Consider the following 57,671-nt stretch of genomic DNA (forward strand, 5'->3'; position numbering starts at 1 on the left):
GCTCCGGGCGCGGGTCAGCGAGGCGGAGCGGCGCTTCGCCCGGGCGGTGGCGCGCGACCTCGCGCGCGGGGGCGCGGCGAGCGTCGTCGTCGCGGGGGAGCGGCAGCCTCCCGGGGTGCACGCGCTCGCGCACCTCATGAACGCGGCGCTCCGCAACGACCGCGCGGCGTGGACCACCGCGGGGACCTTGATCACGGCAGGCGCCGCCGAGCAGGACCTCACGGCGCTCGCCGAGGAGCTCCGCCGCGGCGCCGTCGATACCCTCGTGCTCCTCGAGAACAACGTGGTTTACACGGCGCCCGCGGATCTCGAGCTCGCGGCGCTGCTCCGCGCCGTCCCGAGCCGGGTCTACCTCGGGCTCTACGAGGACGAGACCGCCGCGGGCTGCGACTGGTTCGTGCCCGCAGCGCACGATCTCGAGGCCTGGGGAGACGCGCGCGCGTACGACGGCACGAGCTCGCTGATCCAGCCGCTCATCGAGCCCCTCTTCCAGGGCAGGACCGCCGCCGAGGTGCTCGCGGTGTTCGCGGGCGAGACGCAGAAGAGCGCGCGCGACCTCCTGCGCGACGCCTGGGCCGCGCGCCGGGGCGGCGCCGACTTCGATGCGTTCTGGGAGGACGCGCTCCGGCGCGGGCTCGTCGAGGGCACCGCGGCCCCGCGCGAGGACGCCACGCTGCGGCTCGACGGGGTGACCGCGGCGCTCGCGCAGCTCTCGGCGGCGGCCCCGCCGAGGGCGGACGCCATCGAAATCGCCTTCTCGGCCGACGCGAGCGTCTATGACGGCCGGTTCGCCAACAACCCGTGGCTCCTCGAGCTGCCCGATCCCATGACCAAGCTCACCTGGGACAACGCAGCGCTGCTCAGCCCGGCGACGGCGAAGGCGCTCGGCGTCGAGAGCGAGGATGTGGTCAATCTCGAGCTCGGGGGGCGGACGATCTCGATACCGGTCCTCGTCGCGCCGGGGCACGCCGACGGCACGGTGTCGCTCGCGCTCGGTTACGGGCGCAGCGGCGCCGAGTCGATCGCCGCGGGGGTGGGGTCCGACGCGTACCGGCTCCGCACCGCGGCTGCGCCCTTCTTCGCGGCAGGCGCCTCGGTGACGAAGCGGCCGGACCAGAAGCACAAGCTCGCCCTGACGCAGCGGCACTGGAGCCTGGAGGGGCGCCCCATAGCGCTCTCGGTCCCCCTCGCCGTCTACCGCGAGCGCCCCGACTTCACGGAGCCGCTCAAGGGGCCACAGCCGTCCCTCATGCCCCCGACGCCTCCCCCCGGGGCGCCGAAGGACCAATGGGCCATGACGATCGATCTCACGATCTGCACCGGCTGCAGCGCGTGCGTCACCGCGTGCCAGGCAGAGAACAACGTCGTCGTGGTGGGCAAGGAGGAGGTCCTGAACAGCCGCGAGATGCACTGGCTCCGCATCGACACGTACGTGGTGGACAACCCGCGAGACCCGAGCGACCCGGCCGTCGTCCACCAGCCCATGCTGTGCCAGCACTGCGAGAAGGCGCCGTGCGAGTACGTGTGTCCCGTGAACGCGACGACGCACAGCCCCGACGGGCTCAACGAGATGACGTACAACCGCTGCGTCGGGACACGGTTCTGCTCGAACAACTGCCCGTACAAGGTCCGCCGCTTCAACTGGTTCGATTACGGCGAGCTCCGCGCGTACAACACGGGGCTCACGAAGCTCCAGCGCAACCCCGACGTGACGGTGCGGGAGCGCGGCGTCATGGAGAAGTGCACCTATTGCGTCCAGCGGATCCGCCGGGCGGAGATCGCCGCGCGGGTGGAAGACCGCGCGATCCGCCCCGGAGAGGTCGTCACCGCGTGCCAGCAGGCCTGTCCGACGCAGGCGATCCAGTTCGGCTCCCTCGCGCACGGAGAGACGGCGATGGTGGCGTGGCGGGGCGAGCCGCGGAGCTACGCGGTGCTCCACGACCAGGGCACCCGGCCGAGGACGATGTACCTCGCGCGCGTCGACAACAAGAACCCGGAGCTCGACGAGCCGTGACGGAGCCCCTCATCCTCGGCCGGCCAACCGACGAGGAGCTCTCCGAAGAGCTCCTGTCGGTCGTCTGGAAGCCGCGTTCCAGGCTGTGGTGGGCGGCGTTCGCCCTGACCGGCGCCGGGACGGTCGTGCTCGCGCTCGCCGTCCTCTACACCGTCACCACCGGCATCGGTGTCTGGGGAAACAACATCCCGGTGGGCTGGGCGTTCGGGATCATCAACTTCGTGTTCTGGATCGGCATCGGCCACGCGGGGACGTTCATCTCCGCGATCCTGCTCCTCCTGGAGCAGCGCTGGCGCACGAGCATCAACCGGTTCGCCGAGGCGATGACCCTCTTCGCCGTCATCCAGGCGGGCATCTTTCCGCTCCTGCACCTCGGCCGGCCGTGGTTCGCCTACTGGCTCGTCCCCTACCCCGCGACCCTGCGGGTATGGCCCCAGTTCAAGAGCGCGCTGCCGTGGGACGCCGCGGCCGTGTTCACGTACTTCACGGTCTCTCTCGTCTTCTGGTACATCGGGCTCATCCCCGACTTCGCGGCCCTCCGCGACCGGGCGCCCAACCGCCTCCGCCGGGTCGTCTACGGCGTCCTGTCGCTCGGCTGGCGCGGCTCCGCTGTCACCTTTCGTCACTACCGGCTGCTCTACGGGTTGCTCGCCGGGCTCGCGACGCCGCTCGTGCTCTCGGTGCACTCGATCGTGAGCACCGATTTCGCGATGGCGCTCGTCCCGGGCTGGCACTCGACCATCTTCCCCCCGTTCTTCGTCGCCGGGGCCATCTTCTCCGGGTTCGCGATGGTGCTGACGCTGCTCATCCCGGCGCGCCGCATCTTCCACCTGGGGAACGTCGTCACCCAGCGGCACATCGACAACCTGAGCAAGCTGGCGCTCGTCACCGCCTGGATCGTCATCTACTCGTACATCATCGAGCTCTTCGCCGCCTGGTACAGCGGGTCGGAATACGAGATCTACCAGTTCTTCGTCGCGCGCCCCGCCGGGCCGAACGCCGCGATCTTCTGGGCGCAGATGATCTGCAACGTGCTCGTCCCCCAGCTGCTCTGGTTCCCGCGGGTCCGGAGGAACATGCCCTTGCTCTGGATCATCTCCATCCTCCTGAACGTCGGGATGTGGTCCGAGCGGTTCGTGATCATCGTCATGGGGCTGCAGCGCGAGTTCATCCCGTCGGCGTGGCACGCCTACCACCCGACGTACGTCGATATCTCGATGTTCATCGGGACGATCTGCTTCTTCCTGCTGCTCGTCCTGATCTTCCTCCGCCTCTTCCCGTTCATCCCCGTGGCCGAGGTCAAGGAGCTGAACCACGAGCTCAGCCACAAGGAGGATCACTGAGATGAGGAGAGGACTGCTCGCCGAGTTCGAGACGCCCGAGGCGATGCTCCGGGCGATCGCGGAGCTCAGGAGCCGGGGATACCGGCGGCTCGACGCGTTCACGCCGTACCCGATCCACGGCATCGACGAGGCGCTCGGGCTCCGCCGCTCGCCGCTCAACTGGATCATCCTGCCCTTGGCGCTCGCGGGCACCGCGGGCGGCTACCTCGTCCAGTGGTTTTGCAATGCGTACGACTACCCGCTCATCGTGGGCGGGCGGCCGGCGCACGCGGCCCTGGCCTTCATACCTATCACCTTCGAGATGATGGTGCTCTCGTCCGCCCTCACCGGGTTCGTCGTGCTGCTCGTCCTCGCCCGGCTGCCCGAGCTCTGGCACCCGGTGTTCGACGTCCCCGGGTTCGAGCGCGCGTCCATCGATCGGTTCTGGGTCGGCATCGACGCCCGCGATCCAGCGCTCATCAGCCCCATCACCGAGCGAGATCTCACCGAGCTCGGCGCCGTCACGGTGGCCTGGGCCGGAAAGGAGCGCTCATGACGCGCGGATGGCTCCTCTCGCTCTCCTGCCTGGCCGCGGCGCTCTGCCTCTCGTGCACGCCGGTGACCACGGCCGACGCCGAGCCCGGCGACGCTGACCTGCTGGATCTCGAGCGCATGCTCCGCCAGCGGCGCTTCGCGCCCTACCAGCCGACAGACCTCTTCGACGACGGCTCGGTCATGCGCCCCCCGCCGGCGGGCGCCGTGCCGAACGACCGCGTGACCGGCGATCCCGGGCTCACCCACGGGTTCACGGGTGAAACGTACGTGGCGCGCATCCCGGTCCCGGTGACCATCGAGCTGCTCCAGTACGGGAAGGAGCGCTTCGAGATCCACTGCGCCGCCTGCCACGGGGTCGCCGGAGATGGAGAGTCGGAGGTCGCGCGCAACATGACGCTGCGGCGCCCGCCGTCCCTCGTCGACACGCGCGTGCAGGCGTTCCCGCCCGGCCGCATCTACCGGGTCATCGTCGAGGGCTACGGCCTCATGCGCTCGTACGAGACGCAGGTCCCGCTGATGGAGCGCTGGGCGATCGTGGCCTATGTGAAGGCACTCGGGAAGAGCCGCGCCACCGCGCTCGACGCGCTCCCCCCGCCCCTCCGCGAGCGCGCCCGGAAGGAGCTCCAGTGAACCGGCGATTCCCCATCTTCCGGGGCGGCCGCGCGATCGTGTCGAGGTCCCTCGGCCTCGCGCTCCTCGGCGCCCTGCTCCTCGTCGTCGGCGCGTTCGTCGACCGGGAGCGGCTCTTCTACGCCTACCTCGCGGCCTACGCCTTCGCCGTGACCACGGCGGTCGGGGCGCTCCTGTTTCTCATGATCTGCCACGCCATGGCCGCGACATGGCCGGTGGCCGTCCGCCGCCTCGCGGAGGCGATCGTCGGGACGCTGCCGCTCCTCTGCGCGCTGTTCGTCCCGCTCCTGTTCGGCCTCGGCGCGCTCTACGGGGAGTGGCTCCGCCCCGAGTCGATCGCCGACGAGCACGTCCGATCCATCGTGCTCCACAAGACGCCTTACCTGAACCTCCCCTTCTTCCTCGTGAGGACGGGGATCTACTTCACGGTGTGGCTCGTCTTCGGCGCCCTGCTCCGGCGCGGCTCGATCCAGGGCGACGCGACCCCGGCGCTCGCGGACAGCCGGCGTCTCCGCGTGATCAGCGTCGCCGGCCTCCCGCCCGTCGCGCTCACGCTCTCGTTCGCGGCCTTCGACTGGCTCATGTCCCTCGCGCCGACGTGGGTGTCGACGATGTTCCCCGTCTACGTGTTCGCCGGCGGCTTCGTCGCGGCGATCGCGCTGCTCACGGTGCTCGCGTTCGCCGCCGAGCGCGCCGGGCTCCTGCCCGGGCTGAACGCGTCGCACTACTACGCGCTCGGCCGGCTCCTCCTCGCGTTCACCATCTTCTGGGCCTACGCCGCGTTCTTCCAGCTCCTGCTGATATGGATCGCGAACAGGCCCGAAGAGGTGGAGTTCTACGTCCTCCGCTCCCACGGCCCGTGGGCGGTCGTGTCCGTCGTCCTCGTGCTCACGCGGTTCGTGATCCCCTTCGTGATCCTGCTCAACTACAGGATCAAGCGGCGCCCGGCCTGGCTGTCGGCCGTCGCCGCCTGGATCTTCGTCGCGCACTACCTCGACATGCACTGGCTCGTCGCGCCCGAGGCCCCCGGCGCTCGCGCGCCGTTCCACTGGCTCGACGCGGCGGCGCTCCTCGCCGTGGTCGGCTCGTGCGTCGCGTTCACCGTGCTGCGGGCGCGCGGCAAGCCGCTCGTCCCCGTCAACGACCCGGCGCTGCCGGCCGCCTTCCGCTACGAGAGCGTATGACGTCCAACTATCGCCGTCCCGACGTGCACCAGGAAGAGGATGTCGTCCAGTGGAAGATGATCCTCGCCGTCGCGTTCGCCATCGTCGTGATCTTCATCGTCCTGGGCCTCTGGGCCTGGATGCTCATGCGCGGGCGCGAGGCGGAGCTCCGCCCCGCGGGGAAGGGCGCCGAGCGTGCCCGTGAGATCTCCCTGCCGCGCGACGAGGTGGCCGGGGTGGATCAGCGCATCTTCCGGCGCGAGGCGATGGGCGAAGAGGGCATCGGCACGGCGCTGAACCGCCGGAAGCGCGAGGAGCTCGGCCGCTTCGGCTGGGTCGACCAGAGCCGCGGGCTCGCGCAGATCCCGATCGAGGACGCGATGAATCTCGTCGTGGAGGAGAGCCGCTGATGAGGATGCACCACCTGTCCACCACGGCGTTTCTCGCGCTCGTGCTCGCGCGCGCGCCGGTCGCGGCCGCCGCCGAGCCGCCGTCGCTCCCGCCCGCCGCGCGCGAGGCCGACATCGAGGAGCGCCTCGGGAGCGCCATCGACACGGCGCTCCCCTTCACCGACATGGATGGGCGGCGCGCCCCGCTCGCCGAGCACTTCGACGGGCGGCGGCCGGTCCTCCTGGTCCTCGCCTATTACCGCTGTCCGACGCTCTGCGGCCTCGTGCTGCGCGGCCTGGTCGCCGGCATGGCGAAGCTCGATTACCGGCTGGGCGAGGACTACCGCGCGCTCACGGTGAGCTTCGATCCGCGGGACACCCCGGCCACGGCGGCGCGGAAGAGGACAGCCGCGCTGTCGGCCCTCGGCCTGGCCGGCGCGCCGACGCCGGAGACCTGGCCCTTCCTGACCGGCGCGCTGCCCGAGATCCGCGCGCTCGCAGGCGATCTCGGCTTCCGGTTCGCGTACGACCCCCAGACGGAGCAGTACGCGCACCCCGCCGCCGTCTTCGTCCTCACGCCGCAGGGCCGCATCTCGCGGATCCTCTATGGCATCGAGTTCTCCCCCCTCGATCTCCGCCTCTCGCTCCTCGAGGCGAGCCGGGGGCAGATAGGCACCCCGCTCGAGCGCGTGCTCATGACGTGTTATCGCTACGACCCCGCGAGCCGCCGGTACGGCCCTTATGTGGCCGGCTTCCTGAGGCTCGGCGGGGCCGCCATCCTGGCCTGGGTCGCCGCGGTGGTCGCCTTCTTCGGCTGGCAAGGGCGGCAGCGCAGGAGACTGGAGCGCGCGCGATGAACGAGCTGCTGCGCCAGCTGCTCTTCTTGCCCGAGCAGCGCTCCTCGCTGGCCCGCGAGATCGACGGGCTGCACTACTTCGTCATCCTGGTGACGATGGGCGGCGCCGCCCTCATCACGCTCATCGGCGGGTATTTCCTGATCCGCTATCGCCGGCGGCCCCAGGACACGCCGCGGCCGCACCCCGGGGCGTTCGCCCGGCCGGCGCTCTTCCTCGAGACGGTGTCGCTCTTCGCGCTGGGCTTCCTCTTCCTCACGTTCTGGACCATCGGCACGCGCCAGTTCGCCGACCTGCGCACGGCGCCGGACGACGCGCTCGACGTCTATGTCACGGGCAAGCAGTGGATGTGGAAGTTCGGTTATCCGGGGGGAGACAGCGAGATCTCGGTGCTCTACGTCCCCGCGCACAGGCCGGTCCGGCTCATCATGACGTCGCGCGACGTCATCCACAGCTTCTACGTGCCCGCGTTCCGCATCAAGCAGGACGTCATCCCTGGCCGGTACACAACGGCCTGGTTCGAGGCGAACGAGCCCGGCGCTTATCCCATCCTGTGCGCGGAGTTCTGCGGCACGAGCCACTCCGAGATGCGCGGCCAGGTGATCGCGCTCGACCCGGTCGACTACGAGCGCTGGCTCGCGGGCGGCCTGGCGAGCGCCCCGGCGTTCGCGCAGAAGGCCGCCGCCGAGGCGGAGAACGAGCTCGCCGAGGCGGAGCCGACGATGCCGAGCCGCGGCGAGCTCGCCGCCGCGAAGCACGGCTGCCTCCGCTGCCACACCCTCGACGGAACACCGCACGTCGGCCCGAGCTGGGCCGGGCTCTACCGCGCCGTCGTGCCGCTCGAGTCCGGCGGCGAGCGCGTCGCCGACGAGGCCTACATCACGGAGTCGATCATGGATCCGCTCGCCGCGCTGCACCGCGGGTTCCCGCCGGTCATGCCGTCCTACCTCGGACAGATCGCGCCGCCCGACGTCGCCGCGATCATCGAGCTCATGAAATCGATCCGCGACGTCCCTCACGGCCCCGACGTGCCGTGGGACGGCGGGGTCCCCGGGAGCAGCGTCACGCCGGAGGGGGTAACGCCATGATGGCCCACGAGGTCGAGGGGACAGCGCCCGTCCACGGCGCGCACGAGGTCGATTATCTTCGCGCCGGCGCGGGCGTGCGATCGTGGCTGCTCACGACCGATCACAAGCGCATCGGGCTCATGTTTTACGTGCTCGTTGTGCTGATGCTCCTGCTCGGCGGCGCCTTCGCGCTGGTCCTCCGGACCGAGCTCTTGACCCCCGGGCCCACCGTGATCAGCGCGGCGATCTACAACCGCATGTTCACGCTCCACGGCGTGGTCATGGTCTGGCTCTTCATGATCCCGTCGATCCCGAACATCTTCGGGAACTTCGTCCTCCCGATCATGATCGGCGCCAAGGATCTCGCCTTCCCGCGCCTCAACCTGGCGAGCCTCTACGTCTACGCGATCGGCGCCGTCGTCACGCTGGCGGCGACGATCGCCGGGGGCGCCGACACCGGCTGGACGTTCTACCCGCCGTACAGCACGACCACGCCCGCGGGCGTCCTTCCGGTCGTGATCGGCATCTTCATCCTCGGCGTCTCGTCGATCATGACGGCGGTGAACTTCATCGCCACGACCCACACGATGCGGGCCCGCGGGATCAGCTGGGGGCGAGTGCCGCTCTTCGTGTGGGCCATCTACAGCACGAGCATCATCATGCTGCTCGCGACGCCCGTCCTCGGCCTGACGATCCTGCTCGTCGGGCTGGACCACGTCTACCATTTCGGCGTCTTCGATCCGACGCTCGGCGGCGATCCCGTGCTGTTCCAGCACCTGTTCTGGTTCTACTCCCACCCTGCCGTCTACATCATGGTGCTCCCGGCGCTCGGGGTCATCAGCGAGGTGGTCTGCACCTTCGCGCAGCGGCAGCCGGCGTCCTACTGGGCGATCGCCCTCTCGTCGTTCGGCATCGCGCTGATCGGGTTCGCGGGGTGGGGGCACCACATGTTCGTGGCCGGGATGAGCGAGCTCGACGCCGGGATCTTCGGCGCGTTCTCGATGTTCATCGCCATCTTCTCCGCCATCAAGGTCTTCACCTGGGTGGCGACGCTGCACAGGGGGGCCATCCAGTTCAACACCCCGATGCTCTATTTCTTCTGGTTCCTGTTCCTCTTCGTCTTCGGCGGCATGACGGGCGTCGCCGTGGCCACGCAGTCGCTCGACGTCCACTGGCACGACACCTATTTCGTCGTCGCCCACTTCCATTTCATCATGGTGGGCGGCACGCTCACCGCGTTCCTCGCGGCGGCGCACTACTGGTTCCCCAAGATGTTCGGCCGCGCCTACTCGGAGCCGATGGGGCTGCTCACGTCGTTCGGGGTGTTCCTTGGGTTCATCCTGACGTTCCTCCCCCAGTTCCTGGCGGGCAACGCCGGGATGCCGCGCCGCTATTACAGCTATCCGGCGCAGTACCAGTGGCTGAACGTCCTCTCGACGGGCGGGGCCTACCTGCTCGCGGGCGCGCTCGTGCTCGCGCTGCTCAACCTCCTCATCGCCCTGCGCTGGGGGCCGCGCGCCAGCGCCAATCCATGGAGGTCCCGGAGCTACGAGTGGATGACGCCGCCCATCCCGCCGGAGCACAACTTCCCCGTGACGCCGGTCATCGATCGCGGCCCGTACGATTACCACCTGACCGAAGAGGAAGCCCATGCCCGAGTCTCAACCGCCCGCTGAGCAGCTCGCGCCGGCGCGGCTGGCCATGCAGTTCGAGGATCTCGAGAAGCAGACCCACGCCGCGCATTTCGGCATGTGGATCTTCCTCGCCAGCGAGGTCCTGCTCTTCGCCGGGCTCTTCGCCCTCTACGCCTCCTACCGCGCGGTCTTCGGTCACGAGTTCAGCGCCGGCGTCGCGCACAACAACGCCGTCATCGGGACCTCGAACACAGCGATCCTCCTGACGAGCAGCCTGCTCGTCGCGCTGAGCGTCTACGCCGTGCGCCTCGACCGGCCCACGATGGCCGGCCGCCTCCTGCTCGGCGCCATCGCGCTCGGCCTCGCCTTCCTCGTGCTGAAGGGCGTCGAGTACACCCAGCACTTCCACGAGGGGATCTTCCCCGGCTCGGCCTACCGCTTCGAGGAGCTCCCGCAGGCCGGCGCGAAGATGTTCTTCACCCTCTACTTCCTGACGACCGGGCTCCACGCGATCCACGTCACGGCGGGGCTCGTGGTCCTCGGCTGGCTCACGTGGGGGTGCTTCCGGCGCCGGTACGGCGCGGGCAACGACACGCACATCGAGCTCGGCGGCCTCTACTGGCACCTGGTCGACGTGATCTGGATATTCCTCTGGCCGATGCTCTACCTGATGCACTGATGCACCGCTAACGGCACGTTGCGCCCATGACCGTCAAGCACCTCTCCTCGCGGACCTACGTGATCGTCTGGCTCCTCCTGATGGGGCTGACGCTCGCCTCCTACCTGCTCTCGCTGGCCCACCTCGGCGAGGCCGACGTCGTCGCGGCGCTGCTCATCGCCACGGTGAAGACGCTGCTCGTGCTGCTCTTCTTCATGCACCTCATCGAGCAGCGCTTCACGAACGCCCTCCCCATGATCGTGGCGGCGCTCCTCGTCGGCCTGATGCTCACGATGATGCTCAGCGACGTGACGAGCCGCCAGGCGATCTTGCAGCGGCCGATCCCGCTGCCCCGGCCGCCCGCGGCCACGCCCCGATGACGGCCGCGCCCCGGTGATCGGTCCGTCGCGCGAGCGCGCCCGCCGGCGCGGGGCGTAGCGCGCCGTCGTCGCGCGGCGACGGGGGCTCGCCCGCGTCGCGATGGCCGCGCGGCGCCGTCGCGCGTCGCGATGGACGCGCGGTCGAGCTCGTCCGGGCGACGCAGGAGCTCGGCTGTCGTCGGAGGGCGCGCGACGCCGATCTCACCGCATCGGGCGCCGCTCACATGGCCTATCCGCCGCCCTGTTTCAGGCCTACAAACACGTGCTCTCGGTGCCGCGCGACGGCCCTGCGGAAGGGTGTCTGCGCCTCCGGCATTGAACGTTCGTAGGAGCGATCATGAAGAGGTGGATTGGGCGGGCCGCGGTCCTGTGCGGCCTCGCCGCGGCCGCGTGCACGGCCGGCCCCGCGGACGCGCCGTGGCTCGCGGACGGGGACGGGTCTCTTTCGCTGGACTGGGCGGCGGCCTCTCCGACGGCGTTCCGCGGCGCCCCCGGGAACGTCGACCCGAGCGCGCCGTGCTCCGCGCGGGTCCTCTTCACGGAGGCCTTCGCGGACAACGCGACCCGGTGGAGCCTCGCGGCGGGGTGGGAGATCGGGCCGGCGAGGGCGTCGAGCGACCAGCGCGCGGGGTTCCCCGATCCGGCGAGCGATCACACCGAGGCCGGCGACAACGGCGTGGCGGGCGTGGTGCTCGGCGGCAGCCCGAGCGTCACCGCGCCGCACCCGCAGCGCTACCTGACGAGCCCCGCCGTCGACGTGCTCGTGAGCGGGCGAGTCACGCTGTCGTTCTGGCGATGGCTGAACACGACCTACCGCAACAAGGCGCGCGTCGAGGTCTTCGACGGATCGCGCTGGCGGATCGTCTACGAGTCTCCGCACGACGATGTCACCGAGTCCGGATGGAAGCGCGTCACCTACGACCTCACGCCCTACAAGAGCTCGAGCTTGCGGGTGCGGTTCGGCTACAGCGCCGTCATCGCCTTCGGCGGCGCGCCCATGTCGGGCTGGAACATCGACGACGTGCAGATCAGCGCCTGCCGCTGAATCGGCTCATGGCCCGAGCGGGAGAGCGCTCGCGGGCTCCCGCGAGCGCTGTGAAAAGACACACCCAGGGCGTTATTCTCCTTTCCTGACGACAATTTTCGCTCCCGGGTCCGCCATGGCTCGCCCTGGCACCTCGCTTGCTCAACCCAGCCTCGGAGCGCGCGAGGACGTAACCCTGCGCCAACCTGTGCCAAAAGAAAGGACGGATCGAACCATGGCCATGCAGAAGAAGCGAAAGGTGCTGAAGGCGCCGTTCATCGTCACCGTCGCCGCGGCGGCCTCGCTCGCGGGCGCGGTGGCCCTGCCGGGGTGCAATCCCACGGTGACGAGCGGCGGCTGCCCCGAGTCGGCGCCGGAGGTCGGATCGAGCTGCGAGGAGGACGGTCTTAGGTGCAACTATGGTAAGGAGACGTGCGGCCTCCCGATCGACAGCACGTGTGAGAGCGGGGAGTGGTATGAGGAACCCACGGTGGCCTGCAACCCGCCGGAGCCACCGGCGTGCCCCGCGGAGGTGCCGGAGGCCGGCAGCGCCTGCGACCAGCCCGGGAAGAGCTGCAACTACGACACCACCGGTTGCCCCTCGGTGGTGACGTGCGGTGACGACGCCACGTGGTCCGACCCGATCTCACCGGCCTGCAACCCGCCGCCGCCGGTGTGCCCGGTGGAGATGCCGAAGGCCGGTAGCGCCTGCGCGGAGCCCGGGACGACCTGTAACTATGACGCCACCAGTTGCCCTGCGCTGGTGAGCTGCGGTGACGACGGCACGTGGTCCGAACCGATCTCACCGGCCTGCAACCCGCCGGCGCCGGTGTGCCCCGAGGTGATGCCGACCGACGGGGATCCCTGCGTGGCGGCGGGCGGGCCCTGCCCCTACGAGATGATGACCGGCTGCGGCCCGATGCCGACCCAGGCCGTGTGTGTTCAGCAAAAGGACACCTGGAGCTGGCAGGTAGCCGAGATCTTCTGCAACCCGCCGCCCCCCGACGTCTGTCTCAACGCCGCCACCGAGGACGCGTGCACCAACCTCGGGCCGGCGTGTCGCTGGCTCACGCCAGGCTGCGGCGACGCCTCGACGACCCCCGTGCTGGCCGAGGCGGGCTGCTTCCCGAGCCAGGGTTGCGAGGTCGACGCGGCGTGTCCGAGTGGGACGCGCTGCCAGGAGATCGTCATCAACCCCTGTTACAAGGAGGCCTGTGACGCCTGCGGCTCGACGGTGAAGGTGTGCGCGCCGCCGGGCGGGCGCCCGAGCACGTCGCCGTGAGCGCCTCCAGGGGCGGCGAGCGCCCGTCTCCCGTCTTGCCGCCCCCGGACTGCCCGCCTAGCGTGATCCCATGAAGGACGCCCCCGACGCAGAGCAGGACAGCGCCGCTGACGCAGAGGCGCCGCGCGGGCAGCGCGCCCCCCTCCCGCCCGCGAGCGACGCGGTGCGCGCCGAGTGGGGGCGGCGCGTCGAGGCCGAGTACCGCTCGGCGGCGATCACACAGCACCTCACGCTCTGGCTGATCCAGATGGGCGCGTCGCCGGATCTCATCGACGACGGCCTCCGCATCGTCAAGGACGAGCTCGCGCACGCGCGCCTCAGCCATCGCGTCCACGCCCGCGCGGGCGGCGGCGCCTTGCCGGCGCTCCGCCGCGAGACGCTCGGGCTCAGGAGCAGCGGAGACGAGCCGCTCGAGATGGCCGTCGCCCGGGCGGGCGTGGAGGTGTTCTGCCTGGGGGAGACGGTCGCGGTCCCGCTCTTCAAGGTGCTCCGCGAGGGGTGCACCGTGCCTGTCGCGCGCCGGGCGCTCGACCGCATCCTGCGCGACGAGGTGCGGCACCGCGACTTCGGCTGGACGCTGCTCCGTTACCTGCTCGAGCAGCCGTGCGCGCCGGCCGTGCGGCAGCTGGTCGAGCGCGAGCTCCACTCCATGTTCACGCGGCTGCGCAGGAGCTACATGCCCCCTGGCGGCGCGAAGCGCGCGGCGATCTCGGACGACGACCGCGCCTGGGGCCTGATGCCGACCGCTCGGTACGGCGAGATCCTCGAGCGCGCCGTGGAGCGGGACTACGTCCCTCGCTTCGGCGAGCACGGTCTGGATGCGACCGCCGCGTGGCGCGCGGCGACAGCGCCCGATCGGTCCGCCACGCCCCCCTGAGCCGGACGCTTCCCGTCCGCCGCGCGGCGCCGCAAGACTGCCGCGCCTCGTGCGCCGGACCCCGCCTGCCCTCCCACACAGCGCCGCCAGAGCTCGGTCTTCCAGGCCTGGAGCCTGCGCGGACGGGCCGTCACGCCATCACGCGGATCACCCGCCGCTCCGGCAGGCTCGCTCGCCTCTGCTCCCATTCGCCGCGCGCCGCCGACTCGAGGATGCGGCGCAGGAGCAGCGCTGGTGCGTCCGCCTCGACGTGGTGCTCGCGGAGGGCCCCCGGTTCCGCGCAGGCGAGCTCCGCGCTCTCCAGGAGGATCCGGTCCTGCCGGAGGATCGCCGGCTCTTCCTGGCGAAAACGCACGCGCGCCCCGAAGGGCAACGCCCTCGCGATCATCCACTCCAGGCGGCACCGATCGGGCGCGGTCGGGACGAAGTGCAGGACGATCCGGCGCGAGGGTCCTCCCAGCGAGCGCACCTCGACGCGGTCGGGGAGCTTGAACGAGAGCAGCGTCTGCTGCGACCGCTGCCCGGGCGCGCCGCCGTCCTCGGGGACCGGCCCGCGCAGCGTCATCCCGTCGGGCGTAGACCGCAGCTCGAGGAGCTCCTCGCGCAGGCCGCGGAAGAGCGCGGTGTAGAACTGCCAGTGAGTCCACGGGTGCGCAAACGCTGGATGACACCAGTCGAGGTTGTTCTCCAGGCCTTTGATGGAGGCGCACCCGAGCTCCACCGAGCCCTGATCCCAGCGGTGCGCCGCAAAGCCGTCGATGCTCGGCGCGGGCGGCGGCGCTCCGCCGTGGCTCTCGCCGAGCCAGACCCACACATACCCGTCTTGCTCCGCGCACGGGAACGCGGGGACACCGCACCTCTCGGGGATGCGCCTGCCCCCCGCGAGCGACGGGATGTGCACGCACTCGCCGCCGCCGCTGTATCTCCAGCCGTGGTATCCGCACGCCAGCGCTCCCTGGGTCACGCGCCCGAGAGACAGCTTGACGCCGCGGTGGCAGCAGCGATCCGCGAGCGCGCGGGGACGGCGGCCGCCTCCGCGAAATACGACGATGTCCCGATCGAGGACCCGGACCGCTCGAGGGGCATCCCCGAGCTGCGAGGACGCACAGGCAACATACCAGTACTCCCTGAGGAACATGACCTCACCTCCAGCAAACATTCATGAATGTATGTAATTCGACATAAAAAACGCGCTCAGCGCTGGAGCCCGCGCAGGAACGTCGCGACCATGCGGCGCACGACGGCCCTCGACTCCAGCACCTTCGGGTCCATGAGGTGCAGCGCGGTCGCTCCGTGCACGAGGCTGACGGCCGCGAGGGCGGCAGCCCTCGGGTCGGTGGCGCGGTCGATCTGGCCGGCCGCTATGCCCTTGCGCACGAGGTCGGCGACCATGTCGACCAGGCGGCGCGCGCTCGCGATCTTCTGCTGGAATCCTGGCTCGAGCTCGGGCGTGAGCTCGGTCTTGAACAGCGTGATCGAGAGGACCGCGCGGTACTCCGGATCTTCGTCGAGGTACTCGAGCGATCGCGTGAGCAGGCGCTCGATCGATTCGAGCGGCGAGTACCGGGGCGACAGCGCCTCGGCGAAGACCTCGTTCGCCTTGGCGCAGCGCTCGCCGATCAGCGCCGAGTAGAGCTCCACCTTGCCCTTGAAGTGCCAGTAGACCGCGCCCCGCGTCAGCCCGGCTTCCGCCGCGACGTCCTGCAGCGTCGCCGCCGAGTATCCCCTGCGGCTGAAGACGCGCAGCGCCGCGTCGAGGATCTGCTCGCGGGTCGCCGCTGCTTCCTCCTTCGTCCGTCGCACCCACTTCATATACATTCACAAATGTATGTTAGCAAGCCCGATCGTCACCTGGTCGGCGGCGGATCGCGGAGCGCGCGGGGTGGGGCCGCCGTCGTGACAGGCAAGGCGATCTGGCGGAGAGGACGCGAGATCGGGTCGTGAAGACGCCGGACCCGGGCTCAGGTCGCGAAGACGGCGAACTCGGGGCTGTAGACGACCACGCCTCGGGCGCGCTCGAGCGCACCGTGCGCGAGCTCGATCGCCATGAACGCCTCGTCCGCCGCGTACTCGTTGCCGAGGCCGTACAGGCTTGCCTTCTTGAACCCGAACCGCGCGTAGTACTCGGGCGATCCGAGGACGACGGCGAACGCGAAGCCGGCGTCCCTGCACGCCGCGATCCCTCGTCGCGCCAGCGAAGAGCCGATGCCGCGGCCCTCCAGCCCAGGAGAGACCGCGAGCGGCGCGAGGCCGACGCCTTTGCCGGGGACGCCGTCGCCGGCGATCGTCACGGGGCTGAACAGGACATGTCCGACGATGCCCGTGTCCGTCACCGCGACGAGCGACACGGCCGCGCGCCCCGCATCCCGCAGCCTGTCCACGAGATCCGCCTCGAGCGCCGAGGGAAACGCCGCGAGGTGAACGGCGCGGATCCCCGCTTCATCCCCCGCCCGTTCGGGCCTGACGTCGATCATCGACGCCCCCCTCCAGACAGACGCCCCTCGGCCGATCCGCCCGCGCGAGGGGCAGCGTCCGGCACCGCCCCCCGCCCGCGAGCGGCGTCAAGCGCCAAGGAGGGCGTGGTTATGACAGACCATGTCCGACCGGGTCGACACCTCGATAACGCCGCCGCCTCTCCAGTTCTCCACAGGAGTTCTCCACAGGACATCCCCTGGACAACAGCTGGATTCTGTCGATTACCATCGCCGCGCAAGCCTCTTCTCGTCATGGCCATTCGGGCAGCCTAGCGGAACCCCGCGCCGCAGGGTGAACCGGCGCCAACAAGACAATGCAACTAACTGTAATTACTATAGTTTTTCCATCCACAGGCCCCGCCGTCCGCCCCTGACAGGTTGGGACAATGTCCGTCCGATCGATCCCTTTCCCGACGGGTCGAAGATGACTATCCATGGTAGACATCAAGAACGCGGCGCGACGGCGTGTCTCTCGCATGAGCGTGTAAATGGCGCGCCGGAATGCTTCGTTTTGGAGGAGACTTCATGGAAAAGATCTCGCTCACGTACTTTGTCGACTTCGTTCTCAAGGCCGGGACGCCCAAGCTGACGGGCGTCAGGGAGTTCAAGGAGCGGAAGGACGAGCTCTACACGGACTTTTACAGGCAGGTGCGAGAGGCGATCGTCGACATGCACAGGAGCGGAAAGCCCACCAGCGTGCTCGACGGCTTCCTCGCCGCGCAGCACGACGAGCGGCGCCGCCGCATCTACCCGTCGGTGGTGAACGGATATCGCAAGTTCCTCGCCTCGACGAAGATGACGTGGTTCGAGCCTCCGGCGTCGACGTATCGCCTCGGCGATCTCGAGATCAACGTCAACCCGGAGCTCGGGCTCGTCATCGATGGGACGCCGCATGTCATCAAGATGTATTTCCGCGGGGAGCCCCTGTCGTCCAAGCGCGTCTCGGTCGTGCTGAACCTGCTCATGAACGGGCTCGCAGAGAGCACGCCGGGCGGCGCCTTCGCGGTGCTCGACGTGCGGAACGCCAAGATTCACACCTTCAAGGTGCCGAACCCGCGGCTCAGCTTGCTCCTCCGCGGCGAGGCGGCCTCCTTCGCCACCATCTACACCGGGCTGTGATCGCTGCGCCGCCGAGCGAGGCGGCGCCGCGCAGGCATCGCACCACGTCATCTCCCGGCGTCCACCGAGCCCACGACGCCCACCGCGACGCCCACTGCGACACCGGCGTTGCCGCGCCACGCGCCCTCCGCCGCTCATGCCGGCGGGGGCGCGCGGCGCTCGCGCCCGCCCGGTGCAGGACGCGCACCGGGTGGACGCGGGAGCCGAAAGGTCGATGTCACGACGACGACGCCGTGACGCCATGACGCGACGACGCGACGACGTGACGACGTGATGACGCGACGCCGCAATGAATGGCGCACACGCAATAGGGCTGTAGGAGATCGACGCCTCTGGCCTCATCGCAGAACGTACAAGCAGAGTAAAAATGACCGATTCAGAGAAAGAGAACTACGATCGCTCCGGCAGTTTCGTTTATCCTCGGGCTGCCATGGACCGCCGCGCGCAGATCACCGCAACCCCGCTTCATGTGCCCAGCATTCTTGTGGTCCTTGATCCCGCGTGGCCGGCGCTTTTCAGCCTGTGCCTCGCGGTGGCGCCGGGCTGCGGGGTGCTCCTGCACCGCTGCGATGCGGCCACCGCCGCGACGATCGCCGCCGAGCGGCGGCCGCTCGCGATCCTCCTGTCCAACAGCGTCTACGCAAGGGATCCGGCCGATTTCGAGGCGCTCGCCCGGGACGTCCACTCGACGCTGCTGCGGCTCGACGAGGAGGTCAGCGAGCGAGAGCTCGAAGCGATGCTGAACGGGGCGCTGCGCGAGACGCGCGAGATGAACGCGCAGCGCGATACGGGGCGGCGCGACGAGGGCGGCGGGCGCTACACGATGATCGGGGCGCAGCGCAGCGAGACCTTCGGCTCCAAGGGGTCCTCGGGCGCGGACTCGCGCGCTCCGCTGCGGGCGGGCGCGAGCGCCGATCCCCGCCTCGCGCCGCGGGTCCGCGAGACGTCAACGAGCCACAGCACGCTGCCGCCGCCCTCGGCGCGCTCCGCCGCCCCGCCGTCGGCCCGGGCGCCCCTCGCGAGCCACGCGCTCACGCCGGTGCCCCCGTCGAGCGCGCCGCCGTCATTCCGCTCCCCGCCGTCGGTGCCCTCGGCGCCGCCGCTGGCGCGCACGCAGCCCAGCGCTTACGCGCCGGGCGGGTCGCAATCGACACCGCCGCCCTCCGCCCGCTCGCTCCCGAGCCCTGCGTATGCGCACGCGGAGACCGCCGCGAGCGGCCGCCTGTCGAGCCTGCCCCCGTCGTCGCGCCCCGAGCCCCTGTCGAGCCCGCCCCCGTCGATGCGCTCACAGCTCCTGTCGGGTCCACCTCCGTCGACGCGCGCACAGCCGAGCGCGCCGCCGGTCCCCTCGTCGCGCCCTCTACCCGGGGGCCCTGCGGCGCGCCGGCCCACGCCGATGCCGTCGAGCGGGCAAGCTGGGCCGCCCTCCTCCAGGCGCAGCCTGCCGAGCCCGCCGTCCCTGCGCACGATGGCGAACTCGCCCCCTTCCGTACGCTCCGTCCCGCCCGGCATGCTCCCGGGCGCCGAGCCCCCGCCGTCGATCAAGACGATGGGCCCCCTGTCGGCGCGGATGGCCCCGGCGTCCTCGGTGCGCCCCGAGCTGTCGCCGCGCTCAGGCGTGCGAGAGCGGGGCAGCGAGGAGCTCGACGCCGTGTTCGAGGATCAGAAGCTGCCGCTCGACGCGCTCGCGCGGGGCAACCGCGGCAGCACGACCACGCGCTGAAGCCCGGGCCAGAGCGTTTTCCGCCCACCTCTGACACATGCCGAGCAGAGCGGCATGCCGAGCAGAGCGGCATGCCGAGCAGAGCGGCATGCCGAGCAGAGCGGCATGCCGAGCAGAGCGGCATGCCGAGCAGAGCGGCATGCCGAGCAGAGCGGCATGCCGAGCAGAGCGGCATGCCGAGCAGAGCGGCATGCCGAGCAGAGCGGCATGCCGAGCAGAGCGGCGGTCACCCGCACAGGAGACGGGCCCAGATCGGCGTTTTCGGCGCGCAAGCGCACTCCAGTCTCAGGATCCTACACATCTCGCTTGATGTGTGCTGGGCGACGTGATCAAAGCTGCGGATGGGTTCACCCGCAGCAGAGAACGCGGCCGCACTCGCCGAGGAGATGAGCGACGCGCCCTTCGGCGATGTGCGGCTTTCGAAGCGCCAGAGCAAGCTGGTGCAAAAGCTGGCGCAGGCGCCGGACAAGAGCTTCCCCTCGCTGCTGTCCGACAGCGAGCTGGAGGCTGCGTACCGTTTCTTCGGCAACGACGCCGTCACGCCCGCGGCGATCCTGGCTCCGCATGTGCGCGCCACCCTCGCGCGCATGGAGGCCGAGCCGGTCGTGCTCGCCATCCATGACACCACGACCCTCTCCTTCCGCTCGGACGGCCAGCGGCAGGGGCTCGGCCGGCTGCGCTCCTCGGGGCAGACGTTCTTCGCCCACTTCACCTTGGCCGTCAGCGGCGATGGGGTGCGTCGCCCGCTCGGCGTGCTCGCTCTGAGCACGCACGTGCGCGACGAGGACACGACGGGCAACGAGCACGACCGCTGGGGAGAGCAGGTGGAACAGGTCGCTGCCCTGGGCTGTGCTCCGCACGCCTTGGTGCATGTCATGGACCGCGAGGGCGACGACTACGGCCTGTTCGCGCAGCTGCTGGGCGCAGGGCATCGGTTCGTGATCCGGCTGGCACACAATCGCCTCGTCGAGGCCGCCGCCCTCGGAGAGGAGGCGAAACTTGAGCACGCGCTCGCGCAAGTTCAAGCGGTCGCTGTGCGCGAGGTAGAGCTTTCCCCACGGCCGGCGGGCAACCGTAGCCCTCAACAGAAACGCCTGCATCCCACCCGTGCCGGACGCCTGGCGAAGCTCGCCCTTGGCAGCACGCGCGTGACGCTGCGACGACCCAGATCGCAGCCGCGTGAGCTGCCGGCGACACTCTCGCTTCAGGTCGTGCGTGTCTGGGAGCTCGAGCCGCCGCCGGGCGAAGCGCCGGTCGAGTGGGTGCTGCTCACCAACGAGCCGGTCGAGTCCGGCGAGCAGCTGACGCAGCTGGTCGACTGGTACCGGGCGCGCTGGATGGTGGAGGAATTCTTCAAGGCCCTGAAGACCGGGTGCGCCTACGAGAAGCGCCAGATCGAGGACCTGCACGGCTTGCGCAACGTGCTGGCGCTCTTCGCGCCCATCGCCTGGCAGCTATTGCTGCTGCGCAGCGAGGCTCGGCGCGCTCCGGAGCAGCCCGCGACCGCCGTGCTCACGCCCACCCAGCTCGCGGTGCTGCGGGTCTTCGCGCGCAAGCCCCTGCCCGAGAACGCCACGGCCCGCGATGCCTTCCTGGCGATCGCCGCGCTCGGCGGACACCTCCGGCGAAACGGCGAGCCCGGCTGGCAGACCTTGGGCCGTGGCTACGAGCAGCTCCTCACCCTCGTTCAGGGCTGGAGCGCCGCGAGGGAGGTGGGGGAAATATGATCAATCCTGAGACTCCAGTGCGCTGAGCACCGAAAACGTCGAGATGGGCCCGTATCCGAAGCGGGTGACCGTCGCTCTAGCGGGGGCGGGTGAGCCACGATACGGTGGAGCCCGCGGCGCGCTCGAGCAGATCGCCGGCGATGTCGATCAGCGCGGGCGGAGCGGGCGCGCCGAGGTCGCGGCCGAGATCGACGAGGATGCGGTCGACGCACTCCATCGCGCTCGAGGCGGCGAGATCCATCCCCGCGCCGCGCCCTCCGGCGGCGCGCCCTGCGAGGTACAGCCCCCGCACGGGCGTGTACACCGCCGGCCGCGCGCGGCCGACCTGGCCCGGCGTCTGCGCTGTCCCCGCCGCGATCTCGCCGCCAGGGGCGCACGCCTCTCGACCTCCGTCCGCGGGCGAGCCGTCGATGAAGATCGCCTGGGAGAGCAGGCCGGGCACCGCCGCCGACAGCGCGCGCAAGAGCTCGTCGACCGTCGCGCCGGGTCCACCGCGCGAGGCGCCGCCGCTCCCACCAGGTACGGCGCACGCGCAGAGGAGCTCATGCCCGGGCGGCGCGAGCGACGGGTCGAAGCGCGTCGGCGCGAGGCAGTAGAACGGGAGCGCCGGCGCGCCGGCGCCGCCGGCGAGACCGGCGAGCGCGCCTGCGGCGACGAGGCGCCTGCGCAGCCCGATCTTGACCTCGACCAGCCTCGGCCGCGGCGTGATCGCACGGACGCGCGCCACGTAGGCGTCGGGGAAGTGCGGCTCGCCGACGAGGCCCGAGACCGTGCGCAGGAGCCCGGCCGCGCTCACCACGATCCGCGCGGGGAGCGCCGTTCCGTCCTCGAGCTCGACGCCGCGCACCCGACGATCGCGCACCAGCACGCGGCGCACGGTCGTTCCCGTCCACACGGCGGCGCCGAGCTCCCGGGCCAGGCGGCAGAAGACCTCGGGGATCCGCGACCCGCCGCCCTCGGGATAACGCTGCCGGCCGGCGCGGGCGAGCCGGCGCAAGGAGAACAGCGCCTCGCCCGCCGATGCCTCGGTTCCTGGCAGCAGCAGCGGCAGGCCAAGCAGCCCGCCGAGCCGAGCGGCGGCCGCGGCGCGCGGGATGAAGCGGGCCACGTACGCCTCGGCCGTCACGTCGTCGCACGCCGCCAGATCGACGTCGCGCATCGCCCCCGCGTGCGCGAAGAGACGCGCAGCGCCCGCGGCCTCCAGCGGCGTGAGGTCGAGGCCGCGCGCGAGATCCAGGGCGGCCCCAGGGAGCCGGAGGAGATCGGCCTGCAGGACGACGCGGCGAGCGCGCGCTGCCCCGGCGCGGGCGCCCGCGAAGCAGAGCGCGGCCGGCTCGTCGTCCTGCCGGAAGGTGATCGCGTCGCCCTGGCCCACGCGGCGGAGCACGTCGCCGAGCGGGCCCTGCTCGCCACAGCCGAGCATGTGCGTGGCTGTGTCGACACGGAACCCGTCCCTCTCGTAAGCAGCAGAGGAGCCGCCCAGGCGGCGCTCCCTCTCGACGAGCAGGGTCGGGATGCCGGCGTGCGCAAGGAGGAGCGCCGCGGCAGCACCGCCGACGCCAGACCCGATCACCACTGCGCGCAAGGGAGCCTCGTCCATGACGTCACGAGAACATATCGCGGAGCGCCCCCGCGCGGCGCGCGCCGCACCGCCGGCAATCACGCGGAAACCGCGCTGGAATCACGTGAGGAGACGCGAGGAGACGCGAGGAGACCTGAGGAGGCGCGAGGGGAGGCCGCAGGATGCGAGGAGACGCGTGAGCCACGTAAGAGGACACTGGGCCACGCGAGGAGACACCGGGCTACGCGGAATCACGCAGGGCAAGGCAGCGCAGCACACCGCGACTCGACAAAGCGCCGAGGCGCGCGCCGAGCGTTGACCCTCGAGAGCGGCCCCCCGTAGAGTGTAGCCTTGCAGCCGACGTGCCCGCTATGAAGACCTGCCCGCAGTGCCATCAGCGTTACCCGGCCGACAGCGCCTTCTGCTTCATCGACGGCTCGTCGCTCGTCTCCGAGAAGGATCCCCGCATCGGGACGTCGATCGCGGGCCGCTACGTCATCGAGCAGGGCCTCGGGATCGGCGGGATGGCCACGGTCTACAGGGCGTACAACAAGCTGATCGGCACCCCGTGCGCCATCAAGATCCTGAACCGCGAGTTCGCGCAGGACACGACGACGCGGGAGCGCTTCCGGCGCGAGGCGCGGCACGCGCAGCGGCTCGCGCACCCGAACATCATCGAGATCTTCGATCAGGGCGACACCGACGACGGGCTGCCCTTCCTCGTGATGGAGCTGCTCCAGGGGACGAGCCTCGCCGACGTGGTGGAGCGCAGCCGGGTGCCGCTCGCGCGGGCGCTGCCCATCTGGGTGCAGATGGCGCGCGCCCTCGGCCGAGCGCACGACTTCGACGTCGTTCACCGCGATCTCAAGCCGGAGAACGTGTTCCTGCTGAAGGGCGACTGGGTGAAGCTCCTCGACTTCGGCATCGCCCGCTGCGCGCAGGACGCGCGGCTCACCAACCTCGGCGAGATCTTCGGCACACCTCAGTACATGGCGCCCGAGCGCAGCACGACGATCGACGCGGGCCCCCCGGCGGACCTCTACTCGCTCGGGGTCATCATGTTCGAGATGATCACGCAGCGGCTGCCGTTCGACGCGCCGGATCCGGCGAGCTGGATCCTGAAGCACATGAACGAGCAGCCGCCGCACCTCAAGGAGCTGGCCCCGGAGATGCCGGACGCGCTCGACCGCCTCGTCAGCGCCCTGCTGGCGAAGGATCCCTCCGAGCGCCCCGTCGACGCGTACCGCGTGCTCGCGGAGCTCGAGGAGATCGCGGCCGCGAGCCGGATCGCGCTCCCCCCGCCGCCGGAGGCGATGCCGCGCGACTCGGCCGTGCGCTCGAGGGGCGCCGGGCGCGATCCCTGGGTCAGCCGGCTCGATCTGTTCGAGCGGATGACGGCCCGCGCGTTCGGCCCGTCGGCGCCGGCAGACATCCAGCGGCAGCTCGACGCGCTGCGCGGCGTCGTGCGGGAGCACGCCGACCTCCGCTCGAGGGCCCTCGACGAGCAGCGGCGCCTCGAGGGCGTCGCCGAGGAGTGGCGGGACGGCCGGATGCAGATCGGACGGGCGATGGATGCGCTCACGGTTGACGCCTCGCTCACGCGCGACGAGGCCCGATCCTTCCGCGCCAGGGTGGCGCCGCTCAACGCGGCGACGCAGGCGTTCGTCCCCGAGGTGCTGATCGCGCACAAGGAGGCCGTGCGCTGGGAGGGCCGGTGCGGGTTCGCCGAGCCCTACCTCGAGCTCGCCGCCAGCTACCGCAGGCTGGCCGAGCTCGTCGAGGGCTGGTACGCGTCGCGCAAGGCGGACTACGAGGCGGAGAGCGAGGCGATCGCCCGCGAGCACGAGGTGGCCGAGGTGGACGCGCAGATCAAGAAGCTGCGCGAGCGCCTCGAAGAGCTCGACAGGCAGCTCGAGGCGCGGCGCCGGGAGTCCCAGGAGCGCATCGCCGAGATCGGGCGCAGGGTCGATCAGCTCGACGCCGAGCTGCTCCACCTGGCCAGCCGCTTCTGCGCGCCGCTCCGATCGAAGCCGGAGCTCGGCTCGCTCTTCGTGGAGCTCGAGCGGCTCGCCGGCTGACCGCTCCGCTCCGGCGCGCCTCGGGCGCACACCGTGGCGGCGTGTCGCAGGTCGCGGCGCTCCGGCGAGGGCTTCCCTGCGGCGCGCGTGGATCTGGCTCGGACGCGCCCCCGCGGGGCTCGACCCGGCGGCGCGGTATTCCTCCGCCGCCCGCCGTCGCGCCGCGCGTCAGCACGGTCGCCACGCCCCGTGCGTACTAAGCTACCCGCCGTGACGCCCGACCCCGCACCCGAGGCGCGGCGCTCCTCGCCGCCGCGCGCGCCGGGACGCGTGCGCCGCGCCGCCTCCGCCGTCGCGGCGGCGCTCGGGCTCACGCTGACGTTCGCGGGCGCCGCGGCCGTCGGCGTCGCGCTCCACCTCGACACGCCCGCCGCGCGCCGCGTGGCCCGCGACGCCACGAACCGGCTCCTCGGCTCGCTGTTCCAGGGGCGGATCGTCGCCGACGAGATCGACGCGCTCAGCCTGAGCGGCGTGCGGATCCGATCCGCGGTCGCGCTCGATCCACGGGGGAACAAGGTGATCCGCGCGAGCGGCCTCGAGGCGCGCGCCGACGTGCTCCCGATGCTCCGCGGCGCGCTCTTCGGCGCGGGCCCGCTCCGCATCGAGGTCCCATACATCCGGGTCGAGCAGGCCGACGTGCTGGTCCAGGACAACGGCGCGGGGGGCGTCACCCTCGGCGACACGTTCACGCCGCTACCGCCGCGAAGCCCGCCCTCGTCCGCGCCCGGGGGGCCTCCGCGCGACGTCGTCGTCGCCCTCTCGCACGTCGAGATCGGGCGCGGGTGGGTCCACGGGCAGGCCGCTCCGCCGCGCGCGCTGGACGCCGACGTCAGCCGGCTCTTCGGGTCGGTGCACGTCGGCCCGGAGGGGGTCGCCGTCGACGTCGATCAGACGGGCCTCGTGGATCGCGCGTTCCTTCCGGCCAGGACCGCGGGCACGGCGAACTACCACCTCCGCGCCGGGGACAAGGTCCGGATGTGGAGCAGCTTCGCCGGTCGGCTCGCCGACGTCGAGGTCACCGCGCGGGCCGTGCTCGACGAGGAGCACCTCGAGGCGCAGGCGAGCGTCCCGCGCGCCACGCCGGAGCAGCTGCGGAGCCTCCTCCCGGATCACCCCCTCACCGAGCCGATCTCCGCGCGCGTGGCCGTGAACGGCCAGCTCCCTCAGCTCGACGTGGTGGCGTCGGCCTCGGCAGACGCTGCCGGCCCGGCGGGCGGTGGCCTCGCCCTCACAGGGCGGCTCGACGTGGCGGGGCCCGTGCGGCTCGACGCGGAGGTGCAGGCGCGCGACGTGGATCTGCGGCTCTTCGGCGTACGCCTCTCGCCCGATGCGGCGAGCGGCGCGACGCCGACGCAGACGGGCGCGGCGCCCGTCCCGGCCGGCGCGGCGCCGACGCAGACGGGCGCGGCGCCTGTCCCGGCCGCGCCCACCCTGCCACGCGCCGTGCGCGCCCTGACCCACGCCGCGCCCGCCCTGCCCCGCGTTGCGCCCGCCCGCGCTGCCGCGGCGAAGCCCGCGCCGGAGCGCGGCTCCGGGCCGGCGGACGCGGCGCCCTTGATCACCGCGGACGGCCGGGTGCGCGTCGAGCTCGGGGACCTGCTCCGGCTCTCCGTCGAGGCGCAGACCGAGCCCACCGCGCTGCTCGGGCAGCGCGTGCCGGCGGCGGACGTCCACCTCGTCCTCGACCGCGGCGAGCTCGACGCGCGCGTGCACCTCCACGAGCCGGGCGCTCCGATCGACGCCGCCGTCTCGCTCCTGCCGGGCGGCCAGGGCATCCGCTTCGCGGCGACGGCCGACATCCCGGCGATCGCCGCGGCGCCACGCCTCGCCGGGAGCGTCGACGGCGCCGGCCGCGTGCGCGTCGAGGGGAGCCTCCGCGCGGGAGCGCTCGACGCGCGCGTCGAGGGCGCGTTCGCCGGGCTCCGGGCCGGCCCGGACGTCGCGCTCGCCAGCGCGCGCGTCGCGGGGCGGGTCTCCGGGCCGATCGACGCGCTCTCGATCGACGCCTCGCTCTCCGGGAAGGAGGCGCTCGCCGGCGGCCACACGCTCGACGAGGTCACCGCGCAGATCTCCGGCCCGCTCGCCTCGCCGAAGCTCCGCGCGACGATCACCGACGGCGACGACTCCCTGAGCGCCTCCGCGCGGCTGAGCTCCACTCCCCTCGCCCTCCGCGACGTCGAGCTCCAGCTGAAGCGCGACGGCGCCGCGGTCGCGGGGAAGATCACGGCGATCAGCCCCTCGCCCGGCGGGCTCGCCGTCGAGGGGCTCGATCTCTCCTCGGCCGAGCTCGGCTCGTTGAAGGGCCGGCTCGCGGTGCGGGGCGATGACGTGACCGGGCGCCTCCGGGGCGACGGCATCGACGTCGGCCGCGTGGCCCGGATGATCGGGATACCGCTCCGCGTGCGCGGGCGCGCGGAGGTCGACGTCGCGCTCGATCGGGACCGCGAGAGCGGGCGCTCGGGCCACGTGCGGCTCGGCCTCACGGGGGGCGAGATCGCGTTCCTGTCCGGCATCTCGGCGGAGCTCACGGCGACCTTCGAGCGCGACCAGGTCAAGGCCGACGGCTCCGTGCGCATCGACGCGAAATCGCCGCAACCGAACGGGAACGGCGGGCAGCCGCCGAACGGCGCGTGGAACGGCGCCCTGCCGCGGTGCGCGGGCACCCTCGCGAGCGTGCGCGTGTCGGGCGCCGAGGGCACGCTGGACGGGCCCCTCCTGCGCGCGGAGACCTGGACCACCCTGGTCGGAAAGGCCGAGGTCGCCGCGGAGGACTGGGACCTCGGCTGCCTCGCGCAGCTCATGCCGATCGCGCACATCGTGAGCGAGGTGCGCGGCAAGCTCACGACCAGCTTCCGGGTGTCGCGCGCGGCCGGCGAGCCGTTGCCTTCGCTGCACGACGTGCTCGTGCGGACGCACGGCCTCGCGCTCGCCGGGCCGCATCGGCTGGACGCCGAGCGCCCGGCCTGGGAGTCGCGCTTCGTCGACGCGCAGCTCAAGGGCTCGTTCAGCGGCGCGACAGGCAGGGCGGACGCCGCGCTGACGCTGTACGACGGCGGGCTGCTCGCCGACGTCTCCGGCACGATCGAGCTCGATCTCGAGGCGCTCACGGGGCCGCCCGCGAGCCGGTGGTCGTCTCTCCTGCGCTCGCCCATCGCCGCGCACGCCTCCATCCCGCGACGCGCGATGGACCAGCTCGCCACGCTGCCCTCGTTCGTGCGCGAGGCGCTCCCGCCGGTCGCCGGCGAGGTGCGGATCGACGCGTACGCCAGCGGCACGATCGAGCGTCCGTTCCTGACGGCGCGGACCCTCTGGTGGGGCTTCACCTATGCGCCGCCCGGCGTCTCGGGCGCGACGGATCTCCTGTTCCCCACCGACCTCGACGCGTGGGTCACGTACGACAGCGAGAAGGCCACGCTGGACGCGCACGTCACGCGCGGCGCGGCCGAGATCGCGACCGTGAGCGCCGAGGTGCTCGCGCCGCTCGAACGCCTGCTCGGGGGCGTCCCGGCGCGCGCGCGCAAAGGCGCGCCTCCGCCCCCCGCGTGGACCGGCTCCTTCCGCGCGACGCTGCGCGAGGTCCCGCTCGGCGAGATCCCCCTGCTCGCCGACAGCGGCATCGCCGGGCGCGTGAGCGGCGAGATCGAGATGCGCGGCCTCAACATCGCGCCGTCGCTCAAGGCGCGCCTCACGGTGCCGGGCGTCACGCTCGGGAACGACCTCGCCTTCGAGCGCGGCGTGCTCGCGCTGCGGATCGACCCGATGCGCGAGGCCGGGCGCGGGAACCTCCGCGTCACCGAGCTCGCCCTCGAGGGCCGGCGCGGCGGCAAGATCCGCGCGAACGCCTTCGCCAGCGTGCGCTTCCGCGACGGGTTCATCCCGGTCCTCGACGGCGAGCGCACGGACCTCGCCCTCTCCGCGGAGCGCTTCCGGCTCGCGGCGCTCCAGCCGCTCGTCGGCGGGCTGCTGAGCAAGGTCGATGGGACGCTGGACGGCGACCTCCGCATCGAGCTCGGCGGCCCGTCCGACGCCGACGGGAACCTCCGCGCCCAGCTCCAGGTCACGGACGGCGTCGTGCACATCCCGGAGCTCGGGCAGGAGCTGCGCGACGTGGCCGCCCGCATCACGGCCGAGGGCGGCGTCCTCCGGATCGAGGGCTTCCGCGCGGCGGGCACGACCGGGATGGCGCAGGGCTGGGCCCTGTTCCGGCTCGCCGGGCTCGCGCTGCGCGACGGCGCCGGGGCGCTGACCATCGCCGAGGACCAGGCCCTCCCGCTCACGCTCGAGGGGGTGCCGCTCGGGACCGCCTCCGGGGCGCTGTCGTTCATCGCGGAGAAGAAGCCGGGCGAGCTCGCGCTGTACGTGACGGTCCCGGAGGTCCCCACGCTCCGCGTCTCGCTGCCGGCCACGAGCAGCCGCGACGTCCAGCCGCTCGACGACAACCCCGACATCTCCGTCTCGCACCCGCTCGGGCCGGAGAAGCAGCGGCGCGCGGCGGACGCGCTCCGCTACACCGTGACGTTCGACGTGCGCGACGCGTTCGTCAGCGGCGCGGGGCTACGGCTGCGCCTGAGGGGCGCCGAGGACGCGCCGCCGCGCGTCGTGATCGGCGAGGACACGCGGGTGTCGGGCGGCATCGAGGTCACGCGGGGCGAGCTCGAGATCTACGGCAAGGCGTTCGAGATCGAGGGCGGGCGCGTGCGCCTGCGCGAGGAGGAGGCGTCGAACCCGCACCTGAACGTCACGGCGCACTGGGACGCCCCCGACGGCACGCGCATCCACGTCGACTTCAACGGCAACCTCCGGCCCATCACCGACAGGTCGCTGCGCTTCACCTCGAGCCCGCCGAGCTCGCAGCAGGACATCCTCGCGCGGCTCTTGTTCGGCGCCGATTTCTCGGAGGGCGCGCAGGCCGCGGGCGCCGAGACCCCCGCGGGCCTCGCGGCCGGCGGCGTCGCGGCGTCGGTCGGCAGCGAGATCGCGGCGGCGCAGTTCAACGCGCTGCTGAGCGGCATCGCGCCGCTGCGCGGGCTGACGACGCGGTTCGGGACGACGTCGGAGGGCACGCTGCGGACGAGCGTGGTCTACCGGCTGAGCGACAACCTGACGGCGCAGGCGACCTTCCAGGAAGGCGCGCAGCAGAGCGCCTCGGCGGCACCGAGCGGGCCGACCCCCGGTGGGACGGCGAGCGAGCGCGGCACGCGGACCGAGGTCACCATCGACTGGCGCTTCAACGAGCACTGGACGCTCCGCGGCACGGTGGGCGTCGACGAGCGCCAGACGACCTCGGGCATGCTCGACCTGCTCTGGCAGTATCGATACTGAGCCGAGCGCGGCCGCCTCGGCCCCGCGCGACAGCGATCCCTCTCTGGATCTCCGGCGCGCGGGGCTAGCGCGCGGCCCGCGGGGGCAGCGTGACCTCGCGGCCGCCGACGCGCAGCGTGGGCGGCTCGGCCTCGACGAGCAGCGGGGCGAGCTGCGTCTGCGCATGGCGTGAGAAGCGCGCCTCGAGCGCGCCGCTCCGGGCGCGCGCGTACACGACGCCGTCCTCGCCGAGGGAGAGCGTCGCCGGATCGAGCGGCTCCTCCGTGCCGTCGAACAGGAGCAGCGAGACCGCGCCGCCCTCGCCGATCCGGAGCGCGTCGACGAAGAGCGGCGCGTCGTCGGCCTGGAAGTAACACCAGTCGTAGCCGTTCGTGAGGATCGGCCGGCCGTCGTCCGGGTGCCGCCCGATCCAGGACCGGAGCCCACGCTCGATCGCCGGATGGTCGACCCGGGCGCCGTCGTGCCAGAAGCGGCCCTCGCGATCGAGCCGGATCGAGCTCTCGCGGGAGGTCCCTGGGGGCGGCGCGAAGCGGAAGAAATCGGGATGGTCGCCGGGTTTCATGGGTCACCTCGCAGGAGAGATGCGGCCCGGCGCGGCGAATCGCAAGGAGCGCAAGGAGCGCAAGGAGCGCAAGGAGCACGGGCAGCGCGCGGCGCGGAGTACTATAGCGGGCCCATGGGAGCCCAGACGGCAGAGGTCGGCACGGACGAGCGCCTGCGCGCGACGCGGGCGTACTACGACGAGTTCTCGGCGCGCTACGAAGCCCGGCGCGGAGGGCGCGATCCCGGGGGCTACCACGACCTCGTCGACGCGCTCGAGGTCGACTTCGTGCGCCGCTTCGGCGAGGGCCGCGACGTGCTCGAGGTGGGGTGTGGGACCGGGCTCCTGCTCGCGCGGATCCGCGCGTTCGCGCGCGCCGCGCGCGGGGTCGATCTCTCGCCCGGCATGCTCGAGCGCGCCCGGGAGCGCGGGCTCGACGTCGTGGAGGGGAGCGCGACCGACCTGCCGTTCGCCGACGAGAGCTTCGACGTCGCGTGCTCGTTCAAGGTGCTCGCCCACGTGGAGGACGTCCGCCGCGCGCTGTCGGAGATGGCGCGGGTGGTGCGGCCCGGCGGGCACGTGATCGCCGAGTTCTACAACCCCTACAGCCTGCGCGGGCTCGTGAAGCGGCTCGGCCCGGCGGGCGCCATCAGCGACGCGACCCGGGAGAGCGCCGTGTTCACGCGCTTCGACGCGCCGAGCGCCGCCGCCGCTCTGATGCCGGACAGCGTGCGCGTCGTCGCCTCGCGCGGGGTGCGCATCGTGACGCCGTTCGCCGCCGCGATGCGCGTGCCCGGCCTCGGGCGCCTCCTGCGCGGGGCGGAGTGGGCGCTGTGCGACACGCCGCTCGCGCAGCTCGGCGGGTTCTGGATCGCCGCCGCGCGGAAGGCGTGAGCCGCGCGGCTCCCCCGGTCAGAACCGGCCGGTGAGCCCCGCGAGCATGCCGCCGGGGAGCACGGAGATCGTCGGCGCGGCGGTGAAGCTCGGCGGCGGCGGCGGCACGGGGCGCGTCCGGAAGGAGACCCGCTCGGGGACGAACGTGATCTGCGCGTGGGCGATCCCGGCCGCGGCGAGCGTCGCGAACGCCCCGAAGGCCACGCGGTTGACGGCGGCCGCGGTCCCGATACGGCTGTTCAGCGCGTCGATGTCGACGCTCTGCACCGGGCCGCCGCCCTGCCCCGAGTACCTCGGCGAGACGTCGACGTTCTCGTAGCTGGCCAGCGCTATCGCCGAGACGATCGAGGTCCCGCCGGCGACGGCCTGGCTGACCAGGAAGAACCAGCCGAGCCCGTCGTCGCCGTTCTGGAACTGCCCCACGCCGAAGGGCAGCATCGCTGTCCAGCGGGAGTTCTGCGCCACGACCCGCTCGCGCCCCGCGAGGCGATGGAGCTCGGCGACCCAGCGGCGCTCGTCCTCGCGGCTCCGCTCGATCCGCAGCCGCGCCGCGCGCTGCGCCTCGGCCCTCTGCCGCGTCACCTCCTCGATGCGCGCCCGGATGCGCGCCCGGACCGCGGTGAACCGATCGATCACCTCGGGCTGGAACACCGCCGGGTTCGGCGAGTACACCGGGTTGTCGAGGAGGATCTGCTCGATGTACGCGTCGGCCTCGCCCGTGCGCCGAAGCGCCACGAGCGCCGCGGCGGCGAGGCCGCGCGCCCGCTCGATCAGGCCGGGCTCGGAGATCCTGCACGGCTTGCCCTCCGCCTCGATCGGCCCGCGCTCGCAGGGCGCGTTCGCGGGATCGAGCATCGCCGCGAAGCGGCTCACGGCCTCCTCGTAGTGCCCGGCGTCGAAGCGCGTCTTGGCGAGCTCGAACTGCTGCACGTCGTCGGCGCGCGCCGGCGCCGCGAAGCAGAGCGCGAGGGCGGCGGCCGCCGCCGCCGCGAGGCGCCGCGGCGCGCGCAGGGCGCGGCGGCCCCCGACCGATGGGGAGCGAGCGCCGGGAGATCTCCTGCCTGGAGTTCGCGCAGCCATGCGGAAGGGGTGCGCCGTGATGTAGCGGAGTTTGGGCGGGGATGCTGAGAATTCCGGAGCGGACGCCCCAATGACGGCGATGCCGTCAGCCGGACGGCCAGGAAACGGTGTTCGGCTCGCCGGCCACCAGCGTCACGTTGCCGACGCGCGCCGCTGCATCCGGCGTAGCAGGCGTGAAGAGGCAGCTCCCGCTCCAGGACACGTCGTTCAAGGTCACGGCCTGCGGGGTGCCCGCGTAGCCGATCAGGCCGATCTGCGGGCACGCGACCTGCGCGCTCGGCGGCGCGCCGCTCAGGACGACCATGCTGGGCAGGATCTCCAGCTTGTGGATGATCCGCTGCGGCGCGGAGACGCCGGGCTTCGGCGCCACGACCGAGATGACGCCCGAGTACGGCTTGCAGCACCGCGAGCTGGGCACGCTGATGTGAACGGTGTGTGTGCCGATCTTCAGGGGCGTGACCTTGTTCGCGCCGAACCAGCTGAACTCGACGCCATCGAGCACCAGCTTGGCGCCGCTCGGGACGATCTGGAAGACGACATCGCGCACCACCGGGACGTCTTCCGTCGGCGCGGTGGAGGGCGGGCTCTGCGGCAGCGGGTGCCGCGCGCGGGGCCGCGGCGCGCTCGCGAGCTCCGTGGCGCTCGGCGCGACCGCGCGCACGTTCGGCGACGGGATGAGGGCGTCGATGGGCGGCGTCGGCGGCGCCGCCGTCGGCTCGACCGCTGCGAGCGCTTCCGCGTCCACCGGCGGGTCGCGGAGCGCGCGGGCGATCGTGAACGCGGCGAGGCCGAGCGCCACCGACCCGAGCGCGACGAGCAGCGCGCGCAGCGCGAGCTTCTTCCGGTTGCGGCTCGCGTTCAGCTTCGAGAGCCGCTTGAGGATGGTGAGGTCGTTCGGCGCGAGGGCCAGCGCCCGGTTGTAGTCGGCGGCCGCGCCGGGCACGTCGCCGCGCTTGCGGCCGGCCTCCGCGCGCGCCACGAGGCGCGGGACGAGCCGCGCGGCGTGCCGCTCGGCGTAGCCTGCCGGGTCGGCGAAGTAGGCGGCGAGCTCGGCGCGCGGCTCCGCGATGCCGAGCGCCGTGAGCTCGGCCCGGATCTGATCCGCGAGCGCGCGAGGGCTCGCCGAGCGGGCGACGATGTCGTGCGCGAGGGCGCCCGCGACGATGCGGCTCCAGCGCGCGCCCACGGTGGGTCGCTCGCGCTCGGCCTCCGGGTAGAGCCCCTCGAGCACCTTGCGGAGCACCTGCGCCGGGTTCTTGCCCTCGAACGGCAGGTGCCCGACGAGGCACTCGTAGAAGAGCACCCCGAGCGCGAACACGTCGGTGCGCGCGTCGACCTCGCCGCCCTCGATCTGCTCCGGCGCCATGTGCGCCGGAGAGCCGAGCACCTGCCCCGTCGAGGTGACGCCCTGGGCGTCGAGGATCTTGGCGATACCGAAGTCGGTGAGCTTGATCACCACGCTCGCGCCGTCCCGGCGGCTTTCACCGTCGCGGTCGGAGGGCAGCTCGACGAGCACGTTCTCCGGCTTCACGTCGCGGTGGATGATCCCCGACGCGTGCGCGTGCTCCAGCGCGTCGCACAGCTCGAGCACCACCGCGGCGCCGATCTCGGCCGGCATCTCGCGGTGGGCGCCCAGGATCTTGCGCAGCGTGGCGCCGCGGAGCAGCTCGACGACGAGGTAGCGCTCGCGGTCCTGCTCGCTGGAGACGTCGTACACCTCGACGATGCCGGGGTGGCGCAGCTTCGCCGCCGCGCGCGCCTCGGCGACGAAGCGGGTGCCGACCTCCGTGTTCTCCCGGAGGTGCTTGTGGATGATCTTGACGGCGACATCGCGGCGGAGCCGCGGGTCGCGGGCGCGGTAGACCGTGGCCATCCCGCCGTGGCCTAGCTCCTCGATCAGCTCGTATTTCTCGAGCTTCGGGAGGACTTCCGCGCCCGCGTTCCTGGAGAGAGGTTCCTGCTCGCCCGACGAGCCCCTATCGCGGGCGGGCAGGCTCATTCAACGACCTTCACCCGAATCGTGTTGGTCGACCCCGAGACACCGACAGGAGCGCCGAAGATGGTGACGAGCTTGTCGCCCGGCGAGACGAGGCCGTTCGCAAGCAGGTACCCGGTGGCGCGCTCGACCATCTCGTCCGAGTTCCGGAGCGCGTCGACGGGGAACGGCACCACGCCCCAGAGCAGCGCGAGGCGCCGGCGCGTCGTATCGTTCGGCGAGAAGGCCACGATCGGCACGACGGGGCGCGCCTTCGACGCGTACCGCGCGGTGAGGCCGCTCTCGGTGAACGCGACGATCAGCTTCGCGCCGATGTCCTTCGCGATGTCGCAGGCGGCGCGCGCGGTCGCCTCGGGGACGTTGGCGCGCTGCCCGGGCTGCTCGCTCGAGAGGTAACGGTAGAACGAGCTCTGCTCGGCCTCCGTCACGATGCGGGCCATCATCCGCACGACGAGCGGCGGGTGCGCGCCGGTCGCGGTCTCCTGAGAGAGCATGACCGCGTCGGTGCCGTCGAAGACGGCCGTGGCCACGTCGCTCGCCTCGGCGCGCGTCGGGCGCGTCGCGGTCACCATCGACTGGAGCATCTCGGTCGCGACGATGACCGGCTTCTGGTGCACGCGGGCGAGGCCGAGGATCTCGCGCTGGATGATCGGCACCCGCTCCGGGTTGAACTCCACGCCGAGATCGCCGCGCGCGACCATCACCCCGTCCGAGGCGAGGATGATCGCCTCGAGGTTGTCGATGGCGCCTGGCGTCTCGATCTTGGAGACGATGGGCGTCGGGCGACCCCAGGCCTCGCAGATGTCGCGGACGTGCCGGACCTCGTCCGCGTTGCGGACGAACGAGAGGGCGACGTAGTCGACCCCCTGCGCAAGGCCAAAGCTGAGGTCGGCCTTGTCCTTCTCGGTCAGCGCGGAGATGCGCACACGCCTGGCGGGCAGGTGGACGCCGACGCGATCGCGCAGACGTCCGCCCTGCGTCACGCCGGCCTGGACGCGGTCCCCTTCGACCTTGGTCACGGTGACGACGACGCGGCCGTCGTCGATTAGGACGACGTCGCCCGGCTGCAGATCGGACGCGAGCCCCTCGTAGAGGATCGGGATCTCGCCGGGCGTCGCGACAGGGCTGTCCCTGTTCGCCTCGGTCAGCCAAACGGTAGCCCCGTCAGTCACCTCGAAGGTGTTGCCGGGGAAGCGACCGGCTCGGATCTTCGGGCCGCAGAGGTCTTGCAGGATAGCCACAGGCTTCCCGCATGCCTCCGCAGCCGCACGGACCGTGGCGATTGCTTTGCCATGATCCTCATGCGAGCCGTGAGAGAAGTTGAGTCGAGCGACATCCATACCGGCGCGGATGAGCTGCTCCAGCGTCGTTTGAGAGTCACACGAAGGGCCAATGGTACAGACGATTTTCGCTCTGCGTACGAGCACGGGCGGAGCATGCCACGAGCAGGGGTCGCGACACTACCCTGATTGTGAACGAGCCATGCGGACTTCACCGGATTCCAACAAAGCAGCTGGCAGATGAGCCGCAGCGCGGCGCGGCGCACGCGCGCGTCAACGCAGCAGCGGAGCGCGCTGGCCTGCATGAGGGCGGCGATCCGCGCGCACGGCCGCGGATCGCTGCGAATCGGGGCTCTCTCTGAGGGGGAGTCAGCGGCGGGAGGGCTCGGGCGCGCGCCGCAGCGCGGCATGAGGTCCCGCCTGGGGGGCTTGTGACTAGGAGCGGCGCTCTCGGCGCTCGCGCGGCGGTCCGCCGCGATCGCGCTCCATGCCGGGCCGCGATCCGCGATCGCCGCCGCGATCGCCGCCTCGCCCGCCCGGTCCATCGCGCCGCGGCGGCGGGCCGGCGTCGCGCGCCTGCGCCATGCGCTCGCGCGCCCGATCGCCCTCTTCGCCTTCGGGGAGCGGGAGCAGCTCGCGCCGGCTCAGCCGGATCTTCCCCTCGCGATCGACGCTCAGCACCTTCACGTCGAGCGAATCTCCCTCCTTGACGACGTCCTCGACGCGCTCGACGCGCGTGTGGGCCATCTCCGAGATGTGCAGCAGGCCGTCGGTGTTCGGGAGGATCTCGACGAAGGCGCCGAAGTCGGTGATGCGCTTGACCGTCCCCTTGTAGGTCGCGCCGACCTCGGGCTCGGCCGTCAGGCCCTTGATGATGTCGAGCGCCCTCTTCACTGCGTCGGAGTCGGCCGACGCGACGTTCACCGTGCCGTCGTCCTCGACGTCGATCGCGACCCCGGTCTGGTCGACGATGCCCTTGATGGTCTTGCCGCCGGGGCCGATGATGAGCCGGATCTGGTCGGGCTTCACGCGCACCGTGGTGATCCGCGGCGCGTACTGGCTGAGCTCGGGCCGCGTGGTCGGCAGCGTCTCGAGCATCTTGCCCAGGATGTGGAGCCGCCCCTCGCGCGCCTGATCCAGCGCCTGCGCCAGGATCTGCCGGCTCAGGCCCGCGATCTTGATGTCCATCTGGATCGCGGTCACGCCGCGCGAGGTGCCGCAGACCTTGAAGTCCATGTCGCCGAGGTGATCCTCGTCGCCGAGGATGTCCGAGAGCACCGCGTAGCGCTGGCCCTCCATGATGAGCCCCATCGCGATGCCAGCGACGGGCGACTTGATCGGCACGCCCGCGTCCATGAGCGAGAGGCACCCGCCGCAGACGGCCGCCATCGACGACGAGCCGTTCGACTCGAGCGTCTCCGACACGATGCGGATCGTGTACGGGAACTGATCCGGCGCCGGGATCATCCGGGAGAGCGCGCGCTCGGCGAGCGCGCCGTGGCCGATCTCGCGCCTGCCGGGGCCGCGGAGCGGCTTCGTCTCGCCGGTCGAGAAGGGGGGGAAGTTGTAGTGGAGGTAGAAGCGCTTCCACGTCTCCCCCATCAGGCCGTCGATCTTCTGCTCGTCGGTCGAGGTGCCGAGCGTCGTCGTGACGATCGCCTGCGTCTCGCCGCGCTGGAACAGGGCGCTGCCGTGCACGCGCGGGAGCAGGCCGACCTCGCACATGATCGGCCGGATGCTCCTGCCGTCGCGACCGTCGATGCGCTTGCCCTCCTCGATCACGTAGGTGCGGACGACGTGCGCCTTGCGCTCCTCGAACTCCGCCTTCACGAGCCCCTGGAGGGGGAGGAGCTTCTCGGCGCCGAGCTCGGCGTTCAGCGTCTCGGTCAGCTTCTTCTTGAGCGAGCTGTACCCATCGTAGCGCGCCTTCTTGTCGGTCACCTTCGTCGCGGCCTTCAGGTCCTCGTCGACGATCTGGGCGACGCGCCGCTTGATCTCCTCCGGCAGCGCCGGCGCGACGAACTCGCGCTTCGATTTGCCCACCGCGGCGCGCATCTTCTCGATCAGATCGAGGACCGGCTGCGCGGTCTCGTGCGCGAACATCAGCGCGTCGATGATCTCCGTCTCGGTCGCCTCGGCCGCGCCGCCCTCGACCATCACGATCGCGTCGCGCGAGCAGGCGACGACGAGGTCGATGTCGCAGCGCTCGATGTCGGCGACCGTGGGGTACGCCACGAACTCGCCGTCGAGCCGGCCCACGCGCACGCCCACGACCGGCCCGTGCCAGGGGATGTCCGAGATGTGCAGCGCGGCGCTCGCCCCCGTCAGGGCGAGGACGTCCGCCTTGTTCTGCTTGTCGCTGGAGAGGACGGTCGCGATGATCTGCGTGTCCCGCTTGAAGCCCTCCGGGAAGAGGGGGCGGAGCGGGCGATCCATGAGGCGGCTCGAGAGGATCTCCTCCTCGCGCTGGCGCGCCTCGCGTTTGAAGAAGCCGCCGGGGATCTTTCCGGCGGCGTAGGTCTTCTCGACGAACTCACAGGTGAGGGGGAAGAAGTCGAGGCCCGGCCGCTCGTCCTGAGAGACGGCGGTCACGAGCACCATGGTATCGCCGTAGGTGACGAGCACGGCCCCGTGGGCCTGCTTGGCGAGGCGGCCGGTCTCGAGGGTGAGGGCACGGCCGCCCACCATGACGGATTCACGAACGAACATTGGGATTTCAGCTCTCTCTCGCACGATCGCGAGGGCCGCTGCGTGCGGCGCTACGCCGAGCGCGAGGGGCTGCTCTTCTTCCTCGGTTCCTGCGCAGGAGCCGAGCTGCTGCGCACGAAGCGAAGACGAAGATGCGCGAAGCCCGCGCTCGGGAACGGCGAGGCGCGATCGCCCCGCCGGTCCGTGGTCAATGAATGACCTCCTTAGAGCGTCCGCTCCGCTCTCGCCAGCGCAAAACGCAGGCGTTCAGGGGCGCGTGCCGCAAAACCTCCCGAACGGAAGGGGCCGGAACGGCCGCGTGTGCATGGGTGCTGGAGCGGAAAGGCGCGCACGGAGCCGCAGATGAGCCAGGCCGCACCCGGGCTGGGCCGCGGGCGGGACCGATCGCACATGGGCGGGCCGCTGGGGTGAATCGCTGGTGGTGGGATGGATCAGCAGGTGGGACAGACAGGCCCAGCGGGCAGACGGCAGGCGGGGTCGCCTGCTCTCGCGCAGCGCCAGCGTGCGAGGCGCGCCTCGCCCGGGGGCGGCAGGCCTGATGGCCCGGAAATCCGCGACTACTTGCGGAGGTTGAGGCGGCTGATGAGGCCGCGGTAGCGCTCGATGTCGACGCGCTTCAGGTAGTCGAGCTGCCGGCGGCGCTGGCTCACCAGCTTCAGCAGGCCGCGGCGGGAGTGGTGGTCCTTCTGGTGCGTGCGGAAGTGCTCCTGCAGCTGATTGATCCGCTCGCTGAGGAGGGCGATCTGGACCTCCGGCGACCCGGTGTCGCCGTCGTGGATCGCGTACTTCTGGATGATGTCCGTCTTCTGAACAGAATGCAGCATGGCTGGCTCTCCATGGCCCTGCCGGTGCGCTACCGAGCGTCCGGGCCGGCTCGTCTTCTCCGAAAACGGAGGAACGGAACCGGCGGCTGGCCAAGTGACGCCTGAATGTGAGCCCCGCGCCCGTAGTGGCGGGAGCCCGCGAAGTTCAGGCCAGTGAGCTGAGGAGCGCGCGAGTATACGCAGGTGCCTCGGTCCGTCAACGCGGTCGACGCGGGCCGCGCGATTTGTCACCCCCAGAACGGCCGATTGGTTACCCTCGGTCGGCGATGCCCGGCACCATCCGGCCCCCCGACGAAGCCTCCCGACCGCAGTCGGACGCGCGCGGCTCGCAGTCGGACCTTCATATCGCGAACGCGATGACGAGCCTCTCCTCCTCCGCCACCGCGCTCTCGACCCCCGCGAGCGACAACTCGACCCCCAAGGTCTGCCCCACCTGCGGGGTCCGTTACCCGGCCGAGTTCAGGGTTTGCCCGCGCGACGCCGCGACGCTCGACGAGTCGGAGGACGACGCGGTCCGCGACGATCTCGTCGGCAAGACGCTCAACGAGACGTACACGGTCGTGCGCGTCGTCGGCGAGGGCGGCATGGGGCGCGTCTACGAGGCGCGCCACACGCGGATCTCCAGCAAGCGGTTCGCCATCAAGATGCTGCACCCGGAGTTCGCGCGGCAGCCTCAGGTGATCTCGCGCTTCCAGCGCGAGGCCGAGGCCGCGGCCGCGGTGCAGAGCCCGTACGTCGTCACCGTCTTCGACGTCCACCGCACCGCGGAGGGCCGTCCGTTCCTCGTGAACGAGTTCCTCGAAGGCAAGGAGCTCGCCGACTACCTCAACGAGGCCGGCAAGATGAAGACCGGCCCCGCCGTGCGCATCGTCCGGCAGATCTGCAAGGCGCTCGCAGCGGCCCACGCGAAGGGCGTGGTGCACCGCGACATGAAGCCGGAGAACGTGTTCCTCACCGGCGACCTCGCGATGCCGACCGCCAAGGTGATCGACTTCGGCATCTCCAAGGTCGACGACGCGCCGGGCGCCGCGCTCACGCAGACCGGCATGATCATGGGCACGCCCTCGTACATGGCGCCGGAGCAGGCCCGCGGCGAGCGCGTCGATCACCGGGCGGACATCTACGCCGTCGGCGCGATCCTCTACTGCGCCCTCACCGGCAGCCGCCCGTTCGACCGCAACGATCCGACCGCGACGCTCACCGCGGTGCTCACCGAGGACCCGCCCCGCCCGCGCTCGCTCGAGCCGAGCATCCCCGAGCCGCTCGAGATGATCATCCAGCGGGCCATGGCGAAGGAGCCCGGCCATCGGTACCAGACGATGGAGGAGCTCGACGCGGAGCTCGCGCTCTACGACACAAGCGAGGCCGAGCCCAAGGAGCTCGACGCCCCCGGCGTGCCCGGGCCGCGCGTGTCGATGCCGTCGGCGCCGCGCGTGGCGCCGACGATGCAGCTCCGCCAGGCGCAGCAGGTGAGCATGGCGAGGCCGCTCATCCTCCTGCTCTTCGCGCTCGGCCTGTTCTGGGTCGCCGGCAGCCTGGTCACGCTCGTCACCGCGATCATCCGCCTGTCGCGCGGCGGTCAGGTGACCGACAACCTGACGGGCCTCGAGGCCGTCCTGCTCGCGTCCGGGATCGGCTTCGCGCTGATCACCCCCGCGCTGATCAGCGCGAGCCACGTGCGCAAGACCGTCTGGAACAACAGCATGAAGGCGGTCGATCTGGCCGACAACCTGCGCCGGCCGATCGTGGTCGGCCTGTGCGCCTACGGCTTCGCGTCGCTGCTCGTGCGGGTGGTGGAGGCCGTCGTCCTCCGGCGCGCGGCCGGCGTCGCGTGGCCCATGTGGGACGTCGTGCTGTTCGCGGTCGGCGCGGTCGGCGCCGCCGGCGCGTACCTCTTGCTCCGCAGCGAGAGCCGGTAGCCCCGGCGCTCCCGGGCCGCGCGCCTCCCGGTCGAGGCCAGAGCGGGGTGCAGCGGTCTAGCCCCGCCGGTCCAGCCACGCCTGGAGCAGCAGCGCCGCCGCCGCCCCGTCGACGCGCTCCTTGCTCTTTCGCCCCGAGACGCCCCCGTCGCGCAGCCGCCGGGCCGCCTCGACCGTCGTCAGCCGCTCGTCGACGAGCTCCACCTCGACGCCGGCCGCGTCGGCCAGCGCCTGCGCGAAGGCCGCCGCCCGCCGCGCGGCGGGCCCCTCGTCCCCGTTCATCTCGAGCGGCAGCCCCACGAGGAACCGGGTGATGCCTTCGTCCCGGGCGAGCGCCGCAAGGGCCTCCAGGAGCGCCTTCCGGTTCCGCCCGTCGAGCAGCGGCCGCGGGTGCGCGTAGAGCCCGAGCTCGTCGGTCACGGCCACGCCGACGCGGGCCTTCCCAAGATCGATCGCCGCAGCGCGTGCCTTCGCCTTCGCCATGCCTCTGGAAAGACCCCATAGCCTTCGGGCGACGCGCCGGCGAGACCCGAGCGTCACCCGGAAGCATCCGACCGGCTTGACCCGCTCGCCAGCACCGACCATAAGCGCCGCGCGATGGAACTGCGCGCGGTACGGGGGATGAACGACATCCTCCCCGAAGAGGTGGAGCGCTGGCACAAGCTCGAGGGGGCCTTCCGCCTCCACGCGGAGCTCCACGGCTATGCCGAGGTGCGCACGCCGCTGCTCGAGCCGACGGAGCTCTTCCGTCACCAGATGGGGGAGACGACGGACGTGGTCGAGAAGGAGATGTACTCCTTCGAACGCCACGGCGATCACCTCACCGTCCGCCCCGAGGGCACCGCGGGCGCCGCGCGCGCCTACGTCGAGCACGCGGTCCACGCGAAGGAGCCGGTCACCCGCTGGTACTACCTCGGCCCGATGTTCCGCGGGGAGCGGCCGGCGAAGGGGCGCTACCGCCAGTTCTACCAGGCCGGCTGCGAGCTCTTCGGCGATCCCGGGCCGCTCTGCGACGCCGAGACGATCGACCTCGTCGCCGGCTTCCTGCAGCGCATCGGCATCGGCGAGTTCGTCGTCCACGTGAACTCGCTCGGCGGCGCGGGCACGCGCGACCGCTACCGCGACGCGCTGCTCGCCCACTACACGCCGCGCAAGGACGAGCTCAGCGAGGACTCGCAGCGCCGCCTCGCGAAGAACCCCCTGCGCATCCTCGACTCGAAGGACCAGCGCGATCACGAGGTGTCGCGCGACGCGCCGTCGATCCTCGACCTGCTCGACGACGCGGACCGGGCGCACTGGGACGGCGTGCGCCGATGCCTCGACGTGCTCGGCGTGAACTACGTCGTCGATCGGTCGCTCGTTCGGGGGCTCGACTACTACACGCGCACGCTCTTCGAGGTGAAGGCGACCGCGGGCGATCTCGGCGCCCAGAGCACGCTCGCGGGCGGCGGCCGCTACGACGCCATGGTCGCGGGGCTCGGCGGGCCGAGCGTGCCCGCGATCGGCTTCGCGATGGGGATGGAGCGGCTGCTCACGATGATGCCCGGCGCCTCGCCCCGCCGGAGGCCCGGCTGCTTCCTCGCCCCGCTCGGCCAGAGCGGCGCGGATCAGGCGCTCGTGCTGGCGAAGCAGCTGCGCGCGCTCGGCGTCCCTGTCGAGCTCGACGGGCGCGGCGGGCGGCTCAAGGCGATGCTCCGGCGCGCGGACTCCCTCGGCGCGCGGCTCTGCGTGATCCTGGGCGACTCGGAGATCGAGCGCGGCGTGCTCCAGATCAAGGATCTGGTGGCGCACGTGCAGGAGGAGATCCCGCTGGAAGGTGCGGCGCGCGTGCTCGCGGATCGGGCCCTCGAGGCGTCGCCCGGCGGCCAGCGGGGAGCGCGTTGACCTCCGAAGCGATGGGAGCGCAGGGCTGCTCGCGAGGGGCGCGCGGCGCGCCGGCGGGCGAGGGGCGGGGCCGCGCTCGGCGCGCGCGATCGGCGCTGTCGCTCGCCGCGGCGCTGGCCGCGCTCGCCGCGCCGTCCGTCGCGGCGGCGCAGCTCGGCTTCGGCCAGCCCGGCATGTCGCAGCCGCCGCCCGCGAGCGCGCCGAAGCCGCCGCCCGGCACGCCGGAGACGCACGCGGCGCCGACGTCCGAGGAGAGCCCGATCCAGACCCAGGAGCCGACCCTGCCGGAGGACCCGCTGGCGGTGCCGCCCGCGGTCAAGAAGCAGATCGGCACGAACGACGTCGGCGAGTGGGAGCGCGGGCGCGCCGCGGAGATCCAGCGCGACTGGTACGGCCCCTATTACAGCGAGCGGAGCGGCAGCTACCAGTTCAGGACGGTCTTCCCCCTGTGGGCGGAGCGCCGGATGCCCGGCGACCGCGCCACGATGGTGACGCCGCTCTACTACAACCGCCGGAGCAAGGACGTCGACGCCGACGTGCTCTTCCCCTTCTTCTGGAAGCTCCGGGACGAGAACACGTACACGACGATCGTCGGCCCGTTCATGCACCGCGAGTCCGAGGGTCGCCCCGCGAGCCCCGGGCGGGCGGCAGAGCCGGGCCGGCACGACAACTGGCTCGCGCCGCTCTTCTTCGAGGGAAAGCGCGACGACGGGAGCGGCTACTTCCACATCCCTCCCCTGCTGACCTTCACGCATCACACGGCGCAGAGCGGCTTCAACCTGGTCGGCCCCCTCTACTGCAGCTGGAAGGGCGGCCCCGCGTGCGACGTGCGCTCCGCCGACAAGATCCACCTCGGCCTGGCCCCCCTGTACTTCTACGGCCGCGACGAGAGCAGCGAGTACGAGGTCATCCCGCCGCTCTTGCACTACTACCACTACAGCGACGTCGGAGAGCGCTCCACCAACGTGTGGGGCCCGCTGATGTGGCAGCACTCCCGCAAGGGCGACGTGTTCAACCTCATGCCCTTCTACTGGCACAGCTGGGGCAAGAACTACGATCGCACGACGCTGTTCCCGTTCTTCCACTACGGGTACGAGGGCAACAAGAGCCTGCTCATCACGCCGCTCTTCCTGAAGGCGCGCGGCGAGGAGGGGGAGAGCACCTTCGCGACCTGGGGCTACGCTCGCTACCGAGGGCGGACGGAGCTCGACATGATCACGCCGCTCTTCTGGCAATACCGGGATCCGGCCATCGATCTCGAGCGGACGTTCCTGCTCCCGTTCTATTACCGGGGCACCTCGCCGCGCAGCGATGATCTCGTCCTCTTCCCCTTCTATGGCCGCTTCAAGCGCCACGGGTTGAGCGACACCACGTGGCTCACGCCGCTCGTGCGGCACACGCGGGATCTCACCGGCTGGGAGACGGACATCTATCCGTTCTTCTACTCGGGGAGGAACCGCGACTCGACGCACCTCGTCGCCGCGCCGTTCCTCTGGGACTTCGCGTCGCCGACCTCGCGCACCACGGTGGCCCTGCCGTTCTTCTTCCGGTTCGCGGACCCGACGTCGGTGACGCAGGTCGCGCTCAACACCGTGTACCGGGAGCACCGGGTGCGGAACGGCAAGGAGTGGGAGTTCCACCTCGTCCCGCTGTTCTCGTACGGCGAGACCCCGGATGGTCACTGGTGGAACGTCCTGTTCGGCCTCGCCGGGTACACGCGCGCGGGCACGGCGGCGACGATGCGGGCGCTCTACGTCCCGATCAAGCTGAGCCAATGAGCTCTAGCGGCGCCGAGCTCCGCTGCCTCGGCGGATCGCCGCCGCCCCCGGAGCTCGCCGTCGACCTGCGGCGGCTCCTGGAGCTGCCCGAGGGCGCGCGGCAGCGCCTCTGGGAGGCGCTCGGGCCGAGCCTCGGCGAGCCGGTGCCCGCCGCCGTGGAGCGGCTCCTCGACGCGTTCTGCCGCCGGCACGAGGTCGCGTCCGACGCGCTCGCGCGGGTGCTCAAGGCGTGCCGCTTCCTCATCCGCGAGGCGAGCAAGTCCGACCTCGATCGCGCCGCGCTCGCGGCCGACATCGCCGCGCTCGCGCCCGGCCAGGACGCCGAGGAGATCCAGGCCGTCCTGCTCGCCGGCTACGACCAGGCCAGGGCGCTCGTGCGGCGGGAGATCGTCCGCGGCGCGCTGCTCGATCACGGCAAGCTGCTCACCGGCGTCGCGTGGCGCGTCGACACGATCGCGACCGCGAGCCGCGGGGCGAAGATCGCCGCCCCCGTCGTCGTCCTCACGCTGAGCTACCAGGAGGGCGACCTCCGCTCCCGCATCACGCTCCAGGCGACCCCGGAGACGCTGAGCGAGCTCCAGCGGCTCTGCGCGCAGATCCTCGGCTGATCGCGCGCGCGGTGTGGACGGACGCGCGGCGGCGTCCCGCCGGCGACAGCGCGGGCGCCTCTACCTGCTGCTGTCGCGCGCCTCCGCGCGGGGCGCGGAGTTCGCGGAGACGACCTCGGCGATCGCGGAGAGCGCGTCCTCGGCGGAGAACGGCTTCTCCAGGAGCGGGCGGCCCGACGAGGCGAGGAACCGCTCGACGTCCGCGCCGAAGCCCACGCCGGTCATGAAGATGAAGCCCTGCGCCAGCACAGGATCGCTCTCGCGGATCCGCGTGTAGAAGACGTCGCCCGACATGCCGGGCATGCGCAGATCGCAGAGCACGACGTCGAAGCGCTGCCCGCCCGCGAGCATCCCCATCGCGGCGTCGGCGCTGGGCGCGAGCGCCACCTCGTGCACGCGGCCCAGCTGATCGGACAGGGCGCGGGCGAGCGACGCCTCGTCCTCCACCACGAGCACGCGCACCCGCTTCGAGACGAGCCGCGGCACCGGCGAGACGCTCGGCGTCGCCTCGTCCGTCCGCCCCGCCGCGGGCAGCGAGATGATGAAGCGCGCGCCGCCCGGCGGGACGCGCCCAGGGACCGGACTCTCCGCCGTGATCTGCCCGCCCGCGCGCTCGATGATCTCGCGGCTGATCGACAGCCCGAGCCCCGTGCCGACCTCCGGGCCCTTCGTCGTGAAGAAGGGCGCCCAGATGCGCGGCAGGTTCTCCTCCGCGATGCCGGCGCCGGTGTCGCTCACCACGATCTCGACCGTCTCCCCGTCGCTCCGCGTCTCGACCGTCACCGTCTGATCGCGGGCCTCGTGCTTCGAGCTCGGCTTCGGGATCGCCTGGGCCGCGTTGACGAGGAGGTTCACGATGACCTGGCCGAGCCGGCCGTCATCCATGAGGATCGGCGGCACCTCGGAGAGGTTCTTCACGATCTGCGCCCGCTCGATGATCTGGCCGCGCGTGAGGCTCAGCGCGGACTCGACCGTGCGGTTCGCGTCCGTCAGCGTGCGCCGCGAGCCCTCGGGCTGCGGCGGGCTCGCGAACAGCTTGAGATCGCGGACGATGTCGACGATGCGCTTGATCGAGTCGCGCAGCTCCTTCACGAGCTCCGACGCGCTGGAGGCGGCGCTGCCCTCCATGCGCACGTTCGGGCCGCGCAGGAGGCGGTCGAGCATGTCCAGGCCGAGCAGGATGAACGCCGCGGGGTTGTTGATCTCGTGCGCCACGCCGGCCGCGAGCGTGCCGAGCGTCGAGAGGCGATCGACCTGGATGAGCCGCGTGCGCGCCGCGTGCTCGGTGCTCACGTCCGCGAGGACGCCCTCGATCGCCACCACGCGGCCGCGATCCGAGACGAGCGGGTACACCGTGCCGCGCGCGGTGATCGCGTCGCCGCCCCGCCGCCGTAGGCGCGCCTCGTAGGAGGCCGACGGGGCCCCGAGCTTGGCCCGCGCGACGGCGTCCTCGAAGCACATCACGCCCTCGGGATCGGCGTGCGCCTCCCCGAGGAAGCCCGGCGTCTTGAGCGCCTCGGTCACCGGCACGCCGAGGAGCCGCTCGGCGTGCCGGTTCAGGAACGAGAGCTCGCCGGACTCGGGGTCGAGCCGGAAGATGATGAGCGGCGCGTTGTCGAGGAGGTTCCTGTGCTGCTCCTCGAGCTCGCGGATCCTGAGCAGCCGCTCGGCGGCCTCGCGCTCCCCGGCGACGACGCGCAGCGAGCGATCCAGGCCGGCGCCGAGCGCGTCGGCGATCTCCTCGAGGAGCGGGATCGGCGCCGAGGCCGCCGCGCCGGCGTCTCCGTAGCCGACGACGAGCGCCGCGATGATCGGGGAGCCGAAGCCGCCGGCCCCGGCGCCGGCCGGCCCGGAGCGCGCGGGGTGGCCGGGCTCGGCGCCCGGAGGCGCGGCCCGCACCGGGAGCGCGACGTACGAGAGACACCCCTCGCCGGCCCCCATCTGGGCCAGCGCGTTCCCCGCGCGGTTGTCGTCGCAGGAGAACGGCTCGCCCTCGGCGAACACCCGCCGGAAGAGCGCCGCGGGCGCCGGCAGGCGCACGCCGAACGGGGCGGCGGCGAGCGCGTCGCCGCGGAAGACCGCGTACGCGCGGAGCCCGCCCTCCGGCTCCGGGAACACCACCGCGAGCAGCTGGAACGCGGCGAACCGGCCGACGGCCGCGGCGAGCTCCTCGAACGGCCTCGGCAGGAGCAGGTTCGAGTGGCGGGCCACGACGGTGAGGACGGCGTTCAGCGCGACGAGGCGGCCAACCCTCTCGCTCGCAGGCTCAGCGTGCATTTCCACGACATCTCACCACGTCAGCGCGCAGGGACGAGAGGCATTCTTCACTTTTGTCCGGCCGGCGGGTCGCCCGCGGTCGCCGGGGACGTAGGCAAGGCCGCCTCGCCCGCGCAGCGCTCGAGCAGGCGGAGGGCGGCGTCCCGGCGCTCCTCGCTCACGGCCGGCCCCGTGCCAGCGGCCCCGTCGTGCGCTGCGTACTGGGCGAACATCCTGCGGGCGGTCTCGACGTCCTCGACGCCGCACGCGACCACGAGCCGCAGCCGCTCGGCCTCGATCCAGACCCGCTGGACGGGCAGGTGGGCCGCGAGCGCCCGGTCCAGGCGATCGGCGGCCTCGTCGAAGCGGCCGTCGCTCAGGTAATGGCGGCCGAGCAGGTAATTGGGCAGGCCGTCGCCGGGGGATTGCGCGGCCCACGCGCCGAGCAGCTCCGCCGCCCGGAGCCTGTCGGGCGCGCCGCCGCGCGTGCCGATCAGCAGCTCGACGATGGCCGCGCGGGCGCGCTCGTCGTTCGCGGCGGCGATCTTCACGTCGAGCGTCCGGAGCCGGTCCTCGTCGACGAGCCGGCCGGCGACCTCGCGGTACCACGCCGCCGCGCGCTCCCTGTCGCCCGCCGCGAGCGCGACGTCGCCGAGCCGCTCCGCCGCGCGGTCGCGCAGGTGACGCGGGATCGACGCGTCCCCGGCGATGCCCTCGAGCTCGCGGATCCCCTCGCTCCGCTCGCCGGGCGCGTCGCTGGCGAGCCGCGTCTCCGCGATGGCGATGCGCGGCGCGGGGCTCCGGTCGAGCGACAGCACGCGCCGGTACGCATCGATGGCGCCCTCGTGGTCGCCGCGCGCGCGCAGCTCCTCCGCCTCGTGGGTGCACGCGTCGACCACGTGCGGGCAGCGCCGCTCGAAGAGCGCCGGCCGATCGAAGCGGGCCTTCGCCTGCGCCTTCGCCGCGTCGGGGAGCGTGAGCGCGTCGAGATCGGCGTGCCACGCGCGCTCCATCGCCTCCCACGAGGCGCCGGTGATCTCCGGCAGCGCCTTGCCGCCGTACCAGGCGCGCACCGCGTCGGCGCCGTACGTCGCGCGCACGTGGCCGACGAACGCGCCGCTCACCGTGTAGGCGGTCGACGAGTTCTCGGCGAGGAAGCCGAGCGCGAACAGGCGCGCGAGCGGCGGCAGGATCCCGAGATCTTTCATCGCCTTGGCCCACGCGCGCGGGCTCAGGTCCTCGCCCTCCCTCGGCGAGCCGGCGACGGCGATCCCCTCGATGAGCCCCGGGTCGGGGAGCCACCCGCCGAGCCGCCCGGCGATCTTGAACGGGCCGCGGGCGAAGGCGCCGGCCAGCACGTGCATGATCTCGTGCCCGAGCGTCGGGTGCGGGTAGCCGGCGGCCTGCAGGTACACCTCGCGGCGCCAAGGCTTCGCGACGTACGTGCGCGACGCGCCCATGAGCGCGCCCTTCTGCGCCGCGCTCTCGAACAGGTAGGCGCGGACCCGGAGCGGCGCGCCGTCGACCACCGCGGGCGCCCCGAGCCAGCGCTCGCCGGCCTCGATGTGGGCGTCGCACTCGCGCACGAAGCGCTGGACGTCGGCCTCGCGCATGCCGCGCGGGTAGACGACCTCGCAGCGATGGCCCTTCGAGAGCGCGCCGAGCTCGGCCGCGATGCTCTCGGAGGTCTGGAAGTGGCCGAGGCGCTCGCCCTCCAGGACGGTCGCGGCGCTCAGCGCGGCGCTCGCGACGCCGAGCAGGAGCAGCCCGGGCCGGCCCTGCAGCTGGAACGACACCCGCCCGCCCGCGTCGTGCACGAGGTGCTGCGCGAGCGCCGACGCGGCGAACAAGGTGGCCAGCGTCCCCGCGCGGTACGTCAGCAGCCCGGACGCGTCGACGACCGTGTCGTAGAGGGTGCCGCTGAAGAAGCCGGCGAAGGGGTCGTAGGCGAAGACGATCGGGCTCGTGTAGAAGCGGACGGCGCTCACGCCGATCGAGCCGAGGGGGGCGGCGAGCGCCGCGAGGACGGCGACGAGCCGGCGCCGCCACGCCGGGCGGGGAAGCGCGGCGTCGTCGCGCCGGATGCCGGCGGCGAGCTCGCCCGCGACGGCGCCCCAGGCGCCGCCGAGCGCCGCGCCGAGCCCAGGCCCGAGGGCGAAGTGTGCCGAGCCGCCGAGCACGTCGCAGAAGCCGGCGCGCAGGCCGTGCGCCAGCGTGGTGGCGTACGCCACGACCGCGAGCAGGGCGCCGCTCGCGACGCCGCGGCGGAACGCCTCGACGGGCGGCGGCCGATGCGCGGCGACGTCGAGGGCGGTCACGATCGCCGCGGCGGCCGGGACGATGAGGCCGGCGGCGAGCGCGCTCTCGTAGCCGGGGCCGTCGAAGAGGGGCAGGAAGCCGACGAGCGCCATCGCGATCGCGACGAGCGCGGCGCCGAGCCTCATGGCCGGTGAACGCAGCAGCGTGGGCATGGTCGCGTGGGACTCCAGAGCTGCCTTCGTAGCCGCGCCTGCCCGGAGAGGCGAGCGGGATGCGGGCGCCCCGGCGCGATCCAGCGAGCTGCGTCCTCGATGGACGGTGTCGACGTGGCGACGGCATATGAAGAGCCGTTTGGGCGGCCATGTTCGATAGTGCGCGCTTCTCCTTCCCTCCTCTTTCTGCTCTGCTCGCGCCCCGGTCCATGTCCTCCCCGCCCGCCGGCCTGTCGCGCCACCCCGATTTCCTGCGCCTCTGGGCGGCGCAGGCCGTGAGCGCGGTGGGCAGCCGCATCAGCCGGACGGCGCTGCCCGTGATCGCCATCGTGAGCCTCGGGGCCGACGCGTCGGGCGTTGCGGTCCTCTCCGCCGTGTCCACCGCGCCGGGCGTCCTCGCGGGCCTCTTCGCGGGCGGGCTCGTCGATCGCTCGCGCAAGCGGCCGCTGCTCGTCGGCGCGGATCTCGCGCGGGCGGCGCTGATCCTCTCGGTCCCGATCGCGGCCTGGACCGGCACGCTCACCCTGCTCCAGCTCTCCGTGGTGGCCGCGCTGGTGGGCATGGCCACTTCCCTGTTTCAGATAGCCGACAACGCCTACTTGCCGGCGCTGGTGGGGCAGGAACACCTGGTCAAGGCGAACGCCAGGCTGGAGGGGACCGAGGCCGCCGCGGAGATCGCGGGCCCCGGCGCCGCGGGCATCCTGATCCAGGCGCTGACGGCGCCGGTGACGATGGTGGTGGACGCGCTTTCGTATCTCGTGTCGGCGGCGCTCCTCGGGCGCATCCGGGCGGCGGAGGCGCCGGCCGTCCCCGCGGGCGGCGGAGGCGACGGGGGCGCCTCGCTGGTCGAGGATCTCCGGGTGGGGCTGCGCCACGGCCTGGGCCACCCCGTTGTCGGGGCGACGTTCCTGGCGATGGGCGCCCACGCGCTCCTTCTCGGCGGGGCCTTCTCCGCGCTGTACATGCTCTATCTCCTGGAGCACCTGCTGCTGGACACGACCACGGTCGGGCTGATCATCAGCGTGGGCGGCATCGGCGCGCTGGGCGGCAGTTTCCTCGCGGGCTGGCTGGGCCGACGCCTCGGCGCCGGGCCGGCGATGATCCTCAGCCTGTTCATGAGTCAGGCCGGCTGCGCGCTCATCCCGCTGGCCGCGCAGCTCGGGCGGCTCGCGATCCCTGCCCTCGTTGTGCACCAGCTCGTCGGGGACGCGTTCCTCATGGCCTTCATGATCCACGCGGTGAGCGCCCGGCAATCCATGCTGCCGTTGCACGTGCTCGGCCGGGTCGACGCCACGCTCCACGTGCTCACCGGGGCGCTCTTGCCGGCGGGAACGCTGGCAGCCGGCTGGCTCGCGGGGCGGATCGGCGTGGAGGCGACGGTCTGGGCGTTCGTCATCGCGGGGTTCGCAGCGCCGCTCCTGCTGGTGCGGCCCGCGGTCTGGCGGCTGCGGGCGGCGTGAGGGCGCGCGGATTCGCGGGCGTGAGCCTGCATGCGCTCGATGGATGGGTGATCGTCATCGGCCGGCCGTGCTGCCGAGCCGGCCTCCCGAATCCGCCTGACCTCCCGGCGCGTCCGCGCGGACCGCGGCGACCTGCCGCAGACAGGCCTCCTGGCTCGCCCGGGCGGCGGATTCGGGCACACGAAGGAGCTCGATCCTCCGCTCGACGGGCATGCAGTAGGTCGTCGCCGTCCACAGCTTCGGGTCATCGACGCCGCGGAGCGGCTCGAGGTCGGTCCACACCCGCGCGACATCGTCGTCGGACCCGGTGACGATGCGCTTGCCATCGGGGCTGTACGCCACGGCGTTGACGGGCGCGTCGGACCCGCGCAGCACGAGAGGCTCGCCCGTGCCGTCGGCATTCCATATCCGCGTCGTCCTGTCGTCGGACGCGGTGACGACATACTTGCCGTCGGGGCTGAACGCCGCAGCATTGACCCAGTGCTCGTGACCGCGCAGGACCACGGGCATGCCTGTGCCGTCGGCGTTCCACACACGCGCCGTCTTGTCCCACGACGCCGTGACGACGCGCTTGCCATCATGGCTGAACGCCGCCGATACGACCCAGCGATCGTGCCCTCGCAGGACCACCGGCTCGCCCGTGCCATCGGCGTTCCACACACGCGCCGTGTTGTCATACGAGGCGGTGACGACGCGCTTGCCGTCGGGGCTGAACGCCGCCGAACGCACCCGGTCCGCGTGACCACGGAGCGTCACGGGCTCTCCAGACCCGTCGGCGTTCCACACGCGCGCCGTCTTGTCCCATGACGCCGTGACGATGCGCTTGCCGTCAGGGCTGAACGCCGCAGAGCGAACCCTGTTGTCGTGACCGCGGAGCACCAGCACCTCTCCCGAGCCGTCGGCGTTCCACACCCGCGCTGTCTTGTCGTCGGACGCGGTGACGACGCGCCTGCCATCGGGGCTGAACGACGCAGAGAACACCGCATCCTCGTGCCCACGGAGGATCACGGGCGCTCCCGAGCCGTCGGCCTTCCACACGCGCGCCGTCTTGTCCCATGACCCCGTGACGACGCGCTCGCCATCCGGGCTGAACGCCGCAGCGTAGATCGCATCCTCGTGCCCACGGAAGCTGAGGGGCTCACCCGTGCTCTCGGCGTTCCACACCCGCGCCGTCTTGTCATAGGACGCCGTGACGATGCGCCTGCCGTCGGCGCTGAACGCCGCCGAGTAGACCCGATCCTGGTGGCCACGCAGGATCCGCGGCTCGCCCGTGCCGTCGGCGTTCCACACCCGCGCCGTCTTGTCCCACGACGCCGTGACGATCCGCTCGCCATCGGGGCTGAACGCCGCGGAGTAGACGACATCCTCGTGACCGCGCAGGATCCGCGGCTCGCCCGTACCGTCGGCGTTCCACACCCGCGCCGTCTTGTCCCACGACGCCGTGACGACGCGCTTGCCATCCGGGCTGAACGCCGCGGAGTAGACGGCATCCTCGTGACCGGGCAGGACCACCGGCTGGCCCGTGCCATCCGCCTTCCACACCCGCGCCGTCCTGTCGAACGACGACGTCACGATGCGGCCGCCGTCGCGGCTGAACGCCGCGAAATAGACCGGCTCCGCGTGACCCCGCAGGACGAGGAGCTCGCCCGTGCCATCCGCCTTCCACACCCGCGCGGTCCTGTCGAACGACGACGTCACGATGCGACCGCCGTCGGGGCTGAACGCCGCCGAATAGAGCCCCTCCTCGTGACCGCGGAGGACGAGCGGCTCGCCCGTCCCCTCGGCGCTCCACACCCGCGCTGTCCTGTCCTCCGACGCCGTCACGATGCGCTCGCCGTCGGGGCTGAACGCCACCGAGTTGATCGGCCCCTCGTGGCCACGAAAGACCAGCGGCTCGCCCGTGCCATCGGCGTTCCACACGCGCACGGCCCTGTCCGCGCAGATCGTCGCGATGCGCTTGCCGTCGGGGCTGAACGCCGCGCGGATGACGAAATCCGGATGGGTGAGCACCACGCGCGCGACCCAGCTGTGCAGCGCCCAGCGCGCGAGGGTGGCCCACCCGCGCGGCACCTCGGGCGGCTCGACCTCCCGCACGAGCGCCAGCACCGTCGTCGGATCGGATTGCAGCTCGCGCGCCGCGGCCATGCGGGTGGCGTTGCGCGCCAGCTGCGCGTCCGCCTGCGCGCGGATCGCCAGGTACGACACCATGACCGCGAACGCGCTGAGCGTCGCGATCACGCCCATCGCGAGCTGCCGCCGCAAGCGCCGCGCGCGCTCGGCGAGCTCCACCACGGCCAGGAGATAGCGCTCCTCGCGCTTGCCCAGCCCCGCTCGCCCGTCGGCGCCCTGCGCGGCGCGCCGGCGCTCGTACCACGCCCTCGCGTCCTGGGCCGCGCGGTCGCGCCAGAGCAGCCCCTCGGCCCGGCCGCTCGCCTCCCACTGCTGCGCCGAGGCGCGCAGCCGGGCCAGGAACTGCGCGTCTTGCTCGCCCTCGGCGAGCCACTGCCGGAGCTTGGGCCACCGCTCGATCAGCGACTCGTGCACGAGCTCCACCGTCGTGCCCTCCCGCTCGCCCCCGGTCTCGATCAGCAGCAGCCGCGCGCCGGCCAGGTGCTGGACCACCTGATCGATCGCCTCGCCCGCAGGCCCCTCGCCGTTCTGCGCCACCCCATGGAGCTCCTCCAGGCTGACCACGGCGCGCGTGCGCTCGGGCGTGACGAGGCGCACCAGCACCGCCCGGGCCAGCCGATGCTCACGCGCCGGCAGCGCCAAGAGCACCGCGTCCGCGTGCGCGGACAGGGCGCCGGCCACGCCGCCCAGCCTCTCGTAGCTGTCTCGCGTCAGCAGCCGGTGCTCGCGATCCCGCGCCTCCCACAGCTTCGCGGCCGTGAACTGCAAGAGCGGCAGCGGGCTGCGCGTACTCTCGAGCGTCCCCAGCATCTCCCCGACCATCTCGGCCGTCTCGAAGCGATGACCGGCCGCCTCCAGCGGCCTCGTCAGCGCGTCGCGCAGGCCGTCGCGCCCCATCGGCGGCAGCAGCGACAGGCCGCGCGTCACGTCGATCACGAAGTCGTGATCATCGGCCATGCGATCGAGGAAATCGGAGCGGACCGCGAGCAGCACGCGGAGGGGCGATGACGCGTCGTCGGCCACGCCTTCCAGGCAGGCCACGAACGCGGCCCGCTCCTCGCGGCTGGCGCCGAGCGTGTACAGCTCCTCGAACTGATCGACGAAGAGCAGGGCGTGGTGCCTCGTCCCCTCACGGCGGCAGCGCGCGCGCAGCCGAGCGCCCAGGTGCCCCGGCTGCGCGCGCAGCGTGGCGACGATCCCGTCGTGGTCGGCGAGCTCGGCCGCTCCGGACCCCGAGCTGGCCGCCTCGGCCTCGGCCACCTGCGCGAGCACATCGACGAGCGCCGACAGCGGCCGGCGCCCCGGCCGCACGATGAACGTCTCCCACCGCTCGCTGGAGCGCTTCAACGCCGGGATCACCCCCGCGCGCACGAACGACGACTTGCCCGCCCCCGACGGGCCGACGACCGTGAGGAGCGGCTGGTAGCGCAGCCGCGTCGTCGTGGCGGCGATCTGGCGATCGCGGCCGAAGAAGCGCGCCGCGTCCGACTCCTGGAACGCGGACAGCCCTGCGAAAGGGCTCTCGTCGTCGCCCAGCTCGAGCGCCTTTCGACCGGGCAGCAGCGCCTCCAGCTCCGCGAGCAGCTCCTTGGCCGAGCCGATGCGCTCGTGCTTGCGCTTCTTCAAGCAGCGATCGACCAGGTCGCCGAGCGCGCCCACGTCCGGGCGCCGCGCGGCCACGCGCGGCATCGGGAGATCGAGCTTCACGATGTCGGCGAGCCGCGCGACCGAGAACGGATCGAGCGGGTGCACCCCCACGAGCAGCGTGTACAGGAGGATGCCCACGGCCCAGAGGTCGCTGCGAGGATCGACGTCCCCGCCCAGCAATTGCTCCGGCGACATGTACGCCGGCGTGCCGATGAGCCCGCTCCGGTGGCCATCGCCGCGGCCTCGCGCGAGCGTCGCCTGCGCGCCCGTGAGCGTCGACATCACCCTGACGTCGAGCTGCTTCGCGATCCCGAAGTCGAGCACCTTGATGCTCCCCGTGTCGTCGATGAGGATGTTCTCGGGCTTGAGATCGCGGTGCACGATCCCGAGCTCGTGCGCGCAGACCAGCGCGCGGATCACGGGGATCATCAGCTCGACCACCTGGCCGGGCGACATCGGGCCAGACGGCCCTATCGCGGCGAGCGGCCCTGGCGCGCTCGGGTGCTCGCGCTGGGCCAGCCATTCGCTGAGCGTGCGGCCCTTGATGTACTCGAGCACCAGGTACGGGTGGCCGCGGATCTCGTCCACCTCGTGGATCACCACGATGTTCTCGTGACGGCAGCGCGCCGTGGCCCGCGCCTCGTCCAGGAAGCGCTCGTTCCCCTGCCCGCTGAACTCGAGCAGCAGCTTGATCGCGACGAGGCGCCCGAGCTTCGTGTCCCTGGCCAGGTACACGATCCCCATGCCTCCCCGGCCCAGCTTGCGGATGATCTCGTAGTGCTTGATCATCCCGCCGACGTCCGGCACCGCGGAGCCCGGATCGCTCCCCGTCGGCGTTGCTCCCCCCACCGTCGCTCCCCCCACCGTGGCTGCGGCGTGCTCGTCGTGCGCGACGTGTACCGGCGGAGCTGCGGCCTCGCGCGCTCGCTCCTCGGGCGTCGCGCCGGCCGACGCCTCCGTGGGCGCCAGGCCGGCGAGCGCGAGCGTCGTCTCGGTCGGCTCGCCACGGATTCCGCTCCATCCCGGTCGGTCCGGCTGTCTCTGCTCCTGGGCCTCGGCGTCGCGGTGCGGCGCCTCCTCGAGCTCGCGCGTCGCCTGCGGCAGGGTCGCGCCGAGCGCGGGCTGCCGCGGGTCGTCCGGCGCGGGCATCACCTCCCGCAGGGTGTGTCCCGGCATGAGCTCGAAGACGGTATAGAGCTGCCCCTCGCCGGCGTGCCCCCAGTCGACGGGCCGGATGATCGGGGAGTGCTGGAGCCGTGTGCCAGAGCGCATCTCCCGCAGGAACCGCGAGGCGGAGCGCCGCGAGTGGTGCCCGCCGTCTCCATCCCGAGGCAGGCGGAGGATCTGGAGGACGATCGGCCGACCGCCCCTGATGCGCCGGCCCCTGTAAACGACCGTTCGGCCGCTCGCTCGGCAGCAGGACAGGATCTCATAGCGACCCTGGAACACCGTCCCTGGCGCGAGGGTCTCGCGGCTCATCCTGGCCCCTCCGATCGCTGCCACGCCCGCGCGGCGGCTCCGGACGAAACGTCCCCACCCCCTGTCGACACGCAACGCTCCTGAATGTCGAATTCGTCGCGCCGCTCTGGCGAGAGAACCCGACGGCGTACTCGGACCGATGCTCAAGCAGCCAACCGTCGCTGCCTGTTGAAGCTTCTATAGCATACCTCTCCACATCGTCCGGTGTCGGCGCCTCCAATGCGTCAGCCCCTCTCCTTGCACACCAGTTGACGCCAGCGCTCCCGTCGCTCTCCTCCTTTTCTTCCGCCATTTCAGGCCGCTCGGTATTGCGGCAATTCCCAGGCACCGAGTCGTGTCACAGGCGAGGAGCCGGGCTGTGGCCCAGGCGACGTGCCCAGTCATGGCTCGGCGACGAGTCCAGTCATGGCCCAGGTTCAGGCGAAGAGCCGGGCTGTGGCTCGGGCGACGTGCCCAGTCATGGCTCAGGCGACAATCTCGAACCGCGGCTCGGGCGACGACCCGGGTCGTGGCTCGGACGACGAGCCGAGTGGACGGGGCGAGGAGCCCCTCCCGCAGCGCGGCCACCTGCGCGCAGCCGTGCTCGTGCCGTGCGGGACGTCCCGCCGGGGCCCCCGGAGCGCGACCTGTTGCCGGATGCCGCAAACCATTGCGGAAGAGAGCAAGCGGTTGCGTACCGCCTCCGCGGCCTGGCGCCGCCCGGGCTCCCGTCGTCCGCCCCCTGTGTGATCTGTGCGCCTGCGCGCGGGATCTGCGCTGGCGGCGTGGGCGCCGCGGGCGCCGGTCCGGCACCGCGGCGGCCGAAGAGCGTCAGCCGAGCAGCGGCTCCGCGCCGGCGGCCTCGCCCTCGGCGCCCTTGTCC

The 57,671-nt window shown here is 72.2% G+C and carries 40 protein-coding genes (2 of these 40 cut by a window edge); 25 read left to right on the forward strand and 15 right to left on the reverse strand.

The window, feature by feature from the left end; translation table 11 throughout:
- The 14 genes from POL72_RS02815 to POL72_RS02880 form a co-directional block, all read left to right on the forward strand.
- A protein-coding gene (locus POL72_RS02815; protein WP_272093433.1) for a TAT-variant-translocated molybdopterin oxidoreductase crosses the window boundary here: on the forward strand, positions 1–2,014 show its 3' portion. 1,022 nt of this gene lie to the left of the window's left edge; 2,014 of the gene's 3,036 nt are visible here — the last part of the coding sequence; its start codon lies off the left edge, out of view; it ends in the stop codon at positions 2,012–2,014.
- On the forward strand, positions 2,011–3,357 hold the full coding sequence (nrfD, locus tag POL72_RS02820; protein ID WP_272093434.1) for an NrfD/PsrC family molybdoenzyme membrane anchor subunit: 1,347 nt from the start codon (positions 2,011–2,013) through the stop codon (positions 3,355–3,357). The genes POL72_RS02815 and nrfD overlap by 4 nt, the downstream gene beginning before the upstream one ends.
- Before the next feature lies 1 nt (position 3,358).
- Positions 3,359–3,892 (forward strand): DUF3341 domain-containing protein, encoded by a 534-nt coding sequence (locus POL72_RS02825; protein WP_272093435.1) that lies wholly within the window; start codon positions 3,359–3,361, stop codon positions 3,890–3,892.
- The gene (locus tag POL72_RS02830; protein WP_272093436.1) at positions 3,889–4,521 is read left to right on the forward strand and encodes a c-type cytochrome; all 633 of its coding nucleotides are present in this window, start codon (positions 3,889–3,891) and stop codon (positions 4,519–4,521) included. Before POL72_RS02825 ends, POL72_RS02830 begins: the two co-directional genes overlap by 4 nt.
- A complete protein-coding gene (locus tag POL72_RS02835; RefSeq protein WP_272093437.1) occupies positions 4,518–5,705 on the forward strand; it encodes a hypothetical protein in 1,188 nt (395 codons plus the stop codon). The genes POL72_RS02830 and POL72_RS02835 overlap by 4 nt, the downstream gene beginning before the upstream one ends.
- Positions 5,702–6,094 carry a hypothetical protein gene (locus tag POL72_RS02840; protein WP_272093438.1) on the forward strand — a complete coding sequence of 131 codons (393 nt, stop codon included), beginning with the start codon at positions 5,702–5,704 and terminating at the stop codon, positions 6,092–6,094. The genes POL72_RS02835 and POL72_RS02840 overlap by 4 nt, the downstream gene beginning before the upstream one ends.
- Complete coding sequence (locus POL72_RS02845; RefSeq protein ID WP_272093439.1) at positions 6,094–6,930, forward strand: SCO family protein; 837 nt, start codon at positions 6,094–6,096, stop codon at positions 6,928–6,930. Before POL72_RS02840 ends, POL72_RS02845 begins: the two co-directional genes overlap by 1 nt.
- A complete protein-coding gene (coxB, locus tag POL72_RS02850; protein ID WP_272093440.1) occupies positions 6,927–8,015 on the forward strand; it encodes a cytochrome c oxidase subunit II in 1,089 nt (362 codons plus the stop codon). Before POL72_RS02845 ends, coxB begins: the two co-directional genes overlap by 4 nt.
- On the forward strand, positions 8,012–9,670 hold the full coding sequence (locus POL72_RS02855; protein WP_272093441.1) for a cytochrome c oxidase subunit I: 1,659 nt from the start codon (positions 8,012–8,014) through the stop codon (positions 9,668–9,670). Before coxB ends, POL72_RS02855 begins: the two co-directional genes overlap by 4 nt.
- Entirely contained in the window at positions 9,645–10,307 is a 663-nt protein-coding gene (locus POL72_RS02860) for a cytochrome c oxidase subunit 3 (RefSeq protein ID WP_272093442.1), read from the forward strand. Before POL72_RS02855 ends, POL72_RS02860 begins: the two co-directional genes overlap by 26 nt.
- A 26-nt stretch (positions 10,308–10,333) precedes the next feature.
- Positions 10,334–10,666 (forward strand): cytochrome C oxidase subunit IV family protein, encoded by a 333-nt coding sequence (locus tag POL72_RS02865; protein WP_272093443.1) that lies wholly within the window; start codon positions 10,334–10,336, stop codon positions 10,664–10,666.
- Positions 10,667–11,003: 337 nt separating this feature from the next.
- The gene (locus POL72_RS02870; protein WP_272093444.1) at positions 11,004–11,711 is read left to right on the forward strand and encodes a hypothetical protein; all 708 of its coding nucleotides are present in this window, start codon (positions 11,004–11,006) and stop codon (positions 11,709–11,711) included.
- Positions 11,712–11,931: 220 nt separating this feature from the next.
- Positions 11,932–12,972, forward strand: coding sequence for a hypothetical protein (locus POL72_RS02875; protein WP_272093445.1), 1,041 nt, complete (start codon positions 11,932–11,934; stop codon positions 12,970–12,972).
- Positions 12,973–13,042: 70 nt separating this feature from the next.
- A complete protein-coding gene (locus POL72_RS02880; protein WP_272093446.1) occupies positions 13,043–13,849 on the forward strand; it encodes a ferritin-like domain-containing protein in 807 nt (268 codons plus the stop codon).
- Between the two features lie 130 nt (positions 13,850–13,979).
- Here POL72_RS02880 and POL72_RS02885 read toward each other — a convergent pair whose 3' ends face one another.
- The 3 genes from POL72_RS02885 to POL72_RS02895 form a co-directional block, all read right to left on the reverse strand.
- Complete coding sequence (locus tag POL72_RS02885) at positions 13,980–14,987, reverse strand: Rieske 2Fe-2S domain-containing protein (protein WP_272093447.1); 1,008 nt, start codon at positions 14,985–14,987, stop codon at positions 13,980–13,982.
- A gap of 56 nt (positions 14,988–15,043) precedes the next feature.
- Complete coding sequence (locus POL72_RS02890; RefSeq protein ID WP_272093448.1) at positions 15,044–15,661, reverse strand: TetR family transcriptional regulator; 618 nt, start codon at positions 15,659–15,661, stop codon at positions 15,044–15,046.
- A 149-nt stretch (positions 15,662–15,810) separates the two neighbouring features.
- On the reverse strand, positions 15,811–16,323 hold the full coding sequence (locus POL72_RS02895; RefSeq protein ID WP_272093449.1) for a GNAT family N-acetyltransferase: 513 nt from the start codon (positions 16,321–16,323) through the stop codon (positions 15,811–15,813).
- 525 nt (positions 16,324–16,848) lie between these two features.
- Here POL72_RS02895 and POL72_RS02900 point away from each other — a divergent pair.
- The 3 genes from POL72_RS02900 (at position 16,849) to POL72_RS02910 (ending at position 20,892) form a co-directional block, all read left to right on the forward strand.
- A complete protein-coding gene (locus POL72_RS02900) occupies positions 16,849–17,442 on the forward strand; it encodes a hypothetical protein (RefSeq protein WP_272093450.1) in 594 nt (197 codons plus the stop codon).
- Positions 17,443–17,809: 367 nt separating this feature from the next.
- Complete coding sequence (locus POL72_RS02905; RefSeq protein WP_272093451.1) at positions 17,810–19,165, forward strand: hypothetical protein; 1,356 nt, start codon at positions 17,810–17,812, stop codon at positions 19,163–19,165.
- A gap of 341 nt (positions 19,166–19,506) precedes the next feature.
- Positions 19,507–20,892 (forward strand): IS4 family transposase, encoded by a 1,386-nt coding sequence (locus tag POL72_RS02910; protein WP_272093452.1) that lies wholly within the window; start codon positions 19,507–19,509, stop codon positions 20,890–20,892.
- A 76-nt stretch (positions 20,893–20,968) separates the two neighbouring features.
- Here POL72_RS02910 and POL72_RS02915 read toward each other — a convergent pair whose 3' ends face one another.
- Complete coding sequence (locus POL72_RS02915; protein ID WP_272095904.1) at positions 20,969–22,468, reverse strand: phytoene desaturase family protein; 1,500 nt, start codon at positions 22,466–22,468, stop codon at positions 20,969–20,971.
- Between the two features lie 356 nt (positions 22,469–22,824).
- Here POL72_RS02915 and POL72_RS02920 point away from each other — a divergent pair, with 356 nt between their 5' ends.
- Both POL72_RS02920 and POL72_RS51125 read left to right on the forward strand, forming a co-directional pair.
- A complete protein-coding gene (locus tag POL72_RS02920; protein ID WP_272093453.1) occupies positions 22,825–24,531 on the forward strand; it encodes a protein kinase domain-containing protein in 1,707 nt (568 codons plus the stop codon).
- Between the two features lie 210 nt (positions 24,532–24,741).
- Complete coding sequence (locus POL72_RS51125) at positions 24,742–29,853, forward strand: translocation/assembly module TamB domain-containing protein (protein WP_272093454.1); 5,112 nt, start codon at positions 24,742–24,744, stop codon at positions 29,851–29,853.
- A gap of 64 nt (positions 29,854–29,917) precedes the next feature.
- Here the strand turns inward: POL72_RS51125 and POL72_RS02930 are convergent, their stop codons facing one another.
- Entirely contained in the window at positions 29,918–30,415 is a 498-nt protein-coding gene (locus tag POL72_RS02930; RefSeq protein WP_272093455.1) for a hypothetical protein, read from the reverse strand.
- A 114-nt stretch (positions 30,416–30,529) separates the two neighbouring features.
- Here POL72_RS02930 and POL72_RS02935 point away from each other — a divergent pair, with 114 nt between their 5' ends.
- Positions 30,530–31,288 carry a class I SAM-dependent methyltransferase gene (locus POL72_RS02935; RefSeq protein ID WP_272093456.1) on the forward strand — a complete coding sequence of 253 codons (759 nt, stop codon included), beginning with the start codon at positions 30,530–30,532 and terminating at the stop codon, positions 31,286–31,288.
- 18 nt (positions 31,289–31,306) lie between these two features.
- Here POL72_RS02935 and POL72_RS02940 read toward each other — a convergent pair whose 3' ends face one another.
- From POL72_RS02940 to rpsO, 5 genes are all read right to left on the reverse strand, one after another.
- Complete coding sequence (locus POL72_RS02940; RefSeq protein ID WP_272093457.1) at positions 31,307–32,368, reverse strand: hypothetical protein; 1,062 nt, start codon at positions 32,366–32,368, stop codon at positions 31,307–31,309.
- Positions 32,369–32,453: 85 nt separating this feature from the next.
- The gene (locus POL72_RS02945; protein WP_272093458.1) at positions 32,454–34,367 is read right to left on the reverse strand and encodes a serine/threonine-protein kinase; all 1,914 of its coding nucleotides are present in this window, start codon (positions 34,365–34,367) and stop codon (positions 32,454–32,456) included.
- Positions 34,364–35,791, reverse strand: a complete 1,428-nt coding sequence (gene pyk, locus POL72_RS02950) for a pyruvate kinase (RefSeq protein WP_272093459.1) — start codon at positions 35,789–35,791, stop codon at positions 34,364–34,366. The genes POL72_RS02945 and pyk overlap by 4 nt, the downstream gene beginning before the upstream one ends.
- A gap of 288 nt (positions 35,792–36,079) precedes the next feature.
- Positions 36,080–38,353, reverse strand: coding sequence for a polyribonucleotide nucleotidyltransferase (pnp, locus tag POL72_RS02955; RefSeq protein ID WP_272093460.1), 2,274 nt, complete (start codon positions 38,351–38,353; stop codon positions 36,080–36,082).
- Positions 38,354–38,910: 557 nt separating this feature from the next.
- Complete coding sequence (gene rpsO, locus POL72_RS02960; RefSeq protein WP_272093461.1) at positions 38,911–39,177, reverse strand: 30S ribosomal protein S15; 267 nt, start codon at positions 39,175–39,177, stop codon at positions 38,911–38,913.
- Positions 39,178–39,533: 356 nt separating this feature from the next.
- On the opposite strand from rpsO, the gene POL72_RS02965 reads away from it, so the two are divergent.
- Positions 39,534–41,096 (forward strand): serine/threonine-protein kinase, encoded by a 1,563-nt coding sequence (locus POL72_RS02965; RefSeq protein ID WP_272093462.1) that lies wholly within the window; start codon positions 39,534–39,536, stop codon positions 41,094–41,096.
- A gap of 57 nt (positions 41,097–41,153) precedes the next feature.
- On the opposite strand, the gene ruvX is transcribed toward POL72_RS02965, so the two are convergent.
- Positions 41,154–41,579 carry a Holliday junction resolvase RuvX gene (gene ruvX / locus POL72_RS02970; RefSeq protein WP_272093463.1) on the reverse strand — a complete coding sequence of 142 codons (426 nt, stop codon included), beginning with the start codon at positions 41,577–41,579 and terminating at the stop codon, positions 41,154–41,156.
- A gap of 138 nt (positions 41,580–41,717) precedes the next feature.
- On the opposite strand from ruvX, the gene hisS reads away from it, so the two are divergent.
- From hisS to POL72_RS02985, 3 genes are read left to right on the forward strand one after another with little or no spacing between them, the layout of a single operon-like run.
- Complete coding sequence (hisS, locus tag POL72_RS02975) at positions 41,718–42,980, forward strand: histidine--tRNA ligase (protein ID WP_272093464.1); 1,263 nt, start codon at positions 41,718–41,720, stop codon at positions 42,978–42,980.
- The gene (locus tag POL72_RS02980; RefSeq protein WP_272093465.1) at positions 42,977–44,758 is read left to right on the forward strand and encodes a hypothetical protein; all 1,782 of its coding nucleotides are present in this window, start codon (positions 42,977–42,979) and stop codon (positions 44,756–44,758) included. Before hisS ends, POL72_RS02980 begins: the two co-directional genes overlap by 4 nt.
- Entirely contained in the window at positions 44,755–45,366 is a 612-nt protein-coding gene (locus tag POL72_RS02985) for a COMM domain-containing protein (protein ID WP_272093466.1), read from the forward strand. Before POL72_RS02980 ends, POL72_RS02985 begins: the two co-directional genes overlap by 4 nt.
- Positions 45,367–45,426: 60 nt before the next feature.
- Here POL72_RS02985 and POL72_RS02990 read toward each other — a convergent pair whose 3' ends face one another.
- Together POL72_RS02990 and POL72_RS02995 are read right to left on the reverse strand one after the other, a co-directional pair.
- Positions 45,427–47,643, reverse strand: a complete 2,217-nt coding sequence (locus POL72_RS02990; protein ID WP_272095905.1) for a hybrid sensor histidine kinase/response regulator — start codon at positions 47,641–47,643, stop codon at positions 45,427–45,429.
- A gap of 47 nt (positions 47,644–47,690) precedes the next feature.
- Positions 47,691–50,093 (reverse strand): hypothetical protein, encoded by a 2,403-nt coding sequence (locus tag POL72_RS02995; RefSeq protein WP_272093467.1) that lies wholly within the window; start codon positions 50,091–50,093, stop codon positions 47,691–47,693.
- 209 nt (positions 50,094–50,302) lie between these two features.
- On the opposite strand from POL72_RS02995, the gene POL72_RS03000 reads away from it, so the two are divergent.
- On the forward strand, positions 50,303–51,553 hold the full coding sequence (locus POL72_RS03000; RefSeq protein WP_272093468.1) for an MFS transporter: 1,251 nt from the start codon (positions 50,303–50,305) through the stop codon (positions 51,551–51,553).
- A 54-nt stretch (positions 51,554–51,607) separates the two neighbouring features.
- On the opposite strand, the gene POL72_RS03005 is transcribed toward POL72_RS03000, so the two are convergent.
- Complete coding sequence (locus tag POL72_RS03005; RefSeq protein ID WP_276596371.1) at positions 51,608–56,809, reverse strand: nSTAND1 domain-containing NTPase; 5,202 nt, start codon at positions 56,807–56,809, stop codon at positions 51,608–51,610.
- An 810-nt stretch (positions 56,810–57,619) separates the two neighbouring features.
- Positions 57,620–57,671, reverse strand: partial view of a hypothetical protein gene (locus tag POL72_RS03010; protein WP_272093469.1) — the 3' end only. Its footprint extends 857 nt past the window's final position; 52 of the gene's 909 nt are visible here — the last part of the coding sequence; its start codon lies beyond the right edge, outside the window; its stop codon occupies positions 57,620–57,622.

Source organism: Sorangium aterium (genome assembly GCF_028368935.1).
GTDB classification, from domain to species: domain Bacteria; phylum Myxococcota_A; class Polyangia; order Polyangiales; family Polyangiaceae; genus Sorangium; species Sorangium atrum.

Excerpts from the sequence above, each read along its gene's own strand:
- POL72_RS02825 (WP_272093435.1), top strand. The coding sequence starts at position 3,359 with ATGAGGAGAGGACTGCTCGCCGAGTTCGAGACGCCCGAGGCGATGCTC.
- POL72_RS02830 (WP_272093436.1), top strand. The coding sequence starts at position 3,889 with ATGACGCGCGGATGGCTCCTCTCGCTCTCCTGCCTGGCCGCGGCGCTC.
- POL72_RS02840 (WP_272093438.1), top strand. The coding sequence starts at position 5,702 with ATGACGTCCAACTATCGCCGTCCCGACGTGCACCAGGAAGAGGATGTC.
- POL72_RS02845 (WP_272093439.1), top strand. The coding sequence starts at position 6,094 with ATGAGGATGCACCACCTGTCCACCACGGCGTTTCTCGCGCTCGTGCTC.
- coxB (WP_272093440.1), top strand. The coding sequence starts at position 6,927 with ATGAACGAGCTGCTGCGCCAGCTGCTCTTCTTGCCCGAGCAGCGCTCC.
- POL72_RS02855 (WP_272093441.1), top strand. The coding sequence starts at position 8,012 with ATGATGGCCCACGAGGTCGAGGGGACAGCGCCCGTCCACGGCGCGCAC.
- POL72_RS02860 (WP_272093442.1), top strand. The coding sequence starts at position 9,645 with ATGCCCGAGTCTCAACCGCCCGCTGAGCAGCTCGCGCCGGCGCGGCTG.
- POL72_RS02865 (WP_272093443.1), top strand. The coding sequence starts at position 10,334 with ATGACCGTCAAGCACCTCTCCTCGCGGACCTACGTGATCGTCTGGCTC.
- POL72_RS02870 (WP_272093444.1), top strand. The coding sequence starts at position 11,004 with ATGAAGAGGTGGATTGGGCGGGCCGCGGTCCTGTGCGGCCTCGCCGCG.
- POL72_RS02875 (WP_272093445.1), top strand. The coding sequence starts at position 11,932 with ATGCAGAAGAAGCGAAAGGTGCTGAAGGCGCCGTTCATCGTCACCGTC.
- POL72_RS02880 (WP_272093446.1), top strand. The coding sequence starts at position 13,043 with ATGAAGGACGCCCCCGACGCAGAGCAGGACAGCGCCGCTGACGCAGAG.
- POL72_RS02885 (WP_272093447.1), bottom strand. The coding sequence starts at position 14,987 with ATGTTCCTCAGGGAGTACTGGTATGTTGCCTGTGCGTCCTCGCAGCTC.
- POL72_RS02890 (WP_272093448.1), bottom strand. The coding sequence starts at position 15,661 with ATGAAGTGGGTGCGACGGACGAAGGAGGAAGCAGCGGCGACCCGCGAG.
- POL72_RS02895 (WP_272093449.1), bottom strand. The coding sequence starts at position 16,323 with ATGATCGACGTCAGGCCCGAACGGGCGGGGGATGAAGCGGGGATCCGC.
- POL72_RS02900 (WP_272093450.1), top strand. The coding sequence starts at position 16,849 with ATGGAAAAGATCTCGCTCACGTACTTTGTCGACTTCGTTCTCAAGGCC.
- POL72_RS02905 (WP_272093451.1), top strand. The coding sequence starts at position 17,810 with ATGACCGATTCAGAGAAAGAGAACTACGATCGCTCCGGCAGTTTCGTT.
- POL72_RS02910 (WP_272093452.1), top strand. The coding sequence starts at position 19,507 with ATGGGTTCACCCGCAGCAGAGAACGCGGCCGCACTCGCCGAGGAGATG.
- POL72_RS02920 (WP_272093453.1), top strand. The coding sequence starts at position 22,825 with ATGAAGACCTGCCCGCAGTGCCATCAGCGTTACCCGGCCGACAGCGCC.
- POL72_RS02930 (WP_272093455.1), bottom strand. The coding sequence starts at position 30,415 with ATGAAACCCGGCGACCATCCCGATTTCTTCCGCTTCGCGCCGCCCCCA.
- POL72_RS02935 (WP_272093456.1), top strand. The coding sequence starts at position 30,530 with ATGGGAGCCCAGACGGCAGAGGTCGGCACGGACGAGCGCCTGCGCGCG.
- POL72_RS02940 (WP_272093457.1), bottom strand. The coding sequence starts at position 32,368 with ATGGCTGCGCGAACTCCAGGCAGGAGATCTCCCGGCGCTCGCTCCCCA.
- POL72_RS02945 (WP_272093458.1), bottom strand. The coding sequence starts at position 34,367 with ATGAGCCTGCCCGCCCGCGATAGGGGCTCGTCGGGCGAGCAGGAACCT.
- pnp (WP_272093460.1), bottom strand. The coding sequence starts at position 38,353 with ATGTTCGTTCGTGAATCCGTCATGGTGGGCGGCCGTGCCCTCACCCTC.
- rpsO (WP_272093461.1), bottom strand. The coding sequence starts at position 39,177 with ATGCTGCATTCTGTTCAGAAGACGGACATCATCCAGAAGTACGCGATC.
- POL72_RS02965 (WP_272093462.1), top strand. The coding sequence starts at position 39,534 with ATGACGAGCCTCTCCTCCTCCGCCACCGCGCTCTCGACCCCCGCGAGC.
- ruvX (WP_272093463.1), bottom strand. The coding sequence starts at position 41,579 with ATGGCGAAGGCGAAGGCACGCGCTGCGGCGATCGATCTTGGGAAGGCC.
- hisS (WP_272093464.1), top strand. The coding sequence starts at position 41,718 with ATGAACGACATCCTCCCCGAAGAGGTGGAGCGCTGGCACAAGCTCGAG.
- POL72_RS02985 (WP_272093466.1), top strand. The coding sequence starts at position 44,755 with ATGAGCTCTAGCGGCGCCGAGCTCCGCTGCCTCGGCGGATCGCCGCCG.
- POL72_RS02990 (WP_272095905.1), bottom strand. The coding sequence starts at position 47,643 with ATGCACGCTGAGCCTGCGAGCGAGAGGGTTGGCCGCCTCGTCGCGCTG.
- POL72_RS02995 (WP_272093467.1), bottom strand. The coding sequence starts at position 50,093 with ATGCCCACGCTGCTGCGTTCACCGGCCATGAGGCTCGGCGCCGCGCTC.
- POL72_RS03000 (WP_272093468.1), top strand. The coding sequence starts at position 50,303 with ATGTCCTCCCCGCCCGCCGGCCTGTCGCGCCACCCCGATTTCCTGCGC.
- POL72_RS03005 (WP_276596371.1), bottom strand. The coding sequence starts at position 56,809 with ATGAGCCGCGAGACCCTCGCGCCAGGGACGGTGTTCCAGGGTCGCTAT.